Origin of the sequence: Pseudonocardia oceanicola (assembly GCF_047200735.1) — a bacterium.
In the GTDB taxonomy this organism is placed as follows: domain Bacteria; phylum Actinomycetota; class Actinomycetes; order Mycobacteriales; family Pseudonocardiaceae; genus Pseudonocardia.
In genome coordinates this window covers 165,784-222,745 of the sequence record NZ_JBJZON010000004.1, presented here as the reverse complement: position 1 = coordinate 222,745, position 56,962 = coordinate 165,784, and the positions used below count along the sequence as shown (strand labels likewise).

Here is a 56,962-nt window from a genome sequence, read left to right as displayed (position 1 = left end):
GCCACCAGAGTCCCTCCCGGCGCCGGACCCGGCGTTCGAGACGCTCCCCGAAGGAGGATCCGTGCACACGCTTCCCCAGCTCGTCGACCACCTCAACGCCCATCCCGACCCGCGCTGCAGGAACTCCCGAATCGCGGGGTCGGGGCTGCCGGACGGGCCGGGGCTGCCGGACGGGCCGGGTCGGCTGGCTCAGCCCGGCTCGCCCCGCCTCTTGCGGTGCAGGATCCAGAGCAGGTCGCCCAGCGCGACGACCGCGACGACCGCCAGCGCCACGGCGAGCCACAGCAGTCCGGCCTGCTGGGCCAGGATGGTCCCCACGGCGCAGAAGACCAGCCCGAAGGCGGCCAGGACCGCGCGCAGCGTGAGCGCGCTGCGGGCCGGCGCCGCACCGCCGACACGGGCCGTGGGGTCGTGATAGCCGGGCAGACCCCGCTCGTACTCCTCCCGCGTGCGCTTCGCGGACACCCGTCCACCTCCCGTGCCGACTCGGCGGCCTCCCGCCGCCCTCACCCCACGACTACCCCCTGCGCCGCGTCCGACACGACTCACGAGGCCGGTCCCCGCCCCGACCACGTCCAGGCATAGGCGTCGTCCTCCGCGGCGATCCCGCCCTCGCCCAGCTCCATCGGCCGGAACGTGTCGACCATGACCGCGAGCTCGTCGAAGAACTCCACCCCCAACGACCGCTCCACCGCACCGGGCTGCGGGCCGTGCGAGTGCCCGCCCGGGTGCAGGCTGATCGAGCCCTGCCCGATCCCGGACCCCTTGCGCGCCTCGTAGTTCCCGCCGCAGTAGAACATGACCTCGTCCGAGTCCACGTTGGAGTGGTAGTAGGGCACCGGGATCGACAGCGGGTGGTAGTCGACCTTGCGCGGCACGAAGTTGCAGATCACGAAGTTGTCGCCCTCGAACACCTGGTGCACGGGCGGGGGCTGGTGCACCCGCCCGGTGATCGGCTCGAAGTCGGCGATGTTGAACGTGTACGGGTACAGGAACCCGTCCCAGCCCACCACGTCGAACGGGTGCGTCGGGTACACGTACCGCGTCCCGGTGATCCCGCTGCCGGATGATCGAGCAGAGCCACGGTGCTTGACGAGCACCTCCACGTCCGTGCCCGCCACCGTGAGGGGCTCGGTCGGGCCGTGCAGGTCACGCTCGCAGTACGGCGCGTGCTCGAGCAGCTGCCCGTACCGCGACAGGTACCGCTTCGGCGGGGCGATGTGCGAGTCGGCCTCGATCGCGTACAGCCGGACGGGGTCGGAGCCCGTCGGGATCCACCGGTGCGTCGTCGCCCGCGGGATCACGACGTAGTCGCCCTCGGCCGCCTGCAGCACCCCGAACACCGTCTCCACGGTCGCGGTCCCGGACTCGACGTAGACGCACTCGTCGCCGACCGCGTTGCGGTACAGCGGCGAGGCCTCCCCCGCCGCGACGTAGGAGATCCGCACGTCGCCGTTGCCCAGCACCAGCCGACGCCCCGTCACGGCGTCGACCGCCTTCCAGTCCTCGCCGGTCAGCCGGTGCAGCTGCAGGTGCCGCGGGATCAGCGGCCGGTTCTCCCGGGTCGACAGGTCGGGCAGCTCCCACTCGGTGGCGTCGACGATCGCCGACGGCACCCCGGTGTGGTACAGCAGCGACGAGTCCGAGGAGAACCCCTCCTCGCCCATCAGCTCCTCGTGGTAGAGACCGCCCGTCGGGGTGCGGTGCTGGGTGTGCCGCTTGGCGGGGACGTCACCGAGCCGCCTGTAGAACGCCATCGCGGTTCTCCTCCCGGGTGTGGGTGTGGACCGTGCCGAGGGGGTGGGTCGCGCGCGCGAGCGCCGCGACGAGCTCGTCGTGCCGCCGGCCGGCGGGCCCGGACACCACGGCGGCGACGTGGGCGTCCGGGCGGACGACCCACACCTCGTCGGGCCGGGCGCCGAGGGCGGCGGTGAGGGCGCCGTCGGGGTCGATCTCGCCCAGGGCGAGCACCCGGACCGGGCCGGGCGCGACCGCGGCGGCCTCTCGCACGGCGTGGACGTCGACCCGAGCGCCGATCAGGAGCAGGAAGCCGTCGCGGGCGAGCGCCCGCGCCCGCCCGACGTCCGGGTCGGCGGTGACGGCGACGGGCGCGTCGGGCAGCAGCACGCCGGGGCCCGCCGGCGGGACCTGGCCGCGCGGCGGGCGCCCGCCGAAGGGACGCCGCGGGTCCGCCGTGGTCAGCGGCGAGTCGACGTACCAGAACGGCTCGAACAGGCGTCCCGAGTCGACGCGGGCGCGGGCCTCGGGATCCGTGGCCGCCCGCGCGAGGACCTCGGCGCGGTGCCGCGCGCGGACCTCGTCCGGCGGGACCAGGAAGTCCATGGTCGCGGTGGTCACGGCGAGGTTCTCGACGGCCGCGGCGTGCCGCTCGGTGTGGTAGGTCTCCAGCAGCTCCTCGGGCGCCCACCCGTGCGCGACGTAGGCGATCTTCCAGGCCGCGTTCTCGGCGTCGCCGACCCCCGAGTTCAGGCCCCGCGCCCCGAACGGCGAGACGAGGTGGGCGGCGTCGCCCGCCACCAGGATGCGGCCGCAGCGCATCCGGTCGACCACGCGGGAGTGGAAGCGGTACACCGACCTCCACACGATCTCGTAGTCCCGCTCGCCGATGATCCGCCGGATGCGGGCGTCCAGCGCGCCGGAGGCGACCTCCGCCGCCAGATCGTGGTCCGCGGGCACCTGCCAGTCGATCCGGAAGGTCGAGTCCGGGCACGGGTGGATCAGCACCTGGCGGCCCGGGTTCCACTCCGGGTCGAACCAGAACCGGCGCTCGGCCGCCCAGCCGGGCAGGTTCGCACGGATGTCGCAGATCAGGAACCGGTCGTCGAAGGAGTGCCCGTCGAACGAGACCCCGAGCAGGGCGCGCAGCTCCTCGCTGCGGGCCCCGGCGCAGACGACGAGATGGGAGCCGCGCAGCTCCCGGCCGTCGTCCAGGCGGGCCGCGACGCCGGTGTCGTCCTGCTCGAGGTGCACGACCCGGTGTCCCCAGCGCAGGTCGACCAGCGGCTCGGCGGCGATGCACTCGTCGAGGATCTCCTCGGTGCGGGTCTGGGAGATGTTGACGAACGGCGGGAACGCCGACCGGCCGGCGTCGACGAACTCGACCGCGAACAGCTCCCGGTCGCGGTGGAAGGTGCGGGCGGTCGTCCAGGTGACGCCCTCGTCCGCGATCCGCCGGCCGGCGCCGACGGCCTCCCAGACGTCGAGCACGTCACGATGCTGGCAGATCGCCTTCGAGCCGACCCGGTCCCGGGCCGGTCGCCGGTCGAGCACCACGCTCGGCACACCCCAGCGCGCCAGCAGCAGTGCGGTGGTCTGGCCGACCGGTCCGGCGCCCACGACGAGCACCGGGGCCGCGGGCCGGTCGGTCCCCGGAGGTGCGGTGCTCATGCGGTACTCCCGTCGTCGCGAGTCCTCTGCCGAACCGGCCGGTCAGCCCTGCAGCCGGGCCCACACCTCCCGGTCGCGCTCGACGGTCCAGACGACCGGGCGCTCGACCCCGCACAGCTCGTCCCACAGCCGGGAGACGTCGAACGGCAGGCAGTGCTCGAAGATCGGCCAGTGCCCGTAGTCGTCGACCAGCGCGGCGTGCGTGGCCTCGAAGGCCTCCTCGAGGGTGCCGCCGCGGCGCTGCACGCCGCCGACCTCGCGGAGCATGACCTGCAGGAACCCGCGGGTCTGCGCGATGGCCGCGTCGACCTCGGCGCGGCCCCGGCTGACCGCCCCCCGCCCGCCGACCAGTTGCTCCGCCCCGAGCGCCTGCACCCGGTCCAGCGTCGCACCGACCCAGTCGCGGTGGAAGGCGTCGCCGGTGTAGAGCGCCGCCTGCGCCTCGACCAGGTCGCCGGCGAAGAGGATCCGCCGGCGGGGCAGCCACGCGGTGATGTCGCCCTCGGTGTGGCCGCGCCCGTGGTACTGCAGCACCAGGTCCCCCCGGTCGCCGCCCAGGTCGATGGTGAGCCGGTCGGCGAAGGTCAGCGTCGGCCAGGTCAGCCCCGGCACCGAGTCCGCCGCCTCGGCCAGCCGCGGCATCCGGGCGAACTCGCTCTCCCAGTCCTGCTTCCCCCGCTCCGCCACCAGCTCCTTGGTGATCTCGTGGGACACGATCGTCTCGGCGTCGAACGCGCTGGCCCCCAGCACCCGGACCGCGTGGTAGTGCGAGAGCACCAGATAGCGCACCGGCTTGTCGGTGTGCCCGCGCAGCATGCGCAGCCACTTCTCCGCGGCCACGGGCGTGGCCAGGGCCTCGAAGCAGACCAGGAAGTCCTCGCCCTCGATCGCCCCGATGTTCGGGTCACCCTCCGCGGTCAGGGCGTACACGCCCTCGGCGAGGACCTCGAGGGTCTGCTCCTTGGCCGCGGTGTCGGCGGAGGAGGCGAACGACTTGGCCATGGACGGTCCTTCCGGGACGGACGACGGGTGCGCCACCGGCAGTCCCTCCCGTCGTCGGGAGTCGGGCCCGACCGTCGCCGGAGCGGCGATCAAAGCTTTGACTACCTGGACCGTAGAGCCTCGGGGCCGCGAACGCCAGGACCCGGCGCGGAGGTGCCACCGATGGAGCAGCGGTCGGCGCCTGCCGAGCCGGCGCCCGCCGCAGCGAGGTCCTCGGCCGCGCGCCCGGCCGGGCCGGTGGGTCAGCCGTCCTGCCGCCACCGGGCGGCGTAGCGCGCCGCCTGCTCGCGCCGCTCGTCGGCGTGCGCCTCGGCACGGACGGAGGCCGCGCCGCCCTGCGGGTAGCCGGCCTTGACCGCCCGGTGCTCCGCCGACTCGTACAGGTACGCGAAGGAGTAGAAGTAGCCGATCAACAGCCCGCCGAGCACGGCCATCGCACGCACCCAGGGCTCACCGGGGAGGAAGACGTAGAGCAGGACGGCGACCGGGAACAGCTGGACGGTCGCGCGGGCGAGGTGCCGCCACCGCCAGCTCGGCGCCGTCACGTCGTGCAGCACCCACTCCCTGTGCCGCGGGGGCAGCCCGGCCCCGTAGGCGTAGAGGAGCCATCGCAGCGGATTCGGCCTGACGGTCCCGGACATCACCCTCACCCCAACATTTTGTGCACCAACGACCGTACACTGGGCCCGTGGCCGACACCCGACGACGTGACGAGGGCGACCTCGGGACCCTCGAGCGCACCGATCTGCTGAAGCTCGACCGGCAGGTCTGCTTCGCGCTCGCCGTGGCGGCGCGCAACGTCATCGCCCTGTACCGGCCGCTGCTGGAGCCGATGGGCCTCACACACCCGCAGTACCTGGTGATGCTGGCGCTGTGGGAGCGCTCACCGCGTTCGGTCACGGATCTGAGCGCAGCCCTCGCCCTCGACCCGGGCACGCTGTCGCCCCTGCTCAAGCGACTGGAGGGCGCCGGGTACGTGACCCGGAAGCGGGTCGAGGGCAACGAGCGGATGCTCGCCGTCGGCCTCACCGAGGAGGGCCGGGCGCTGCGGGAGCAGGCCGAGCGCATCCCGCCCGCGATCGTCGAGCGACTGGGCATGCCGCTCGCCGACCTCGAGCACCTGCACGGCGTGCTGACCGGGGTCATCGCGGCCAGCCGGACGGCACCGGACCAGGCCTGACCGCCTTCCCGGGCACGACCCCACCCCCGTGCGTCGCGCGGCGGGCGGCCGGCGGGCCGGAGCGACCCCGGACGGCGACCGGCGGCGCACGTGGCGGGCCACACAACTGAAAGGGTGTTCAAGCGTTGACCTGATCCGGCGGCACCCCTTACCGTCCGACGGACCGCAGGAGATCGACGGACGGAGCGGGACGTGCACATCGCCGAGGGCTATCTTCCACCCGTGCACGCGGCGGCCTGGGCCGTCGTGGCGGCGCCCTTCGTGGTGCACGGGGCGCGGGCGGTCGTGCACCAGGTGCGCACGGACCCCGACTCGAAGCTGCTGCTCGGCGCGGCCGGCGCGTTCAGCTTCGTGCTCTCGGCGCTGAAGATCCCCTCGGTGACCGGCTCCTGCTCGCACCCGACCGGCACCGGGCTGGGTGCGGTGCTGTTCCGGCCACCGGTGATGGCGTTGCTGGGGACCGTCGTGCTGTTCTTCCAGGCGGTCCTGCTCGCCCACGGCGGGCTCACGACGCTCGGCGCGAACGTCTTCTCCATGGCGATCGTCGGGCCGTGGGTGGCGTACGGGGTCTACCGGCTGGTCCGGGGCGTGGGCGGCGGCCTCGGGCTCGGTGTGTTCCTCGCCGCCGCCCTCGGCGACCTCGCGACCTACTGCGTGACCAGCGTGCAGCTCGCCCTGGCCTTCCCCGACGCCACGTCCGGCATCGGCGGTGCCATCGTGAAGTTCGGTTCGATCTTCGCGGTCACCCAGATCCCGCTCGCGATCACCGAGGGCCTGCTGACCCTGCTCGTGGTCCGGCTGCTGGTCCGGGTCAGCCCGGACGAGCTGCGCCGCCTCGGGGTCCTGCCCACCCCGGCCGCGCGGCCCGCCGCGAAGGAGGTCGGGGCGTGAAGCGCTCGACGCTGGTCAACTGGCTGCTCGTGCTGGCCGTCGTGGCGCTCGCCGCGATCCCGGTGCTGTTCGTGCCGGGCGAGTTCGGCGGATCCGACGGCCTCGCCGAGGAGGCCGTCACCGAGTCCCACCCGGACTACGAGCCCTGGTTCACCTCGATCTACGAGCCGCCGTCCGGCGAGATCGAGTCCGGGCTCTTCGCCCTGCAGGCGGCGATCGGCGCGGGCGTGCTCGGCTACTACTTCGGTGCGGCGCGCACCAGGCGCCGGCTCACCCGCGGCGGCACGGCCGACCCGGAGCCCGGCGCGCGCACCGACCCATCCGGCGGCGGCACCGCCTGATGCTGCCGCTCGACGCCGCGGCCTACACGAACCGCTGGCGCCCGCGGCACCCCGCGGAGAAGGCGCTGCTCTCACTCGGCCTGCTGGTCCTGACCCTCGTGCTGCCGACCTGGCCGGGAGCGGCGATCACGGGCGCGATCGCCCTCGTGCTGGTCCTGGGCCCCGCCGGACTGCCGGCGCGGGTGCTGTGGCGGGCGGTGCGGGTCCCGCTCGGCTTCATCCTGACCGGATCGCTGCCGCTGCTGGTGGCCCTCGGCGGGCAGCCGTGGCTGCGGTGGGAGCCCGCCGGCCTGCCGCAGGCGACGCAGCTCGCCGGGCGGGCCCTGGCCGCCCTGCTGTGCCTGCTGCTGTTCGCCGCGACGACCCCGCTCGCCGACCTGCTCCCCCGGCTGAACCGGCTCGGGGTGCCGCCGGCGGTCACCGAGGTCGCAGCGCTGACCTACCGGTTCCTGTTCCTGCTGCTGGAGTCCCTGCGCGCGGTCCGGGAGGCACAGGCCGGCCGGCTGGGCTTCCGGACCTGGCACACCTCCTACCGCTCATTGAGCGGGCAGGCCGCGGCCGTGTTCGTGCGCGCCTTCGACCGGGCCCGGCGCCTGGAGCAGGGGCTGGCCTCCCGCGGCTACACCGGCTCGCTGCGGGTGCAGGCCCCCGCGCGGCCCGTCTCCCCCGCCTTCGTCGCGGCGACCTGTGGGTTGCTCGCCGCCGTCGTCGCCGCCACGGTCCTGCTGGGGACCCCGTGATCCCGCCGATCCTGCAGGCCGACGGGCTGGTCTTCGCCTACGACCCGCAGCGGCCCGTGCTCACCGGGGCGAGCCTGTCCCTCCACGAGGGCCGCCGCCTCGCCGTGCTGGGACCCAACGGCGGTGGCAAGACGACGCTGTTCCGGCTCCTGCTGGGCCTGCTCGAGCCGGGGGGCGGCCGCGTGCTGCTCGACGGCGAACCCGTGCGTCGCGGCCGGCGCGGCCTGACCCGGCTGCGCGAGCAGGCCCAGCTGGTGCTGCAGGACCCCGACGACCAGCTCTTCGCCGCCGACGTCGCGCAGGACGTGTCGTTCGGCCCGCTCAACCTCGGCCTGCCCGCGGCGGAGGTCGCCGCCCGCGTCGAGGCGGCGCTGACCGCGCTGCACATCGCCGACCTGGCCGACCGGCCCACCCACCTGCTGTCCTTCGGGCAGAAGAAGCGCACCGCGATCGCCGGTGCCGTCGCGATGCGCCCGCGGCTGCTGGTGCTCGACGAGCCCACGGCCGGCCTCGACCCCACCGGCGTCGAGGAACTCCTCGCCACCCTCGACGACCTGCACCGCGCCGGCACCACCGTCGTCCTCTCCACCCACGACGTCGACCTCGCCCACCGGTGGGCCGACGAGGTCGCCGTCGTCGCCGGGGGCCGGGTGCGGGTCGCCGCGGCCGACGACGTGCTCGGCGACGCGGAGCTGCTGCGCTCCGCGCGGCTGGGACCGGCCTGGGCACCGGGTGTGCACCGGCTGCTGCAGGCCCTGGGCTCTCCCGCCCGCCCGCGCACCCCGGCCGAGCTGTACGCGGCGCTCGCCGAGCTCCCCGGCGCGGTGGCGCCGGGGCACGGGGGGTCGTGACCGGGGGGGCGTGACGGGGCGTCCGTCCCGGTGGGAGCGGGCCGTTGGCCCCTGCTGCCGACCGCCGCGGGCACGGGACCGTCGGCGCGCGGGGCCCGGCCGGGCCGGTGTCCCCGTGACGGTCCACGACGGGGCGCCCTCCGTCGGTTCCGGGCCCGGTCGCCTCGTCGGCGACCGGGCTGAGCCGCCCGCCCGCCGCGGCCGTCCTCAGCCGCGCCCGTCCGCCGCCTCGCCACGCCGGGCGGGCGACCGGCGGGCGGCACTCGCGATCCCGATGGCGGCCAGCACGGCGGCCAGCGTCCCCAGCCCGGCGGCGACGGACGCGGCCGCGGCCACCGCACCGACGAGCAGCGGGCCCCCGGCGTCGCCCAGCTCACGGCCGACCTCGGCCGAACCCATGGTCTGGCCGAGGCGTTCGGGCGGGGACGACGCGGCCAGCGAGGCGAACGCGACCGGCGTGGCGATGCCGACGCCGAGCCCGATGACGATCGCCGCCGGCACCAGCGCGACGATCCCGGTGACGGTCGCCGCGAGCACGAAACCCGCGACGAGCAGTGTGAACCCCACCGCCAGGGCCGCCCGCGCGCTCAGCTTCCCGCGGTCGTGCGCGCGCCCGGCCTGCGGCTGGACCAGCGTCGAGGAGAGGGCCAGACAGGCCACCACGGCACCGACGACGATCGGGCTCAGCCCGGCCGCGATGCCCTGCACCGGCAGGAACCCGACGGCCACCGACAGCGCCGCGGTCGTGCCGGCCAACGCCGCCGTCGGGCGCAGGAACGCGGGCGCACCCAGGCGGCGCGCGAGGTCGACGACCGTCTGCCGCTCCCGTGGGAGCGGCGGGAGCGCGGGAACCCGGAGGGCGACCCACACCGTCGCCGCGGTGGCGACCGCGGCGAGGACGACGAACAGCGCCGTGAGCCCGGCCAGCGCGACGACGACCCCGCCGAGCAGGGGCCCCGCCGTGTAGCCGAGCCCCTTCCACGCGCCGTAGGAGCCGAAGACGCGCCCGCGCCGGCCGCCGGCGCCCAACCGCCCGACCATGGCCCCGGCGGCGGGCGAGAAGGCCGATGCTGCCGCCCCCTGGCCGAGCCGCACCAGGGTGAGCGCCACCGCCGCCCCCGCGCCCGCCCGGGCTGCGCCGGTCAGCACGGCCAGCACGTAGACCAGCGACACCAGGGCGAAGGCCGCGAGGCCGCCAAGCAGCACGGGCCGCGGGCCCCAGCGGTCGGCCAGCGCGCCGAACACCGGCTTGAGCAGCACCTCGGCGCCGTCGTAGACGGCCAGGACCAGGCCGAGCGCGAGCAGCGACAGCTGTCCCGAGCCGGCCTCGGTGCCCACGCCCGTGGCCACGGCGTGCGCTCCGAACGCGGTGACGAACCCAGCCCCGTAGAGCGGGGCCAGCACGGCGATCCGCGGCCCCGCGCCCGCCGGCGCCGAGGTGTCGTCCCCGGTCCGTTCGCGGTCGTCCGGCTGGGCGGGGGTGTCGGCCATGCCCGGCGTCCTTCCCTTCCTGCGACGGCCCGCACCGGCCGTCCGGCCGGGCCGGGTACCCGCACGACGTGCCCGCGGCCCCGGCCCCGCCGCTGTTCCGTCCGCACCCTCAGCCGGCGGGTGTCGTCGGCTGCAGCACCGCCTCGACCAGCGCCTCCGAGCGCAGGTGCGTGCCCTTCTGGTACTCCGGGTCGCGCACCATCTCGGAGAAGGCGCGGCGGCTGGGGTAGCTCACGAGCAGCACCGCGTCCCAGTCCTGGCCCTGCTCGGCGACCACCGGGGCGTGGCCGTACCCGAAGTAGACGAGCTCGGCGCCGAACCGGGTCGCGGTCGCGCGGAAGTGGGCGACGTACTCGTCGTAGCGGGCCCGGCCGCCCTCGCGGAACCGGAGCAGGTTGAGCATCGTGACGGGTTGGTCGGGCGCCTCGGCCAGGAAGGCCTTCATGTCCGCGCCGGTGGGGTCGACTGCCATGCCGCCAGTGTGGCCGACCGGGCACGTGGTACCCGTGGACGGCTCGCCGGACGCGCGTCCGCGCGGAGTGCGTACGCTCGGCCACACCGGCACGCCACCAGGAGGGGACACCATGTCGGAGCAGGACCGGTACGGCGAACTCGGGCCTCCGTCCCCGCTCGTCGCCGAGTTCGTCGCGCTCTCCGAGAGGCTGCTCGACGCCCCGACCGTGCACGACGTGCTCGAGCGCATCGCCGAGGCCACCGTGCGGGTGGTCCGCGGCGCCGACCTCGTCAGCGTCTCGCTGCGGTCGCGCGGCGGCAGGCTCGACACCCCGGCCACCACCGACCCGATCGGGATCCGGCTCGACGAGCTGCAGAACGAGCTGGACGAGGGCCCCTGCCTGGACGCGAGCCGCGTCCCGGGCATCGGGATCGCGGCGTCGGCGAACCTCTCGGCCGGGGAGGAGTTCCCGAAGTGGGGCCCGGCGGCCGCCGAGCTCGGGATCGAGAGCGCCCTGGCGATCGGGCTGTTCCCCGCACAGGACCCGCCGCGGATCGGCTCGCTCAACATCTACTCGCGCCGCACCGGGGGCCTCGACGAGGCCGACCGGGACGCCGCCCTGGTGCTGGCTGCGCATGCGTCCACCGCGGTCGCCGGGTCACTCTCCTCCACCCGCGCCGAGCTGCAGGTCACCCAGCTGACCGAGGCCGTGCGGAGCCGGGACGTGATCGGGCAGGCCAAGGGGATCCTCATGGAGCGTCGCGGCGTCGACGCCGAGGAGGCGTTCCGGATCCTGCGGTCGGCCTCGCAGTCGCTCAACGTGAAGCTCGCCCGCATCGCGGAGACCCTCACCCAGCGCCGCGGCGATCTCTGACGGACGACCGCCATGTCCGGCCGGCCCCTCATCCGGGCAGCAGCACGGCCGCGCCGGTGATGCGGTCCGCCGCCAGGTCGGTCAGGACGCGGTCCGCCGTCGACAGCGGCCGCGGGTCCACGGTCGCCCGGACGCCGAGCGCGGCGGCGAGCCGCAGGAACTCCTCCCCGTCGGCGCGGGTGTTCGCGGTGACGCTGCGCAGCTGCCGCTCCCGGAACAGGTCCTGCGCGTAGTCCAGGACGGGGATGTCGGTGAGGTGGATCCCGGCGATCGCGAGGGTGCCGCCGGCGTCGAGCGCCCGGAGCGCGACGGGCACGAGCTCGCCGACCGGGGCGAAGGTCACCGCGGCGTCGAGCGGTTCCGGCGGCATCCCGTCGGCCGGGCCGGCCGAGGCCGCGCCGAGCGCCAGCGCCAGCTCACGCGCCTGCGGCGAGCGGGTGAGCACGTGCACGGTGGCGCCCTGGGCGACGGCGACCTGCGCGACGACGTGCGCGGACGCGCCGAAGCCGTAGATCCCGAGCCGCCCGCCCGGCGGCAGCTCGGCCCGCTTCAGGGCCCGGTAGCCGACGATGCCCGCGCACAGCAACGGCGCCGCGGCCGCGTCCTCGAGCTGTGGGGGCAGGGCGTAGGCGTAGGACTCGGGGACCACGGCGTACTCGGCGTACCCGCCGTCGGCGTCCCAGCCGGTGAACCGGGCGTCCGGGCAGAGGTTCTCCCGCCCGGTCCGGCAGAACCGGCAGCGACCGCAGGTGCTCCGCAGCCAGGCGATGCCGACCCGGTCGCCGATCGCGAACCGGCGCGTGCCCGTGCCGAGCGCGTCGACCACCCCGACGACCTCGTGCCCCGGCACCGTTCCCGGATGGTGCGGGGGCAGGTCCCCCTCCGCCAGGTGCAGGTCCGTCCGGCAGACCCCGCAGGCGGAGACCCGCACCCGCACCTCCCCGGTACCCGGCTCCGGGTCCGGCCGGTCCACCTGCGCCAGCGGACCGGCCACGATCGGACCCGGCCGCCGCACGATCCACGCCTTCATCCCGGCAGCATCGCGCGCTCGGCGGCCGCGGCGGAACGGTCCGGGGTCCCGCCGACGCGGGCCGCTGGTCCCTGCCCTCACCGGCCGGGCGGGGCGACCCGGTAGACCGCGCCCGCGGCGTCGTCGGTGACGTAGACGGCGCCGTCCGGGCCGGCCACCGCGGCGACCGGGCGGCCCCACCTCGAGCCGTCGGCCGCCTGGAACCCGCCGACGAGCGTCTGCTGCGGCCCCAGCCCGCCGTCGCGCCACGGGAAGAACGAGACCTCGGGCGCCCGCGGGGGCGTCGCGTTCCAGGAGCCGTGCACCCCGACCAGCGCCCCGCGGGCGAAGTCGCCGGGCAGGCCGCCGTCGACGAACGCCAGCCCGAGCGGCGCGGAGTGGGCGCCCAGCGCCTGCTCGACCGGCGGCAACGAGGCGCAGTCCAGCGCGGCACCCGCCGGGTTGGTCTGCACGTCCCGCGTGAACGGGACGTCGGTGAGGTCCTGGGGGCTGCCCGCCACGCCCGGCTGCACGTCCGGGTCCGGGTTGCAGTACGGCCAGCCGAGGTTGCGGCCGGGGGTGAGGCGGGCCAGGGCCTCCGCCGGATGGTCGCGCACGTAGGCCTCGACGACCTCGCCGCGTACGGACCCCGACGCCCCGCCGTAGGGCCGGTCGAACGGGTACGCGATGTTGTCGCGGTTGTTCACCGCGGTCCACACGGAGCCGTCCGGCGCGATCGCCAGCCCCGTCCCGTTCCGGACCCCCACCGCGAACGGCTCGGGCTCCCCGACGCCGGGCGACACGCGCAGGATCGACGCCCGCGGCGGATCGGCCGCGAGGTCGGCGGCGGAGAGGTCGCCGGTCGAGCCGACCGACACGTAGACGGCCCCGTCCGGCCCGACGGCCACGCTCTTGAGCACGTGGGCGTAGCGACCCCCCAGGTCGGGACTCCGCGCGTCCGGCAGGCCGGTCGCGACGGGCCGCGGCGGGCCGGTGCGGCCGTCGACGTAGGGGTAGGCGTCGACCCGGTCGCTCTGCGCCACGTACAGCGTGGACCCGACGACGGTGAGCCCGTGCGGCCGGTTCAGCCCGCCCAGCAGCGGCGTCTCCCCCGCCGTGCCCCGCCCGTCGGGCACCAGCCGCACGACCGTGCCCCGCTCGGGGACCGAGACCAGCAGCGCCCCGTCCGGCGCCCACACGGCCAACCGTGCGGACGGGACCCGCGCGAACACCGACATCGACCAGCCGGGCGGGACGAGCGCCTTCCGCGGGAGGTCCAGCGGGGCGGCGTCGAGGCCGGGCGGCACGCTCACCGTGACCGGTACCAGGCCGGCCGGGACCGCCGCCGTCGGGGCCGCCGAGGAGTGCGCACCGATGCCCGAGCACCCCGCGAGCAGGACCGCGGCCACGAGCAGGAACACCCCTCGGCACACGCCCACCGACCGCCGCATCGCACACCCTTCCACCCGACCGGTCACCGGCTCGATACTCACGAACCGGACGTCGGCTCGGTGTAACGCCACCTCGGTGCCGTTCGAGTCCGGCACACGGGGCGAGGGCGGGGGGTCGCGTGGAGGAGGTGCGCGGCCGCGGCACGGTCGTGGAGCCCGTCCAGGACCACCGTGGCCTGACCGCCGCCGAGGTCACCGAGCGGATCGCGGCCGGCCGGACGAACGCGGTCGACACGCGGACCAGCCGCAGCGTCGGGCAGATCGTCCGGGCGAACGTCGTCACGCCGTTCAACGGGCTGCTGCTCGCGCTCTGGCTCGCGATCGCGGCGACCGGCCGCTGGCAGAACGGCCTGTTCGGGCTCGTCATCGTGGCCAACACGACGATCGGCGTCGTCCAGGAGGTGCGCGCGAAGCGCACGCTGGACCGGCTCGCCGTGCTCAACGCGCCCCGCGCGCGGGTGGTCCGCGACGGCGAGGTGGCCGAGATCGACGTCGCGGACGTCGTCGCCGACGAGCTGCTGGAGCTGCGCCCCGGCGACCAGGTCACCGCGGACGGCACGGTGGCGGCGTCGGCCGGGCTCGAGGTCGACGAGTCGCTGTTGACCGGGGAGTCCGACCCGGTCGCCAAGGTCCCCGGGGACCAGGTCCGCTCGGGGTCGATCGTGGTCGCCGGGCAGGGCCGGTTCCGCGCCACGGCGATCGGCGCCGAGGCCTACGCCACCCGGCTCACCGCCGAGGCGAAGCGGTTCACCCGCACCCCCAGCGAGCTGATCGCCGGGACGAACACCGTGCTGCGCTGGATCTCGCTGATGATGCTGGTGGTCGCGCCGCTGCTGGTGTGGAGCCAGTTCCGCACCGCCGACGCCGACACCTGGCAGGACGCCGTGACCGGCACCGTCGCCGCCCTCGTCGGCATGGTGCCCGAGGGCCTGGTGCTGCTGACCAGCCTCGCGTTCATGCTCGGTGCGGTGACCCTCGCGCGGGAGCGGGCCCTGGTGCAGGAGCTGCCCGCGGTGGAGGTGCTGGCCCGCGTCGACGTCGTCTGCCTCGACAAGACCGGCACCCTCACCCACGGCGACATCGTGTTCGACCGGATCGTCCTCCCGCCCGGGGCCGACGCGCTCGACGAGGCCGAGGTCCGCGAGGCGCTCGCGCTGAGCTGCACGCAGCCCGGCGGCAACGCGACCGCGGCGGCTCTGGCCACGGTCTTCTCCCGTACCTCCTGGACCGCGACCGCGAGCGTCCCCTTCTCCTCGGACCGGAAGTGGTCGGCCGTGGCGGCCGGCGACCACGGCACCTGGGTGCTCGGGGCGCCCGAGATGGTCCTCCCGGGGCCCGGCGACGCCGGGTCGGCCGACCTGCTGGAGACCGCCGGGAAGATCGCCGCGGACGGTCGGCGCGTGCTCGTCCTGGCGCACGGCGACTCCCCCGCCGGCGGGCCCGTCCTCCCACCCGGGCTGGGCGCCCGGGCGCTCGTCGTGCTCGCCGAGCGGATCCGCGACGACGCCACCGACACCCTGCGGTACTTCGCCGAGCAGGGCGTGTCGCTGCGGGTGATCTCCGGCGACAACCCGAGCACGGTCGGCGCGGTGGCCACCGCCGTCGGACTGCCGGGGATCACCGCCGCGGGCGACGCCCTCGACGCCCGGACCCTGCCCGAGGACCCCGACGCGCTCGCGGACGTCCTCGAGACCACCGCCGCGTACGGCCGGGTGACGCCGCAGCAGAAGCGGGCCGTCGTCGCGGCGCTGCAGCGGCGTGGGCACGTGGTCGCGATGACCGGCGACGGTGTCAACGACGCCATGGCGCTCAAGGACGCCGACATCGGGGTGGCGATGGGCGAGGGGGCGGCCGCCACCCGCGCGGTCGCGCAGATCGTGCTGCTCGACGGCCGGTTCGCCCACCTGCCCGACGTCGTCGGCGAGGGTCGGCGGGTGATGGCGAACATCGAGCGCGCGGCAAACCTGTTCCTGGTCAAGAACGTGTACTCGCTGCTCATGGCGCTGGTCGTGATCGCGACCGCGGCCGGCTACCCGCTGGCGCCCGTCCAGCTCACGCTGATCTCGGCCCTCACGATCGGGATCCCCGGCTTCGTCCTGGCCCTCGCGCCCGACCGGCGGCGGTACGTCCCGGGCTTCCTGCGCCGGGTGCTGTGGTCCGCGGTGCCGATCGGCGTGATCATCGGGACCGCCGCCTACTCCGGCGACCGCACCATCCGCTGGCTCGAGCCGGAGGGCGGGTCGGCGGCCGGGCAGACCGTCGCGACCGTGACGGTGCTCGTCGCCTCGCTCTGGGCGCTCACCGTGTTCGCCCGGCCCTTCACCCGCTGGAAGGTCGCCCTCGTCGCGGGGCTGCCGCTGGCCGTCGTGGTGATCCTGGCGGTGCCCGTCCTGTCGCACACCGTGTTCCTGCTGGACGTCACGTGGGTGCGGGTCGGCGTCGGGGTGGGGCTGGGTGTCGTCGCGGGCATGCTCGTCGAGCTCGTCGGGCGGTTCGTGCGGGCCCGCCCCGCGGCGGCCGCACCGCTCGCCGCGACCACCCGGAACGGATGACGAGGCCGCTGCTGCGGCCGCCGACACTTCGCGGCGGAGGGGCCCGGTGCCGTGGGGGCGCGGGCGCACCGTCCGCGATCGGAGAAGGCGATGTCCGACGTCGAGGTCACCTACAGCAAGCCGGTGTCGCGCAAGGAGGCCGCCCGCACGCTGGCCGCGCTCGCCGACGCGCTCGCCGACTCGGGCAAGGTCGAGCTCGAGCTCGGCCGGACGAGCATGACGGTCCACGTGCCGGGCGACATCCGGTGCAAGGTCGAGGTGGAGATCGACGGGGACGAGGTCGAGTTCGAGGTGGAGCTCACCTGGTCGACCGCCGCGCAGCGGCAGTCGGGACCCGCGGGGACGCAGGACCGGGTGACGGCCGCGGGGAAGGGCGAGGCCGAGCAGGAGAGCGGCGCCTCCACCCGCCCCGGCGCGGCGCGAGCGACGGACGGCCCGGACGATCAGGCCGCCGAACCGGCCGCCGACACCGGGAAGGGCGGGCGGCCCGCGAACCGGCGCAAGGCCGACGCACGCTGACAGGCCCCGACTTGCGCTGACCCGCCGCCCCCGGCTCGCTGCGGAGTGATCGCCGGGCTCTCCGAGGAGACGTTCGGCGCTGCGGCTCCGGCACCGGTCCCGACCGCACGGCAGGATGGGCGGGGGAACGTTCGGGGACGGGAGCGGGACAGCACGGTGCAGCACGGTCCGAGGAAGGCCAGGAGCGTCTACGTCGCCGCGCTGGAGCCGGGCAGCGGCAAGTCCGCGGTCGTGCTCGGCCTGTTCGAGGTGCTCGCCCGGCGGGCGGGGCGGGCGGCCTTCTTCCGGCCCGTGGTGGCCGCGGCGGAACCGCCGGACCCGGACGTCGAGCTCGTCCGGCGGCACTACCGCCTCGCCCAGGACCACGCGGCGTCCTACGCCCTGACCGCGGGCGAGCTGCACGCCCCGCGGGCCACCCTGCTGAGCCGGATCCTGGACGGCTGGTCGACGGTCGCGGAGGGCGCCGACGTCGTGGTCGTCGAGGGCAGTGACCTGACCGGGGCGCCCGCGTCCGAGCCGGACCTCAACGCCGCCGCCGCCGTCCACCTCGAGGCGCCGGTCCTGCTCGTCGTCGGCGGGCGCGGGCGCACGGCCGACCAGGTGCTCGACGCCGTCCGGCGGGACCTCGCCGCCCTGGTCGACCGCGGGTGCGACCTGCTCGGCGTGGTCGCCAACCGGGTCGATCCGGCCGAGGCCGAGGCCGTCCGCGCGGGGCTGCCGGCGGCCTCGGGCGGCCTGCCGGGCGGCGTGCTGCCGGAGGTCCCGCTGCTGGCGGCCCCGACCGTGGCCGAGGTGGCGGCCGAGCTCGAGCCGGACGTCGTCGCCGGGAGTCCCGGGTCCGCGCGCGAGATCGAGCGGGTGATCGTCGGGGCGATGGGCCTGCCGCACTTCCTGGACCGCGTGGGCGACGCCGACCTGGTGATCACCCCCGGCGACCGCGCGGACATCGTCGCGGGCACGCTCGCCGCGCACCTGTCGGGGACCTACCCGGCGGTGGCCGGGCTGGTGCTGACCGGCGGTGCCGTCGACCCGGCGGTGCGTCGGCTCGCCGCGGGCCTCGGCGCGGCGGGGGTCCCGGTCCTCGCTGTCCCGGACGACACCTACGACACGGTCTCGGCCGTCGGACAAGTCCGGGCGGCGCTCCGGCCGGGCGGCGAGCGCAAGATCGCCACGGCGATCCGGCTGTTCGAGGACCACGTCGACCACGAGGCCCTGGCCCGCCGCCTCGACGTCGCGCGGCCGACGCGCACCACTCCGTTGATGTTCTCCCAGCAGCTCCTCGACCGCGCCCGGGCCGACCGCCGGCACGTCGTCCTGCCGGAGGGCGACGACGACCGGATCCTGCGGGCCGCCGAGCAGCTCCTCCTCCGCGGGGTCGTCGACCTGACGCTGCTGGGCCGGGAGCCGGAGATCCGCGCCCGGGCCGCCGCGCTCGGGCTCGTCCTGCCCGGTGTGCGGATCGTCGACCCGGCGGCCTCGCCGTGGCGCGCGGACTTCGCCCACGTCTATGCCGACCTGCGCCGGCACCGCGGCGTGGGCCTGCCGATGGCCCTCGACCTGATGGCCGACGGCACCTACTTCGGCACGATGATGGTCCACCTGGGAGTGGCGGACGGGATGGTCTCCGGCGCCACGCACACCACCGCCCACACCATCCGCCCGGCGTTCGAGGTCATCCGGACCGCACCGGGGGTGTCCCTGGTGTCGAGCGCCTTCCTGATGTGCCTGGCCGACCGGGTCGTCGTCTACGCCGACTGCGCGGTGGTGCCGAACCCGGACGCCGGCCAGCTCGCCGAGATCGCGCTCTCGGCGGCGGACACGGCGAGGACCTTCGGCATCGAGCCGAGGGTCGCGATGCTGTCCTACTCCACCGGGGAGTCCGGCTCCGGGGCGGACGTCGACCTGGTCCGCCGGGCCACCGCCCTCGTCCGGGAGCGGCGGCCCGCCCTGCCGGTCGCCGGCCCGATCCAGTACGACGCCGCCGTCGACCCCGAGGTGGCCCGCACGAAGCTGCCCGGAGACGACGTGGCCGGACGGGCCACGGTCTTCGTCTTCCCGGACCTGAACACCGGGAACAACACCTACAAGGCCGTGCAGCGCACCGCCGGGGCGGTCGCGGTCGGGCCCGTCCTGCAGGGGCTCGCCAGGCCGGTCAACGACCTGTCCCGGGGTGCGACCGTGGCGGACATCGTCACCACGGTCGCGATCACCGCGATCCAGGCCCAGGGATGATCGTGCCCGCCCGAGCGGACGAGACTTCTCCTCCGCGCCGGCTTCCGGCTCCGCAGCGGTCTCGGGCCGCACGACGGCGACCGGGCAGCGGGCGTGGTGCAGCACCGCCTGCCCGACCGAGCCGAGCAGCAGCCCGCGGACCGTTCCCCGCCCCCGCGAGCCGACCACGACCAGCGCGGCGTCGGGGGACCGCCGGACCAGGGCACCGGCGGGGCTGCCGCGGACGACGTCGCGCTCGACGGCGACGTCCGGGTACTTGGCGATCCACGGCGCCAGCCGCTCCTCGAGGAGGCGGCGCTCGTCGGCCTCGATCACGGCCCAGTCGAGGTACTGCGCCAGGTAGGGATCGGAGATCGGCTCGCCCCAGGCGTACACCGCGACCAGGGGCACCCGCCGCAGCGCCGCTTCGTGGAACGCGAAGTCCAGCGCGGCCTCGCTCCGGGGGTCGCCGTCGACCCCGACGACGACCGGGGCGGCGGGATCGCGCGGCCCGTCCTCGCCGCGGACGACCACGACCGGGGCCGCCGCCCGGGCCGCGACGGCGACGGCCACCGAGCCGAGCAGGAGGCCCGTGAACCCGCCGCGTCCCCGGGTGCCGAGCACGACCAGCTCCGCGGTCTCCGCCTCGTCCCGCAGGACCGGCACGGCGTCGCCGCCGTGGACCTCGCTCGTGATCCCCCCGCTCGCGGTCCCCAGCTCCGGCGCGCTCCGCCGGGCGGCCGCGGCGGCCGTCTCCAGGTGGCGCTCGGCCGCCTCGGTCAGCATCCGCCGCTCGAAGCCGGCGCCGATGGCCGGTACCCCGACGGGCTCGTACGCCATCCAGGTCACCGCGGCGACGAGGCGCAACCCCGCTCCTCGCCGAACCGCCTCCGCGGCCGCCCACCGGACCGCCGTGAGCGCGGACTCCGAGCCGTCGACTCCGACGACCACGTGACCGCGGGACGTGACGCTCATGCTTCCTCCTCGTCCGTCGTCCTCTGCCCCCTCCACGGTCCGTCCTACCGGGCAGGGAGGGCCCCGGCCGAGCGGCACCATGATCGAGGTCCTTGGTCGGCCCTGCACGGGACCTCCGCCCCGTCGTGCACGACCGACCCGCGACGGGATGGTGATCGCCGGCCGGACGCACCGGCAGCCGGCGCTCGGAGGGCCGCATGACACTCGATCTCGCCCGGTGGCAGTTCGCGATCACCACCGTCTACCACTTCCTGTTCGTCCCGCTGACCATCGGGATGGCCTTCCTGGTCGCGGGCATGCAGACGGCGTGGGTCCGCACGAAGGACGACCGCTACCTGCGGATGACGAAGTTCTGGGGCAAGCTCTTCCTGATCAACTTCGCGATCGGCGTGGTCACCGGCATCGTGCAGGAGTTCCAGTTCGGGATGAACTGGAGCGACTACTCCCGCTACGTGGGCGACATCTTCGGCGCCCCGCTGGCCATCGAGGGCCTGCTCGCCTTCTTCCTGGAGTCGACCTTCCTCGGCCTGTGGATCTTCGGCTGGGACCGGCTGCCCAGGCGCATCCACCTCGCCTGCATCTGGCTCGCCGCCATCGGCACGATGCTCTCGGCCTACTTCATCCTCGCCGCGAACTCGTGGATGCAGCACCCGGTCGGCTCGGTCGTCAACGACACGCGGGGCCGGGCCGAGCTGGTCGACTTCGGTGCGGTGCTCACCAACTCGACCGCGGTCGGGGCCTTCCTGCACACCATCACCGCCTGCTTCGTGACGGCCGGGGTCTTCGTCATCGCCATCAGCGCCTACCACCTGGCGCGCCGGACGCACACGGAGGTCTTCCGGCCCTCCATCCGGATCGGGCTCGTCGCCGTGCTCGTCGCCAGCATCGGCGTGGTGATCAGCGGCGACCTGCAGGCCCGGCTGATGACCGAGCAGCAGCCGATGAAGATGGCCGCGGCCGAGGCGCTCTACGACACGGTGGCGCCCGCGTCGTTCTCGATCTTCACCATCGGCTCGCTCGACGGCTCGGAGGAGATCTTCAGCATCCGCATCCCGCGGCTGCTGTCCTTCCTGGCCACCGGGACGTTCGACGGCGAGGTCGAGGGGATCAACGACGTCCGGGCCGCGAGCGAACAGGCCTTCGGGCCCGGGGACTACACCCCGAGCATCCCGACGACGTACTGGACGTTCCGGTTGATGATCGGTTTCGGCATGCTCGCCGCGCTGCTCTCGGTCGTCGGCCTCTGGCTCACCCGCCGGAAGGCCACGCGTCCGCTGCCGCGCTGGTTCCTGCACGCCTCGGTGCTCGCGCTGATCCTGCCCTTCGCGGCCAACAGCATGGGCTGGATCTTCACCGAGATGGGCCGCCAGCCCTGGGTCGTCTACGGGCTGCTCCGGACCGCCGACGGCGTCTCGCCGGCGGTCCCGGTCACCTCGGTGTGGATCTCGCTGATCGTGTTCACCCTGCTCTACGGCGCACTCGCGGTCGTCGAGGTCGGGCTGATGATCCGCTACGTCAAGGCGGGCCCGCCCCCGCCGGCCGCCCCGGCGCCCGCCGGGGAGACCGCGCCCACCACCCCCTCGATCAGCTACTGAGAGCGCGCGATGGACCTCACGACAGTCTGGTTCCTGCTCATCGCGGTCCTCTGGACCGGCTACTTCGTCCTGGAGGGGTTCGACTTCGGCGTCGGGATGCTGCTGCCCGTCGTCTCCCGCGACGAGACCGACCGCCGTGTCGCGCTGGGCACGATCGGCCCGGTCTGGGACGGCAACGAGGTGTGGCTGCTCGTGGCGGGCGGCGCGACCTTCGCCGCCTTCCCCGAGTGGTACGCGAGCCTGTTCTCCGGCTTCTACCTGGCCCTGCTGCTGATCCTCGTCGCGCTGATCCTGCGCGGGATGGCGCTGGAGTACCGGGGCAAGATCGACGACGACACGTGGCGCCGCCGTTGGGACGCGGCGATCGTCGGCGGCTCGCTCGTGCCCGCCCTGCTCTGGGGCGTCGCGTTCGGCAACATCGTCCGGGGCGTGCCGCTGGACGCCGACCACGAGTACACCGGCACGTTCTTCACCCTGCTCAACCCGTTCGCACTGCTCGGCGGCGTCACGACGGTCCTGCTGTTCGCCCTGCACGGTGCGGTGTTCCTGGCGCTGAAGACCACGGGCGAGGTCCGCACCCGGGCGATCCGCGTGGCCTCGGTGGCCGGCCCGCTGCTCGTCGTCGCGGGCGGTGCGTTCCTCGCCTGGGCGGTGTTCGGGTACGGCCCGCTGTGGACCATGATCCCCGCGGCCGTCGCGGCCGTGGGGCTGGTCGTCGGCACCGTGCTCGCGATCCGGGGGCGCGAGGGGTGGGCCTTCCTCGCGACGGCCGGCGCGATCGTCGCGATCGTGGTGACGCTGTTCGGGACGCTCTTCCCCGACGTGCTGCCCGCCACCGACCCGGCGAACAGCCTGACGACCACCAACGCCGCCTCCACCCCGTACACCCTGACGATCATGACCTGGGTGGCGGTGGTGATCACCCCGATCGTGCTCGCCTACCAGGCCTGGACGTTCTGGGTCTTCCGCAGGCGGCTGACCCGCACGGACGTCGAGGGCGAGGCCGGCCTCGTCCTGCCCCGCCCGCTGCGCAAGGGCGCGCACGCCGGATGAGGCCGCTCGATCCGCGCCTGCTCCGGCACGCCGCCGCGGCCCGCCGGTTCGTCCTGCTCGGCGCCGGGATCGCGCTCGCCACCGCGGTCCTGGTGATGGTGCAGGCCCAGCTGCTGGCCGACGTGATCGCCGGGGGCTTCCTCGGCGGCGCGGGCCCGGCCGCGCTCACCCCGTTGCTGGGGCTGGTCGCGCTCGCCGTGGTCGGGCGGGCCGGGCTGGCCTGGGCGGCCGAGGTCGCCGCCCACCGGGCGGCCGCCGACGTCGTGCGGCAGCTGCGCAGCCGGATCGTGGCCCACGTGCTGCGGCTCGGCCCGCGGCACAAGGACCTGCCACCGACCGGGGAGCTCGCCACCCTCGGTGCGCGCGGCCTCGACGACCTGGAGGGCTACTTCGGCCGGTACCTCCCGGCCCTGCTGATCGCCGCCGTCGTCCCGGCGGTCGTCGGGGTCCGCATCCTCACCGCGGACTGGGTCTCCGGCCTGCTGGTGGGGCTCACCGTGCCCCTGATCCCGCTGTTCGCGATCCTCGTCGGCCTGCACACCGAGCGCTCCACCGCGCGGCAGTGGCGCGCGCTCGCGGTCCTCGGCCACCACTTCCTCGACCTCGTCGCCGGCCTCGACGTCCTCGTCGCGTTCGGCCGGGCCCGGCACCAGACCGGCCGGCTGCGCGAGATGGCGGAGGCGTACCGGCGCACCACCCTGCGCACACTGCGGGTGGCCTTCCTGTCCGCGCTGGTGCTCGAGCTCGTGGCCACGCTGTCGGTCGCCCTGGTCGCCGTGTCGATCGGGCTGCGGCTCGTCGACGGGACCCTCGACCTCGCCACCGGCCTGCTGGTGCTGCTCCTCGCCCCGGAGGTCTATCTGCCGCTCCGCGCGGTCGGTGCCCGGTTCCACGACGCCGCGGCCGGCACCGCCGCCGCCGGCGCCGCCCTGGACCTGATCGAGACCTCGGCCCAGCCGGCCGGGCGGGCGGCCGCTCCCGACCCGTCGCACTCCGCACTGGTCCTGCGCGGCGTGCGGGTCGACGGGCGCGCGGGCCCGGTCCTCGACGGCCTGGACCTCACCGTGCGCCCGGGGGAGACACTCGGTGTCACCGGCCCGTCGGGGTGCGGCAAGACCACGCTGATCGAGCTGCTCGCCGGTCTGCGCACACCCGACGCCGGCGCGGTCACCGTGGACGGGGTGGACCTGACCGACGTCGCGACCCCGGCGTGGATGCGCCGGGTCGCCTGGGTGCCCCAGCGCCCGGTGCTGCTCGCCGGCACCGTCGCGTCGAACGTCGCGCTCGCCGACCCGGGCGCCTCCCCCGCGGCGATCGCCCGGGCCGCCGCGGCGGCCCAGCTCGACGTCGACCTCGACACCCCCGTCGGGGAGGACGGCGAGGGTCTGTCGACCGGGCAGCGGCGGCGGGTCGCGCTCGCGCGGGCCCTCCTCGCGGACCGCCCGCTGCTCCTGCTCGACGAGCCCACCGAGGGCGTCGACGCGCGGACCGAGGCGGAGATCGGTGACGCCCTCCCGGTCGTCACCGCCGGACGCACCACGGTGCTGGTCAGCCACCGGCCCGAGGTGCTGGCCCGCTGCGACCGCATCGTCGCGCTGCCGGGGGCGCCGGCGGACCCGACCGCGGTCCCCGCGGCCACCCTGCCGTCCGGTCCAACAGCCGCCCGGGTCACCGGCCACCCGGCCGCGGGCACCGCCGTGCCTCGCGCACCGCGGCCGGTTCCCCCGGCCCCGGCCGACGCCCTCCGGTGGGTGCTGTCGGTCGCGCGCGGGCAGGGACGGCGGCTGGTCGCGGCGGCCCTGCTCGGCGCGGCCGCGCTCGGCTGCGCCGTCGCCCTGACCGCCACCTCGGCCTGGCTGATCTCCGCGGCGGCGCTGCAGCCCCCGGTCCTGACGCTGATGGTCGCGATCGTGGCCGTGCGCGCGTTCGGCCTGGGCAAGGGGGTGCTGCGCTACGCCGAGCGGCTGATCTCGCACGACGCCGCCCTGCGGGTGACCAGCGGGTTGCGCGTGCGGCTGTGGACCGACCTGGTCCGGGTCGGCCCCGCCGCGACCGCGCGGCAGCGCCGCGGCGATCTGCTCACCCGGCTCGTCGCCGACACCGACGCCCCGCAGGACCTGCTGGTCCGGGTCCTCCTGCCGGCGACCTCCGCGCTGCTCGTCGGGGCCGCGGCCGTCACCGGCCTCGCGCTGCTGCTGCCGGCGGCCGGCCTCGCCCTCGCCCTCGGCCTGCTCGTCGCCGGGGTCGGCGCCCCGGCCCTGTCCGCGTGGGCGGCGCGCCGCACCGAGCGACACACCGCCGAGCTGCGCGCGGAGGTGGCCACCCGCACGGTCGAGCTGCTCGACGCGGCCGCCGACCTGCTCGTCCTGGGGGCGGCGGGCCGCCGGCACGCTGCGCTCGACGCCGCCGACACCCGCCTCGGCCGGCTGCGCCGGCGGGCCGCGACGGCCACCGGTGCGGGTTCCGCGGTGTCCGTGCTCGGCGTCGGCCTGAGCGCCGTCGCGTGTGCCGCCCTCGGTCTGGCCGCGTTCGCGGCCGGCGCCCTGCCCGGGCCCGCGATCGCCGTGCTCGCCCTGACCCCGCTCGCCCTCGCCGAGGTCCTGGCCCCCCTGCCCGACGCCGCCGTGCGACTGCTGTCGATCGTCCCGGCCGTCCGGCGGATGCAGGAGCTGGAGCAGCTCGAGCCGCCGGTCGCCGGCCTGGCGGCGGCTCCCACCCCGCCCCCGCACTCCCTGGCGGCGCACGCCCTCGCGGTGCGGTGGCCGGGCGCCGCCACGGACGCGGTGCGGGGGGTGGACCTCGAGCTGGGCCCGGGCCGGCGCATGGCACTGACCGGCCCCTCGGGCAGCGGCAAGTCGACGGTCGTCGCCGCCCTCCTGCGGACGCTGCCGTTCAGCGGCGGCACCCTCGAGGCGGACGGCCGCGACGTCACCACCCTCGAGGCCGACGCCGTCCGGGCCGGGGTCGCATGGTGCGGCTCGTGGACGCACCTCTTCGACAGCACCCTGCGGGCCAACCTCGGGCTCGCCCGGCCGGGCGCGAGCGACGCGGACCTGGTCGCCGCGCTCCGCCGGGCGCGGCTCGGCGCGTGGTTCGACGCGCTCCCGGACGGTCTCGACACCCCCGTCGGTCGGCACGGCGGGGCCGTGTCGGGCGGGGAGCGGCAGCGGCTGGGCATCGCCCGGGCCCTGCTCGCCGACCGCCCGATCCTGGTGCTCGACGAGCCCACCGCGCACCTCGACGCCGGCACCGGCGCGGCGCTCGCCGCGGAGATCCTGGCCGCCACGGCGGACCGCACCGCGCTGATCGTCACCCACCGGCCCGAGCAGACCCCCGGCCTGCCCCGCGTCGCGCTGCCCGCGGCCGTGCCGGCGCCCGCCACCGTGCCGGTCTGACGGTTCGTCGCGGCGGTTCTGACCGTTCGTCGCGGCGCTGCGGCCCGTCCGGTGAGCGGCGTCGGGTGGTTTCGTGCACACGGGCCGGACGGCCCCTCGCGCGCCGGGACCTTCGCCCCTGGGCACCCGGGACCACGAGACCGCGCACCGGGGCGCGGATCGTGGCTAGGGTCGGACCAGCGCCCGACAAGAGGAGAGTCGCCCGTGACCATCTCGGTGTTCCTGCTCGACGATCACGAGATCGTCCGCCGCGGCATCGCCCAGCTGCTCGAGACCGAGGACGACATCCGGGTCGTCGGGGAGGCCGGCAGCGCCGCCCAGGCCCTGGCCCGCATCCCGGCCGTCCGGCCGGACGTCGCCATCCTGGACGTCCGGTTGCCCGACGGCGACGGTGTGTCGGTGTGCCGGGACGTGCGTTCGGTGATGGAGCCGCCACCGGCGTGCCTGATGCTGACCTCGTTCTCCGACGACGAGGCCCTGTTCGGCGCGATCATGGCCGGGGCCGCGGGCTACCTGCTCAAGCAGGTCGCCGGGACCGACCTCGTCGGCGCGGTGCGCACCGTCGCCGGGGGCGGCTCGCTGCTCGACCCGAAGGCGACGGCCCTGGTGCTCGACCGGCTGCGCCACGGCAAGGAGGCCGACGACCCCCGGTACGAGGCCCTCTCGCCGCAGGAACGCCGCATCCTCGACCTGATCGCCGACGGCCTCACCAACCGGCAGATCGGCGCCGAGCTCTACCTCGCCGAGAAGACCGTGAAGAACTACGTCTCCTCGATGCTGCACAAGCTCGGGTTCTCCCGCCGCACCGAGGCCGCCGTCTACGCCACGGAACGGCGCCGCACGCCGCGCTGAGCCCGGGCACGACCGGATCCGGGTCTCACGCCGGGTCGGCCAGCGGGACCCGCCACGTCAGGCGGGTCCCGCCGCCCGGCCGACGCCGCACGTCGAACTCGCCGCCCAGCTCGCGGGCGCGCTCGCCGAGGTTGTGCAGGCCGCTGCGGGCGATGTCGTCCGGCACCCCGACGCCGTCGTCGACGATCTGCAGGACCAGGTCGGCGCCCGCCTCCACGGTGACGGTGACGGTGCGGCCCCCGGAGTGCCGTACCGCGTTGCTGACCCCCTCCCGGGCCGCGGCGAGCAGGTGCGGGGCGAGACCCGCCGAGACCCGCGTGTCGACCGCTCCGGTCGTCCGCACCGAGACCGTGAGCCCGGAGTCGGCGCTCACCTCCTCGACCAGGTCCAGCAGCTGCCGCCGCACCCCCCCGCCCCCCTGACCGGCGGTGTGCAGGTCGAAGATGGAGGTGCGGATCTCCAGGACCGTCTGGTCCAGCTCGTCGACCGCCTGCTGGATGCGCTCCTGGACGTCCGGCTTGGTCGCCCGCCGCAACGTGCTCTGCAGCTTCAGGCCCGTCGCGAAGAGCCGCTGGATGACGTGGTCGTGCAGGTCGCGCGCGATGCGCTCCCGGTCCTCCAGGATGTCGAGCTGGTGCTGGGCCCGCGTCTTCTCCGCCACCTCGAGCGCCAGCGCGGCCTGATCGGCGAACGAGGTGAGCAGGGGGACCTCGCTGGGCAGGTACGGCTCCCGGTCCGCGGCCCGCAGCGCGACGAGCACGCCGATCACCCGTTCGCCCGAGCGCAGCGGCACCGCGACCGCGGGCCCCAGGGACCTGTCCGACAGGGCGAGCCCCCCGAGGTTCGGGAGGTTCTCCACCAGCACCGGCCCCCGGCTCTCGGCCACCTCGTCCAGCTCCGGACCGGCCCGCAGCGGGCCGTCGGGCAGGCCGAGCGGGCGACCCGCGGCGCCGACCGGCACGTACCGCCCCTCCTCGTCCGGCCCGAGGAGCACCGCGGTCGCCTCCGACCGGGTCAGCTCCAGGGTCCGCGTCGCGACCAGCTGCAGGACGTCGGACTCCGTGGCGGCGCCGAGCACCTCGGCCCGGACCTCGCCGAGCGCCTCCAGCCACAGCTGGCGCTGCTGGCTCTGCGCGAACAGGTCCGCGTTCTGCACCGCGATCCCGGCGGCGGCGGCCAGGGCCTGCAGGACGATCTCGTCGTCGGCGGTGAACTCGCCGCCACCGGCCTTCTCGGTGAGGTAGAGGTTGCCGTAGACGAAGTCCCGGACCCGGACCGGGACCCCCAGGAAGCTGTGCATCGGCGGGTGGTTCGGGGGGAAGCCCACGGATGCCGGGTGGGCGGTGAGATCGGCGAGCCGCAGCGGTTCCGGCTCGACGATCAGCTGCCCCAGCAGGCCCTTCCCGGTCGGCGGCCGGCCCAGTCGCTCACGCTCGCCGGGGTGGAGCCCGACGTCGATGAACCGCGCGATCGACCCGTCGGGCGCCAGGACGCCGAGGGCGCCGTACCGGGCGTCGACCAGGTCCACCGCGGACCGGACGATCTGCGACAGCGTCGTCTCCAGCTCGAGGCCCGAGGCGACCGAGAGGACCGCGTCGAGCAGGCTCTGCATCCGGTCCCGTGCGGCCGCGACCTGGCTCAGCCGCTCCTGCACCTCGCCGAGCAGCTCGTCCAGCCGCAGCCCGGACAGCATCCCGGACACCCTGGGGCTGTGTTCCGGACCGGCCATCGGCACTCCCGTCCTCCTGAGGAGATCCGATGCTAGCGGCCGCCCGCGGCGGGAGGGGACCGCGCTCGTCCCGCCGGGCGGGTCCAACACCCCGTCCGGGCGGGACCTTCGTCGCTGGTGACCCGACCGGGCGACGGCGCAGGCTGGAGGACACGGGCCGGGTACGGCCCGGACACGACGTGAGACGAGCGGTGATGATCGACACTCTCGGCGCACTCGGACTGACCGAGTCGCACCTGCAGGAGGCCCTCCGGGCCGCTGCGCTGGCGCCCTCGTTGCACAACTCGCAGCCCTGGCGGTTCCGCGTCACGACGTCGGCGGTCGAGCTGTACGCCGTGCCGGACCGGCTCCCCGTCGCCGATCGGACCGGGCGGGAGATGCGCCTGGGCTGCGGTGCGGCCCTGTTCAACCTGCGGCTGGCGCTGATCGGCCACGGGGTGCGTCCGCTCGTCACCGTGCTGCCCGACGCCACACGGCCGGACCTGATCGCCACCGTGCAGCGCGGTGGCAGCCGGCGGATGACGCCCGAGCTGCGGCGGCTGCTGGAGGCGGTACCGCGGCGGCACACGAACCGGCGGCCGTTCACCGACGCCGAGGTGCCCACGCACGTGCGGCACGCGCTGCGCCGGGCCGCGCTCGAGGAGGGCGCCTGGCTGGACCTGGTCACGGACCCGGGACAGCGGGCCGAGCTGAGCCTGCTGGCCCGGCGGGCCCACGAACGGCAGATCGCCGACCCCGACTTCGTCGCCGAGCTCCGGCACTGGACCGGGCACGACGACGGTCGCGCCGACGGCGTGCCGCTGCTGGCGGGCGGACCCCTCCCCTGGCCCAACGAGCCCTGGGTGCTGCGCGACTTCACCCGCGGAGCCGGCCCGTCCGGCGGCGGCTACGAGGCCGAGCCGCTGATCGCGGTGCTCAGCGTGCACACCGACGGCCCGCGTGAGGAGATCCGCGCCGGGCAGGCCATGCAGCGGGTCCTGCTGACCGCGACCGTCCACGGCCTGGCCAGCTCCTTCCTGTCGCAGCTCGTCGAGGTGCCCGAGGTCCGCGAGAGCATGCGCCGCCTGATCAGCGGGCACCGGCCGCCCCAGACCGTGCTCCGGATCGGGCACGGCTGGCCCGTGCCCGGTACGCCCCGGCTCCCCCTGACCGAGCTGCTGCTGACCACCGACGAGCCGACACCCGAGGAGGACCGATGACCGCCCCCACGACCGCCGCGCACGCGGCGGGCACCGTCGGAGCCGAGCGCCACGGCGTCACGGTCGCCGTCGACGGCACGGACGCCGGGCTCCGCGCGGTCCGCTGGGCCGCCGACGAGGCCGCGGCCCGGCACGCGCCGCTCACCATCCTGCACGCCGCCCCCTACGCCGCCGGGTCGTCGGGCTCGTTACGCGCGCACGCGTCGCGGATCCTGGCCCGCGCCTACACCGTGGCCCGGCGGCACGCGCCGCAGGTCCCGGCGCGGACCCTGCTGCTCGAGGACGACCCGCTCGCGGCGCTGGTCGAGGCCTCGCGGCAGACCGGCGCGCACGGCGGCCTGCTGGTCGTCGGGATCGCCGGGACGGGCCGGCCCGAGGACGCGCTCGTCGGCTCCCTCGCGCTCGACCTGGCCTCGCGCGCCCGCGGCTCCGTGGCCGTCGTGCGGCGGCCCGGCACACCGGACGGGCCCGTCGTCGCGGCGGTGGGCGACCTCGCCGAGGACATCGCGGTGCTCACCCAGGCGCACCGGGCGGCGGCGCGGCGCGGCGGCGTGCTCGAGGTGGTCCACGCGGCACGGTCGGCGGCGGATGCCGCGGAGACCCGCGACGCGCTCGACCGCGTGCTGCACGTCCTGGACAAGGCCGAGCCCGGGGTGCGGACCGCGTTGCACATCGTGCGCGAGCGCCCGTTCGAGGCGGTCGTCGAGCGCTCGAACGCGGCAGCCCTGCTGGTCGTCGGGTCCGGCGGCCGGCACCACCACCTGCTCGGGTCGACCAGCCGGACGGCGGTCCGGCTCGCGGGCTGCCCCGTGCTCGTCGCCGTGCCCGAGCACGAGCCGGGGCCGCCGGCCACCGGGTCGTCCGGCGCCGGCGCCCCGGTCACCGGGCCGTCGTGACCGGAGGTCCCGGGGCTGCCGTCCGGGAGACGCACGTCGGCGTCGTCGTCCTGCTCGGTGATCGCGCCTACAAGCTGAAGAAGCCCGTCCGCACGGCCTTCTGTGACTTCTCCAGCGCGGAGCTGCGGCGCGCGGCGCTCGACCGGGAGCTGGCGCTCAACCGCCGGCTCGCGCCGGACGTCTACCTCGGCACGGCGGAGGTCACGGGCGCCGGCTGCGCGGAACCCGTCCTGGTCATGCGTCGCATGCCCGACGACCGCCGGCTCGCCACGCTGGTCGCGGACGGCCGGGACGTGACCGCGGACCTGCGCCGCGTCGCCCGGCTGCTCGCCGCCTTCCACGCGGGCGCCCGCCGCTCCGCCGCGATCGCCGCCGAGGGCGGGCGCGACGCCCTGCGCGAGCGGTGGCGGCGCAACCTCGACGAGCTGGAGCCCTTCCGCGACGGGCCGTTGCCCGCCGCCGGGCCGGCCACGGTGCGCAGGCTGGCGATGCGGTTCCTCGACGGGCGGGGGCCGCTGTTCGCCCGCCGCGAGGACCGGGTCGTCGACGGCCACGGCGACCTGATCGCCGGCGACGTCTTCTGCCTCGACGACGGCCCCCGGGTGCTGGACTGCCTCGACTTCGACGACCGCCTGCGGTTCGTCGACGGTCTCGACGACGCCGCCTTCCTCGCCATGGACCTCGAGCGGCTCGGCGCGGCCGCCGCGGCGCAGCGGTTCCTCGACGACTACGCCGAGTTCGCGGGCGACCCCGCACCGGCCGCCCTGGCGCACCACTACGTGGCCTACCGGGCCGGTGTGCGCGCCAAGGTGGCCTGCCTGCGCCACGCCCAGAACGGCGACGAGTCGGCCGCCGCGGACGCGCGCGCCCACCTCGAACTCGCCGCCACCCACCTGCGCCGGGGAGCACCGCGGCTCGCGCTGGTCGGGGGCCTCCCCGGCACCGGCAAGACCACCGTCGCCGGCCTGCTGGCGGACCGCACCGGCGCGGTCCTGCTCTCCAGCGACCGCCTCCGCAAGGAGCGTGCGGGCCTGGACCCGGCCACCCCGGCCGGCTCGGACTACGGCACGGGGCTCTACGACCCGGCCCACACCGCCGACGTCTACACCGAGCTGCTGCACCGGGCGCGCGAGCTGACCGGGCTGGGGGAGTCCGTCGTCCTCGACGCCTCGTGGACGGACGCCGGATGGCGCGCCCGGGCCCGGGCGGTCGCGGACGAGGCCTGCGCCGAGCTCGTCCACGTGCGCTGCGTCGCGCCGCCCGTCGTCGCGGCCGGGCGCATCCGCAGCCGCCGCCGGTCCGCCTCCGACGCCACCGTGGCCGTCGCGGAGCAGATGGCGGCGACCGCCGACCCGTGGCCGGAGGCGGTCGAGGTGGCGACCGACGGGCCCGTCGAGGACTCCGCGGCGCACGCCGAGCGGGCCTGGGCCGACTCCGTGGCACCGCTTCGGGACCCGGGCGGCCCTCCGGGCCGGGGGTGAGACCCGTGCGGCCGGGCCGGGGTGAGACCCGTGCGGCCCTCCGGGCCGGGTCCGAAGTCCCTGCGCGCGACGACCAGCGGCACCTGGCCCGCAGCGCGACGGGGTGGCTGGATGGAGGGCGACGGACCGCGCGCGAAGGAGCGATCATGACCCTCACCCGAGTCGACACGGGAACCGTGCGCGCGGCGCTCGCCCTGGCCGCGCGCGCCCCCTCGGTGCACAACACCCAGCCGTGGCGGTGGCAGGTGGTCGAGGACGGGCCCGGGACGTGGGTCCACCTGTACGCGGACCTCACGCGGTGGCTGCCGCTCACCGACCCCGACGGCCGGGATCTCGTCCTGAGCTGCGGGGCGGCCCTGCACCACCTGCAGGTCGCGCTGGCCGGCCTCGACGTGCCGTGCACGGTGCACCGGATGCCCGACCCGCAGCGCCCCGACCTGCTCGCCCGCGTCCGGATCGGGGTCGCCGACGGCGGCCCGGCCGCCCGCAGGTACGCGGACGGGGAGGGCGACGACGACGGCACCCCGGCGGCGGACGAGGCGTCCGCGATCGGGAAGCGGCACACCGACCGGCGCCGCTACTCCGACTGGCCCGTGCCGCCGGCGCTGCTCGCCGAGCTCGAGGCGTGTGCGGCCGCCCACGGCGCCCTGCTGCGGGTCGTGCCCGACGGGCCGGCGCGACGGGCCCTGGAACTCGCCGTGCGCACCGCGGCCCTCGAGCACGCCGCGATGCCCGGCTACGACACCGAGCTGGCGCTGTGGTCCGGCATGCGCTCGTCCGACGACGGGGTCCCCGTGGGCAACGTGCCGGCGCCGGGCAGCCCCGGACACGGCGTGCCGGTACGCCGGTTCTCCGCGGGTGAGCTGCCCGAGGACAGCACGCCGGAGGACGGGGCCGCGCTCCTGGTGGTCGGCACCTCGTCGGACGACCAGCTCTCCCAGCTCCGCGCCGGGGAGGCGACGAGCGCCGTCCTGCTCGGCGCCACCCTGGCCGGGCTGGCCACGGCGCCGCTGTCCGAGCCGCTGGAGCTCGCCGACACCCGCGCCCTGCTGCGCGACCAGGTCCTCGACGGCACGCTGTGCCCGCAGCTCGTGCTGCGGGTCGGCTGGGCGCCGGTGACCGACCCCGTGCCCGGGTCCCCCCGCCGGTCCCTCGCCGACCAGGTCGAGGGTCTTCCCGACCTGCGGCCCTGACCAGGGCACCGGCGCGATCCGGCGCAGCCACACCCTCCCCGCCAGAGAGGAAGCCCCATGACCGGCCCCGCCCGTCCGGCACCCCCGGAGACCCTCGACGACGACCCTCCCGTCCGGACGGCGATGTCGCGGCGCGTCGTCGCGATCGACGCGGCGGCCCCGCTGCGCACGGCGCTGCGGCTCATGACGGCCGGCGACGTCCGGCACCTGCCGGTGATCCGCGGCGACCGCTGCGTGGGCATGGTCGCCGAGGTGGACCTGCTGCGCGGGCTCGCCGCCGTGCGTGGCCCGCTCGGCACGGCGCGGCTCACCGTGGACGACGTGCTCCGTCCGGTGCCGGTGGTGTCCCCCGAGACGTCGCTGCGCAGCGCCGCGGCCCTGATGGACGCCGAGCGGGTCGACGCGCTCCTGATCGGGACCCCGGACGCGTTGACCGGGATCGTGACGGCCACCGACCTCGTCCACGCGATCGCGGCCCGCCCGCGCTGACACCGCACTGACACCGCAGCGACGGTGCGGCGTCCGGGAGAAGCCGGCGACACGACGAACCGGCCGGGCCCGTCGGGCCCGGCCGGTTCGTCACTGCGTGGCCGGTGTGTCCCTCTGGCGGCCGGTCAGCGACCCAGTCCGGCGAGGATGCCGAGCAGGTCGCGCACCGACACCATGCCGACGACCGTGCCGTCCGAGCGCCGCACCGGCAGGTGCCGGACCCCGGTGTGCTGCATCCGCAGGGCCGCGGTGGCGATCGACTCGCCGGCGCCGATCCAGATCAGCTCCGGGGTCATCAGGTCCGCGGCCTGGGTGTCCTCGAGATCGCCCCCGCTGCCGACGAGGGTCACCACGTCCCGCTCCGACACCACACCCATCGGACCGTGCGGGCCCTCGACCAGGACCGCACCGAGCTCGTCGGCGGTCAGCTCCTCGGCCACCTCCCGGGCGCTCCGCTCGGGCGGGAGCGTCGCCACCGGGGCGCGCATGATGCGCACGACCGGGTCCTCCGGGGTGATCCGTTCCCTGTCGGTCGAGCCCCTGTCGGTCGGGCCCCTGTCGGTCGGGCCCCTGTCGGTCGGGCCCCTGTCGGTCGGGCCCCTGTCGGTCGGGCCCCTGTCGGTCGATGCGGTCATGGTCGGTCCTTCCTCTCGATGTCCGGGTGTCGTGGCACGGCCCGGCGCACCGCCACGGTGCTCCCCACCGGTGCCGTCACGGCCGGACCACGGCGACGTCACGGCCGGACCACGGCGACGTCACGGCCGGACCACGGCGACGGGGCTGTGGGCGTGGTGCAGCACGGTCCGGCCGGTCGAGCCGAGCAGGGTGCGGCCGAGCCGGCCGCGGCCGAACGACCCGACGACCACCAGCCGTGCGTTGACCGACCGGTCCACGAGGGCGCGGTGGGCGGGGCCGTGCACGAGCTCGCGCGAGACGCGCACGCCGGGGTACTTCTCGGTCCAGCCCGCGAGCCGCTCCGCCAGGACCTCGCGTTCCTCGGCCTCCAGGGCCCCCAGCTCGGACCACGCCACGGCCTGCGGGTCCTCGAGGTGCTCGGTCCAGGCGTGCACCGCGACCAGCGGGGCGGTCCAGACGTCGGCCTCCGCGAACGCGAAGGCGAGCGCCGCCTCGCCCGCGGGCGACCCGTCCACCCCGACCACCACCGGTCGCACCCGGTCGCCGCGCCTCAGCGCGTCGTCGGACTCGACCGGACCGCGGACCACCACCAGCGGGCACTCGGCCCGGCGCGCGAGCGCGTCGCCGACGGAGCCGACGAGCAGCCCGGCGAACCCGCCCACCCCCCGGGTGCCGACCACGAGCAGCCGCGCCGCGGCGGACTCCGCGACGAGGACCTCCGCCGGATCGCCCTCGACGACCGCCTGCTCGACCGCGAGCTCCGGCGCCACCGTACGGACGAGACGGGCCGCGGACCACAGCTGCCGCCGGACGTGGGCCTGCATCTGCCGCCGCACCTCGTCGGCCGTGTGCGGGGGTAGCTGGTAGGCGCGCACCAGGCGCAGCACGCGGCGGTGCCGGGCCGCGTGGGCGGCCGCCCAGCGGGCGGCCTCGGTGGAGAGGTCCGAACCGTCGATCCCCGCGACGACCGCACCGTTGGCCGGGGTGCTCACGGCGTCTCCTCACCTCCGTGCGGCCGGGTGACCAGCACCGGGCAGTGGGCGTGGTGCAGCAGCGCGTGGCTCACCGACCCGAGCAGCAGACCGGCGGCCCCGCCGCGCCCACGGGAGCCGACCACGACCAACTGGGCCCCGGTCGACCCGGCGATCAGCGCACGGGCCGGCCGGTCGCGCTCCACCAGGCGCCGGATCTCGACGTCGGGGTACTTCTCCGACCACCCGGCCAGCCGCTCGGCGAGCAGGACGTGCTCCTCGGTCTCCAGGGCCGACCAGTCGATCATCGGGGCGAGCGCGGGCTCGAGCATGTCGTCGAGCCACGTGTGCACGGCCAGCAGCGGCGCGGAGCGCAGTGCGGCCTCCTCGAAGGCCAGGCCCACCGCGGCCTCGCTGAGCGGCGAGCCGTCGACACCGACGACCACGGGCCGGGGGTCCGGCTCGGCGGTCGCGGCCGGCTCGGCCCGGTCACCCCGCACCACGACCACCGGCGATCCGCCCCGGGCCGCCAGGGCCACCGCGACCGACCCGACCAGCAGGCCGCTGAACCCGCCGAGCCCGCGACTGCCCACGACGGTCAGCTGTGCCCGGTCCGACTCGGTGAGCAGCACCGGGACGGGGAAGCCCTCCCGCAGCTCCGCCTCGGTCCGGACCCGCGGCGCGACCTCACCGGCCAGCGCGACGGCCGTGTCGAGCACGGCCCGCGCCGCCTTCGCCACCTGGCGCCGGTAGGCGGTGCCCAGGCCCGGGTTGCCGATGTGACCGGGCGGCACGGGGGTGAACACCGCGACGAGGCGCAGCGGGGCATGCCGCAGCGCGGCCTCCGCCGCCGCCCAGCGCACGGCGTCGAGCGCCGACTCCGACTCGTCGACCCCGACCAGCACCGGCCCGCCGACGACCCCACCACCGGGGTGCCTCTCGTTCATCCTCAGTCCTCTCGGCCGCTCAGGGAGCGACGGTCTCGGGCCGCACCACGGCGACCGGGCAGGCGGCGTGGTGCAGGACGGCCTGGCTCACCGAGCCGAGCAGGGGTCCCCCGACCGGGCCGCGTCCGCGCGACCCGACGACCACCAGGGCGGCGCCCGCCGACCGGGCCACCAGTTCCCGGGCCGCCCCGTCGACCACGACGACGGTGGTCACCTCGACGCCCGGGTACTTGGTCGTCCACCCGGCGAGGCGTTCCCGCAGGGCCTTCTCCTCGTCGGCCCGGACCACGGCCCAGTCCAGCAGCGGCACCAGGAAGGGGTCCAGCACCGCTCCGCTCAGGGCGTGCACGGCGACGAGCGGCGCGCCCCGGCGGGCCGCCTCCTCGAAGGCGAAGCCGAGGGCCGTCTCGTCGTCCCCGTGTCGGTCGAGGCCGACCAGGACGGGGCCCTCGACGGCGGGCGGCGCGCCGCGCACGACCACCACGGGACACCCGGCGTGCGCCGCCACACCGATCGCGACCGAGCCGAGCAGCAGGCCGGCGAACCCGCCGCGGCCACGGGTGCCGAGCACGACGAGCGCCGCGCGCTCGGACTCGCCCCGCAACACGACCGGGGGCTCCCCGCCGGCCACCTTCTGCTCGATCTCCAGGCCGGGCGCGATCTCCCGGGCGACGGCCGCAGCAGCCTCGAGGTGTTCCCCGGCGGCGCGCTCGACGACCTGGCGCTGGTACTCCTGCCCGAGTGCCGGCAGCCCGATCGGCCGGAAGATCGTCCAGGCCACCGCCGCCACGAGCCGTAGCGGGGCGCCGCGGCGGGCCGCCTCGGCCGCCGCCCAGCGGGTGGCGTCGAGCGCGGAGTCGGAGCCGTCGACCCCGACGACCACCGCGCCGGCCAGCTGTTCCGTCATGACTACTCCCCTTCGACGTCGCTCCGGGCGTCGCTCCGGAGATCGGCTTCCACCGTCGCGCGGACGCCGGGCCGTCGACAGCGGCTCTCCGGCCCGGCCGGCAGGGCCGATGGACCCGGGTCCCGAGGACCCCGCGTCCCGAAGGCGGCCGGACGTCCGCGTCCGGCGCCGCGCTCCGGAGACCGACGGCCCGGGGGGACGGGCCGGTCGGCCCTCGCCCGGTCGCCGGGACCCGCGCAGGCTTGATCACGTCCCTGCGAGGTGAACCGAGGAAGAGGTACCGCGGTGCGTGCCCTGCGTCTGACCGCCTGGAAGTCCGAGCCGGAGCTCGTGGAGGTGCCCGAACCGCAACCCGGTCCCGGGCAGGTCGTGATCCGCGTGGGCGGTGCCGGGGCCTGCCACTCCGACCTGCACCTCATGTACGACTTCGACGCCGGCGCGCTCCCCTGGGGCCCGCCGTTCACCCTCGGTCACGAGAACGCCGGGTGGGTGCACACCCTGGGCCCCGGCGTCCGCGGCCTCGAGATCGGCGCCCCGGTCGCGGTGTACGGGCCGTGGGGCTGCGGCCGGTGCGGCCGGTGCCGGACCGGTGCCGAGAACTACTGCGAGGACGTCGCGGAGGCCCCGGTACCCGGCGGCGGGGGCGGCCTGGGCCTCGACGGCGGGATGGCGGAGTACATGCTCGTCGACGACGCCCGGCAGCTGCTGCCCCTGCCCGAGGGCCTGGACCCCGTGCACGCCGCGCCGCTCACCGACGCCGGCCTCACGCCCTACCACGCGATCCGTCGGTCGTGGCCGAAGCTCGATCCGCGCAGCACGGCCGTGGTCGTCGGCGTCGGCGGACTGGGGCACGTCGGGGTGCAGATCCTCAAGGCGACGACGGCGGCCCGGGTCGTCGCCGTCGACGGCCGTGACTCCGCCCTCGACCTGGCGCTCAAGGCCGGCGCCGACGAGGTGCTGCGCAGCGGTGCCGGGACGGCGGAGGAGATCCGGCGGATGACCGCCGGGCAGGGCGCCGACGTCGTGATCGACTGCGTCGGCAGCGACGCGACGCTCGCTCTCGGCGCCGCGGCGACCCGTGTCCTGGGCGACCTGACGATCGTCGGGCTGGGCGGCGGGACGCTCCCCGTGTCCTTCTTCGGCGTGCCGTACGAGGCGAGTGTCCAGACCACCTACTGGGGCACGCGGCCGGAGCTGGCCGAGGTCCTGGCCCTCGGTGCGCGGGGGCTCGTCACACCCGAGTTCCGCACCTTCGCCCTCGACGACGCCCTCGCCGCCTACCGGGCCCTGCGGACCGGCGGGATCGACGGCCGCGCCGTCGTCGTGCCCTGATGGCGGGCAGGGACCTCGACCGCGGTCGTCCCGGTACCGCCGACGTCGCGCCCCGGGGGGCCGAGGACCATCACGCCCTGCCGGCGCACGAGGTGGTGCTCGTGCTCGACAGCGACCCGGACCGGGGCCTGACGGAGGAGGAGGCGGCCCGCCGGCGGGCGGGCTACGGGCCCAACGCGCTGCCCCCGGCGCACCGGGCGGGCCCCCTCGTCCGGCTGCTCCGGCAGGTGAACAACCCGCTGGTGCTGATCCTGATCGCCGCCGGCACGGTCACCCTGCTGCTCGGGGAGGTGGTCGACGCGGCCGTCGTGTTCGGGGTGGTGGTGGTCAACGCGATCATCGGCTATCTGCAGGAGAGCCGCGCCGAGGCGGCCCTGGACGCCCTGCGCGCGATGACCCGCACCGTGGCGCGCGTGGTCCGGGAGGGCCACCGCCGCGAGGTTCCCTCCGAGGACCTCGTGCCCGGCGATCTCGTGGTGCTGGAGGCGGGCGACCGGGTCCCGGCCGACCTGCGTCTGGTCCGGCACTGCGAGCTGACCGCCGACGAGTCCGCGCTCACCGGCGAGTCCGACCCGGCGGTCAAGGACGAGGACGCCCTGCCCGGCGCGACCCCCGTCGCCGATCGTCGCAACATGCTCTACTCGGGGACCCTCGTCACCTCCGGCAGCGGCAGCGGCGTGGTCGTGGCCACGGGCGCGGGCACCGAGCTCGGGCAGATCCACCGGCTCGTCGGCACCGCCGAGATCCTGCAGACCCCGCTGACCCGCAAGATCGCCCGGTTCAGTGCGGTACTGACCGCGGTCATCCTCGGGCTCGCCGCCCTCGGCATCGCCGTCGGGCTGCTCCGCGGCGAGCCGATCGCCGACATGATCACCGCCGCCGTGGCCCTGGCCGTCGGTGCCATTCCCGAGGGCCTGCCCGCCGCGGTGACGATCACCCTCGCCATCGGGGTCGCCCGGATGGCCCGGCGGCGCGCCGTGATCCGGCGGCTGCCCGCGGTGGAGACGCTCGGTGGCACGACGGTGATCTGCACGGACAAGACCGGCACGTTGACCGAGAACGCGATGACCGTCCGCACGCTTGCCACCCCCGACCGCACCTACGAGGTCACCGGCACCGGCTACCGCCCGGACGGCGAGGTCGTCGGGGCGGACCCGCGGGACCGGGCACTGCGCTGGACGCTGCTGGCCGGCGCCGGCTGCAACGACGCCGCACTGGTCGAGCAGGACGGCCGGGTCACGGCGGTCGGCGACCCGACCGAGGCGGCGATGCTCGTCGCCGCGGGCAAGGCCGGTCTCGGCCGCGCCGACCTCCCGCCGCGGCGCGGCACGCTGCCGTTCGACTCCCGCCGCAGCTACATGGCCACCCTGCACGGCGAGGAGGGCGGGCCCGGGACCGTCCTGGTCAAGGGGGCGACGGAGCGCGTGCTGGAGCTCTGCACGGGCGAGCTCGCCGCCGACGGGTCGGTGCGCCCGGTCGACCGGGCCGCCGCACACCGGCGGGCGGAGGACCTGGCCGCGCAGGGCCTGCGGGTGCTGGCGACGGCGATCGGCGAGGCGCCCGAGGGCCAGGACCTCGCCGATCGGGTGCACCGCCGGGACCTGGTGTTCACCGGGGTGCAGGCGATGCACGACCCGCCCCGGGCCGCCGCGGCGGAGGCCGTCGCGGCCTGCCGCTCGGCCGGGGTCGCGGTCAAGATGATCACCGGGGACCACGCGGTGACCGCGGCCGCGATCGGGGCCCGGCTCGGCCTGCTCGACGGCGGTGCCGGGGACGAGCGGCGGCACCGCACCCCCGGGGCGGTGCTGACCGGCACCGAGCTCGCCGGTCTCGACGACCGCGCCTACCCCGACGCCGTGGACCGCGCCGCCGTGTTCGCGCGGGTCTCCCCCGAGCAGAAGCTGCGCCTCGTGCGCACCCTGCAGGCCCGCGGGCACGTCGTCGCGATGACGGGCGACGGGGTCAACGACGCACCCGCGCTGCGGCAGGCCGACATCGGCGTCGCGATGGGCCGCAGCGGCACGGAGGTGGCCAAGGACGCCGCCGACATGGTCCTCACCGACGACGACTTCGGCACCATCGAGGCCGCGGTCGAGGAGGGCCGCGGGGTGTTCGACAACCTCACCAAGTTCATCGTGTGGACCCTGCCGACCAACATGGCCGAGGGGCTGGTCATCCTCGTCGCGATCCTGCTCGGCATCGCGCTGCCGATCCTGCCGACCCAGATCCTGTGGATCAACATGACCACCGCCGTGGCGCTGGGTCTGATGCTGGCGTTCGAGGCCAAGGAGCCCGGGATCATGCGGCGCCCGCCGCGCGACCCCGCCAAGGCGCTGCTGACCGGCCGGCTGGTGGGCCGGATCGTGCTGGTCTCCGGCCTGCTGCTGGCCGGCACCTGGGCGCTGTTCCGGTGGGAGCTCGACGCGGGTGCGTCCCTCGACGGCGCCCGGACGGCCGCGGTGAACCTGTTCGTGGCCGTCGAGGCCGTCTACCTGTTCAGCTGCCGATCGCTCGCCCCGGGCCGCCGGCACCGCGGCGACGGCCGGTTCAACCGCTGGATCGCGGGCGGCGTCACCGTGCAGGTCCTCGCCCAGCTGCTGTTCACCTACACGGCGCCGATGAACGCCGTGTTCCACACCGAGCCCCTCGACGCCGCGACCTGGGGGCGGATCGCTGCGGTCACCGCCGTCGTCGCCGTCGTGATCGCCGTGGACAAGCGCGTGACCGGCACCCGGATCCTCTGATCGGGCGGCCCCGTGTCACACCCCGGGTCCCGGCCGGCCCGGGCCGGACGGCCCGCACCCGCCGGGTCCGCGGGCTCTCGTCGCCGGCCGTCAAGGCGGGGCACGCTCGGGGGGTACACCGAGAGGCCCGAGGAGCCCACCATGTCCACTTCGGAACCGTCCGCCCGGCGCCACGCCGACGTGCTCGTCGTGCACGCGTCGCGCCACGGTGGTACGGCCGGCATCGCCGTCGTCGTCGCCGACGAGCTGCGGGCGCAGGGGCTGACCGTCGACGTCGCCACCGCAGCCGACGCGAGTGCCGACGACGTCTCGCTGGCCGGCTACCGGGCCGTGGTGCTCGGCAGTGCGCTCTACGCGGGTCGCTGGCGCCGCGACGCCGTCCGGTTCCTGCGCCGGCACGCGGTGATGCTGCGGGGCCGGCAGGTCTGGCTGTTCCAGTCGGGACCGTGCGGGCCCGGCGCCGGACGCAGGGCGGAGGCGGGCGAACCCGAGCCGACGGTGGTGCGCAGGCTGCGCGAGGACGTCGACGCCGCCCCGACGGTCACCTTCGGCGGCGTGCTCGACCCGGCCACGGCCCGCGGCTTCCCGGCCCGCCGGATGGCGCGCGGCGAGCTCGGCGGGGACTACCGCGACGACGACCGCGTCCGCGAGTGGGCGCGCACGGTCGCCGCGCACCTGCGGCCCGTCGCCCCGGCGGCCTGAGATGGCCACGACGAGGTCGGACGAGGTCGCGGGCGGCCTGCTCGAGCGGTCCGTCGAGCTCGCCCTGCGGGCCCCGTCCGTGCACAACACCCAGCCGTGGCGCTGGCGGCTGCGTCCGGGCGAGGTCGAGCTGCACGCCGACCTCGGCCGCCACCTGCCGGGCACCGATCCCGACCGGCGCGACCTGCTGATCAGCTGCGGCGCGGCGCTGCACCACCTGCGGGTGGCCGCGGCCGGGCTCGGGGCCGCCGTCACGGTCGACCGGCTGCCCGACCCGGAGAACTCCCAGCACCTCGCCACCGTGCGGCTCGCCGACGGACCGCCGGACCGGGCGGCGGCCGCCCTGTTCGGGCAGCTCACCCGCCGGCACACCGACCGGCGCCGGTACTCCGGTGACCCCGTCCCGCCCGCCCGCCTGGCCACGCTCGTCGGTTCCGCCCGGGACCTCGGCGTCCTCGCGGTGCCGGTGGGCGATCCGGTCGTCCTGGCGCGGATGAACGAGGTGCTGCGCGAGGCCGCGCGCGAGCAGCGGCACGAGGCGGGCTACCTGGCCGAGCTCCTCGTGTGGACGCACCGCTACGCCGATGCGCGCGACGGTGTCCCGCGGGTCGCGGTGCCCACCCGGGGCGGGCAGTGGGACGAGCCCCACCTGCACCGGTTCCCGTCCGGCTCGCTCGCCCCGGGCCGGGACACCGGGGCGGACGGGGGCACCCTCCTCGTCCTGGCCACCCCGCGCGACGACGTCGCGGCCCGGCTCGCCGCCGGCGAGGCGACCAGCGCGGTCCTGCTCACGGCCACCCGGGGCGGCCTCGCCACCGCTCCGCTCAGCCAGGCGGTCGAGCTGCCCCGCACGCGCAGCCGGCTGCGCGCCGCCCTCGGGCTGCCCGACCAGCCGCAGCTGGTGATCCGGCTGGGCTTCCCCCTCCCGGGAGCGCCGCCGCTGGAGCCCACGCCCCGTCGCCCGCTGGGGTCGGTCCTCCTCGGACCGTGACCGCGCCCGCCGGCCGGACCGGCCGGGGGAAGCACGGGGGGTGGGCCCGGCTCGTCCCGCGACCGGCCCCGGGACTCGCGCCCGGGCTCGAGGCCCTGCGGACGCACCGGTGGGCGGCCCTGCGGGGCGACCTGCTCGGCGGGCTGACCGTCGCCGCCTACCTGGTGCCGCAGGTCCTGGCCTACGCCGTGGTGGCGGGGCTCCCCCCGGTCGCCGGGCTGTGGGCGGCCGGCGCCGCCCTGGTCGTGTACCCCCTGTTGGGCACCTCGCGGCTGCTCTCGATCGGCCCCGAGTCGACGACGGCCCTGCTCACCGCGGTCGCGGTCGCCCCGCTGGCCGGCGGCGATCCCGGCCGCTACGCGGCCCTCGCCGCCGGCCTCGCGCTCGTGGTCGGCGCCGTCTGCGTGCTCGGCCGGGTCGCCCGGCTCGGTTTCCTGGCCGACCTGTTCTCCCGGCCGGTCCTCGTCGGGTACCTGGCGGGCATCGCGGTGATCATGGTCATCAGTCAGCTCGGGCCCCTGACGGGCGTGCCGGTGACCGGGGACGGCGCCCTCGACGAGGTCCGCTCCTTCGCCGGCCAGGTGGGCCACACGCACCTGCCCACCCTGGCCGTCGGGCTGTCGGTGCTCGCGGTGCTCGGACTCGGCGCCCTGCTCACACCGCGTGCGCCGGTCCCCCTGCTGGCCGTGCTGCTCGCGGCCGGCCTGGTCGCGGCCCTCGGGCTCGCCGGGCGCGGCGTCGCCACCGCCGGCACGGTGCCGCCCGGGCTGCCGGTGCCGGGCCTGCCGGACGTCGCCCTCGGCGACTACGTCTCGCTCCTGCTGCCCGCCCTCGGCGTCGCCATGGTCGGCTACACCGACGTCGTGCTGACCGGACGGGCCTTCGCCGACCGCACCGCGACCCCGCTCGACCCGGACCGGGAGCTGCTCGCGCTGGGCGGGTCCAACCTCGCGGCGGGCCTGGTCGCCGGCTTCCCGGTGAGCAGCAGCGGCAGCCGGACCGCCCTGGGGAACGCGACCGGGGCGCGCAGCCAGCTGCACGCGTTCGTCGCGCTGGCGGCGGTGCTCGGCGTGCTGCTCGTCGGCGGGCGGGTGCTCGAGACGCTGCCGCGGGCCGCCCTCGGGGCGCTCGTCGTGGCCGCCGCGGTCCGGCTCGTCGACGTCGGCGAGTTCCGCCGGATCGCGCGCTTCCGGCGCAGCGAGCTGCTGCTGGCGCTCGCCACGGTGGCCGCCGTCCTCGTGTTCGGCGTGCTGTACGGGGTGCTCGCCGCGGTCGGGCTGTCCCTGCTGGACCTGGTGCGGCGGATCGCCCGCCCGCACTCGGCCGTCCTGGGCTTCGCCCCCGGGGTGGCCGGCATGCACGACGTCGGGGACTTCCCGGGCAGCGAGCAGGTCCCCGGGCTGGTGGTGCACCGCTACGACGCGCCGTTGTTCTTCGCCAACGCCGACGACTTCCGCCGCAGCGTCCTGCACGCGGCGGACACGACCACGGGGACACGCTGGGTGGTGCTCAACCTCGAGGCGGTCACGGAGCTCGACGTGACCGCCGCGGACATGCTGGCCGCGCTCGGCCGCGACCTCGCCGCCCGAGGGGTGGTCGTCGCGATCGCCCGGGCGAAGCGCGAGCTGGTGGCGGACCTCGCCGCCGGCGGTGTGCTCGACACGATCCCGCCGGAGCGCCTCTACCCGACCCTGCCGACGGCGGTCGCCGCCTACCGGGCGGCGACGGCCGGGGCGACGCCGCCACCGGTCGGCTGACCGGCCGCGACGGCGTCGACCCGGCGCTTGAGCACGGCCGGAGGACGAGCGGACGGGGAACGAGCCTGCGTCGCCCCTCTCACATCGGGGAGCGCGGCGCCCCTCCCCGACCGCCCTCTCCGGCGTGGGGCGGACGAACCCGGTCGGGTGGGCTCGTGCGCGATCCCAGCCACGCGAGCACCTCGCGGGCATGCGCCGCCGGGACCCGGACCGGGTGGAAGACGTGCTCCACCACGCCCTCGAGGAGCACGAGGGTGAGGCGACCGAACAGCGTCGTCCCACCCGCGCGGAAGGTCGGCAGGCCCAGCCGCGCCGCCAGGGTGAGGCGCGGGTCGGACAGCAGCGGGAAGGGCAGCCGGAGCCGGTCGACGACCTCGCGTTGCTCGTCGGTGTGCTGGGCCGACACCCCGTAGACCCGGTCGGCGCCCGCGGCACGCAGGTCGGCGTGGTGGTCCCGGAAGTCGCATGCCTCGGGTGTGCAGCCGCGGGCGCCGGGGATGGTGTCCCACCCCTCGGGCAGGTTGCGGCCCGGTCGCCCGGTGAGCGGGTAGAGGTAGAGCACCGTGCGCCCCGTGAGCCGGTCGAGGGCGACCCGCACACCGTCGGTGCTCGGCAGGCTCAGCGTCGGCAGCGGGCGTCCCGGGAGGCGGTCCTGCGGTGCGCGCGCGTCGGTGGTCACGACGCCACCTCCGCCACCGGACCGTCCGGGGCCCCCGCGGCGACCGTGGCGAGCACCGCGGCGAGCGGAGCGGGTCCGACGCAGACCGCGACCACGTCCACGAGCCGGTCCCATGCGGCGAGCCCTCGGCGGACGGCCTCCTCGCCGCCGTACACCGCCAGCTGCGGGAGCAGCGGGTCCGCGGTGCGGGGCCAGTCGATCCGGGAGGGCGCCGGCCGGGGGTTGGCCGCCCGCAGCGCCGCGACGGCCGCGGCGTGTCCGTGCGCGGCGACCAGGTCGCCGTAGACGGGTCCCATCCCGGTGAGGTACCAGCCGACCAGCCGTTCGGCGCCGATGCGTCCGCTGCGGGACGCCTCGTCCACGGCCACCATCGGGCCGCAGACGAGCTCGGGGTCCCGGACGGCGCCCGCCAGCGCCCCGGCCCGGAGCCGCGCGAGCCCGTTCCGCGGGACCAGCGCCGGGAACCAGCCGTCCCCGAGATCGGTGGCGACCCGCACGGCCCGCGGCCCCAACCCGGCGATCCACAGCGGCAGGCCCGGCCGGGACCTGCCGAGGACGATGCCCCGGCCCTCGTGGGCCGCGGTCGCGCGCTCCCCGTCGAGCAGGCGGCGGACCTCGGTGGCGACTCGGCGCAGCTCGGCCGCGGGCCTGCGGTACGGCACGCCGTGGAACCGTTCGGCGAGGGCGGCCGTGCTGGCGCCGACGCCGAGGGTGAACCGGCCGCCGGAGAGGTCGTCGAGGGTCGCGGCGGCCATGGCGAGCGTCGCCGGCGTCCGCCCCCAGACCGACAGCACGCCCGCCACCAGGCGGATCCGCTCGGTGCGCGCCGCGATCGCCGCCAGCGCGGCGACCGCGTCCAGTCCCCAGCCCTCGGGGACGACGACGGATTCGTAGCCCAGCCGCTCGGCGTGCCGGGCGGCGGCGACCAGGACCTCGATCCGGGTCTCCATCGGGGTGAGGACCAGCGCGCGACGGGAGCGCGGGTCGATGCTGCGCAGACTCATGACGGTACCTCGCTTCCGGTGACGAACCAGGTGACGACGGCGACGGCGGCGTGCAGGCCGCGGTCGTCGAGGAGCGCGGCCTCGGTGACGACCCGGCGCCCCCGGCGTCGCGCCGTGCGGGCGTAGAGCGTGTGGCGGCGACCCGCCGCGACCGGCAGCCGCTGCTCGACGGCCAGCTCCCCGGTCAGCGGGCCGCCCCGCGCGGCGGCGCCGAGGACCGGTCCGGCACTCGCGCAGTCCAGCGCCGCCCACAGGAGCCACGACGGGACCTCCCCCTCCCCCGGCGGTACCCACCGTGTGGCGTGCACGCCGCGCCCGCGGACCGGGCCGGGCCGCAGGCCGAGCCCGTCGACCCGGTCGGGCCCACAGCCGAAGCAGCGGGGATGGGGGTGCACGCCCGCCCGCGCGTCGAGCCAGTGGCGCTCCGCGGCGCGGACCAGCGCGGGCGGGGCAGGCTCGAAGGGCGGGACGTCCCACGGCCCCCCGCGGCGCGCGGTGGCCACCGGGACCGGACCCGCGTGCAGGACGACCGCACCGTCGGCCCGGCTCCGCGGGACGAGCGGCGTGCCGAGCGGGATCGCGGCGTGCAGCCGGACCACCGCCCGGCGCGGGTCGACCAGGGCCGCCGCGTACCCGGCCGTAACCCCGCCGTGGCCGGACCCGGCGGGGCCGGTGTAGCGCGGGTCGACGACGACCGGGACGGCATGTGGCGTCGCGTCCAGGGTCGTGCCCGCCGGTGTCGTTCCCGCCGGGGTGGTCGTGCCGAGCGTCTCCACCGCGCTCACCCGTCCGCCGACCGTTGCGCGACCACGAACCTGTGGTCGTTGCGCAGCCGGAGGATGCCGTTGAGCCTGCGCATCGCCGCCAGGTGGTTCTCGGGCGCGTGCCGGGCGAAAGCGCGGAAGCACTCGCGGACGTCCAGCGGCGGCCCGACCCCCCAGAAGCTGATGCCGATCAGCCCACCCGGACGCCGCACCCCGTGGGCCTCGGCGAGCGCGTCGGTGCAGCCGCCCCAGATCCCGTTGATCGACACCACGGCGTCGCACGCCGAGTCCGGCCAGGGCAGGTCGAACATCGAGCCGACCCGCACGTCGACGCCGGGGCTGCGGGTCCGGGCCACGGCGACGAGGTCGGCGGCGGCGTCGAGGGCCGCGGCCTTCGCCCCGAGGGAACCGGCGAGCCGGACCGCCGGGCCCGATCCGCACGCCACGTCGAGCAGCCGCGTGCCGGGCCCGACGTCCAGCCGCCGGAACAACGTGGTGATCATGTCGAGGCCGTAGTGCTCGTACAGGCAGGCCCAGTCGGCCGCGCGGTGGCCCAGGCCGCTCCCGCTTCGCGCCGGTCGTGGGCGGGGCGGGTCGTGGTCTCCGGAGGTGTGGTCATGCGGTCACGGTGCGGGAGACCTCGCGGCCCGGTCATGGAGACGGCGTGGCGGTCCGGTGGAGACCCGCCCCGCCCCGGTCTCCAGAACCTCTCCGGTGGACCCCCACCCCGCCTCCAGGTGTCGTCGAGGCCGTCCTGGCCGCGCGGGAGGCGCTCACCGAGACCCCCGGGGCCGCGCGGTTCCGGTGGCGGGCGCAGTGCAGGTGGGTGAACGGCACCCACAGCCGCAGCACCGCGCACGACGACGCCGGGCTGGGGGCCGAGCACACGCACCGGCAGGAGTTCGTCGTCGAGGCCGACCACCCCGAGCTCTTCGCGGCCGAGGACAACGGCGCCACCCCCGTCGAGATCGTCCTCACGGCCCTGGGCGGGTGCCTGACGGGGGGCGTCGCCTCGGTCGCGGCCCGCCGCGGGGTACGCCTGCGCTCGGTGCACGCCACGATCGAGGCCGCCCAGGACCTGCAGGGCATCCTCGGGATCCCGACGTGCGCAACGGGTTCAGCGCCGTCCGGGTGCGCCACGTGATCGACGCGGACGCCTCCCGCTCGCAGATCGAGGCCGTCGTCGCGCAGTCGCAGAAGCGCTCCGCCGTGTTCGACATCCTCACCAACCCGACGGCCGTGACCGTCGAGTCACCCCGAACTGGCTCTCCAGGCTGCCGGGGCACCCCTACGACGGCGACGACCCCGACGGCTACCGCACGGCCGCCGAGGTCGTCGCCCTGCTCGACCGGTACCGACACCGGGTCGGGGCCCCTGTGCAGACCCGCACCACGGTCACCGGGGTCCACCCCGCCCCCGGCGGCCACCGCGTCGAGACCGACCGCGGGACCTGGCGCTGCCGGGCTGGTGGCCGGGGCATCCTCCTCGGGCGTCCAGATCGCCGACGAGCTGAACCGGTCGGGCCGGCCGGTGACCCTCGCAGTCGGGCGACCACGTCCGGGCCCCTGGTCTGCTCGACCGTCGGGGCAGGCTCCGACACGACGGCGGCGTCCTCCCCGTCCCGGGGATGTCCCTGCTGGGCCTGCCGTTCCTGCGCAGGCGCAAGTCGAACTTCCTCGACGGGGTCGGCCCGGACGCGCGCGAGCTCACCGCCCACCCGGTCGCCCACCTGAGCGGACGGCGGGCCGCGTGAGGGCACGCATCCACGACAGCGCCTCGTCCCCGGTCTCCGGGAGGCGGGCCGGGTCCGTCGCCGCCGGGGGGTCGGCGTCGGGATCGGCGGTGGCGTCGACGGCCGCGTCGACGGCGTCGCGGAGCCTGCGGTAGACGACGGTGACCTGGAAACTCTGCGTGGGCCGCCCCGCTCGGCGGACCGCCCGCAGCCACCGCGCGGCACGGGCCTGCTCCCCGCGGCGGTGGGCCAGTACTGCCGCCGGGACCAGCAGGTCGGGCAGGCCGTCCCGGCCCGCCCGGTGCAGCCGGGACCGGGCGGTCTCGACGAGGGCGAGGGCCTGCGCGGGCTCGTCCGCTGCGGCGTGCACCGCCGCCGCGACCAGCAGGCTCCCCCACGCCGGGTCGTCCGGTGACGGTCGGGACAGCACGTGCCCCAGGAACCGTCGGGCCCGCTGCGGGTCGGGCACCGCCCAGCAGGCCGTCTGGGCCATCGCCGCGACGTAGGTGTCGTAGCCCGCCGGATCGGGCGAGCGGGCGGTGACCTCCGCGGCCTGCGCGACCGCCTCGTCGTAGCGGTGCAGCACGGCCAGGTGGAACGCGCGGTAGGAGTCGGCGAGGTTGCGGGTCACGGTGTCCCCGGCCCGTTCGGCGAGCCCGGCGGCCTCCTCGACCTGCGCGAGCGCGGTGTCCCGGTCGGTGAAGACGGTCGACCACGAGCGCAGGACGAGCGCCGCCGCGTGCAGCACCGGGTCACCGGCCTCCCGCGCCGCCCGCAGCGCGCGCTCGCCGTGGTCGGCGATCGCCGCGGGCGAGCGGGCCGCCATCCCCGCGTGCACACCCGTCAGGTGCAGCCGCGCGACCAGCGCCGGGTCCTCCTGGCGCCCTGCGTGGTCCTCGACGCGGGGCAGCACGGCCGCGGCCCTGGCGCCGGTGTCGCTGTGCATCGCCAACGCGACGCCCGCGACGAGCCACGCCGCGTCGTCCGTCCGCCCCCGTTCGAGCAGCCTGCGCTCGGCCGCACCGAGGTCGTCGTAGTGGGCCGTGCACCACGCGGCGGCGTCCCAGTCGTAGAGGTGCCGCCGGAGGTCGCGGCCGACCCGGTCCCGGCACCACTCGGCGTGTCGCGCCCGGTGGCGCTCGGCGTCCGCCAGCCCCGCCGCGAACAGCCGCACGCTCTCCAGCAGGCGGAACCGGTCGCCGTCGGTAGGGGCCACCAGGGAGTGGTCGACCAACCGGGCCAGCGCCGCGGCGACCCCGGCACCCGCCGCGTCGCCCGCCACCTCCTCGACGTCGACGAGCGAGAACGTCGCCGGGAACGCCGCGAGCAGCCCGAGCAGCTCACGCTCCCCCTCGTCGAGCAGGGCGAGGGTGCTCTCCAGCACCGAGGACAGGCTGGCGTGCCGGTCCCGCCCGGGACCCCGGCGGTCGCGCAGCAACGCGAAGCGCCGGTCGAGACGGCGGGCGATGTCGGCGGGGGTGAGCACCCGCAGCTGGGCCGCGGCGAGCTCGATCGCCAGCGGCAGGCCGTCGAGGTCGCGGCAGATCCACCGCACCGTCGGCTCGTCCCGCGCCGGGACCACCGCCCCGAGCCGCTCGGCGGCGGCGTGGAACAGCGCGGGCGCGGGGGCGTCCGCGTCGTCGCAGCCGAGCGCGGGCACCGCGCAGGGTGACGACGCGGTGCGTACCGAGCAGGTCCGCGACCTGCGCGACGGTCTCGGCCCGGCCGAACAGCGGCGTGCGTTCGGCGGGCAGGTTGTGCCGGGCCGGGGGCACGGGGCCCCGCTCCCCGTCGGCGGCGGGGCGCCCGCTGTCGGGGGTGTCCCCGGCCTCGGCGACCTCGGCGACGAACCGGTATCCCCGGCCGTGCACCGTCCTGACCCACCGCTGGGTGCGCCCGTCGTCGTGGAGTGCCCGGCGCAGGTTCTTGATCCGGCTGGTGAGCGCGGACTCGCTCACGAACCGGTCGCCCCAGACCTCGTCGAGGAGCTCCTCCTTCGGCACGACCCGGTCGCGGTGGCGAACCAGGTGGACGAGCACGTCGAAGACCTGGGGCTCCATCGGCACCGGCGCGCCGTCCCTGCGGAGCTCGAACGTCGTGGTGTCGAGGTCGAACTCCGCGAACGACACCCGCACCCGGTCAGTATCGCGGCTCCGCGGTGTCCGGGGAGAGGGCCGAACGGACCGACCTGCGGATGGGGACGTCCCGTCGTGCGCCCCGGCCGTCGGACCTCACCCCGGCGTGCTCGTGGACCAGCACGCTGTGGTCGGGGGAATGGCCGGCGGAGCGGTGGCGTTGTACCGTTCAGATACCCCCCGGGGTACTTAGGCCGAGAGCCGCGACCGCGGCCCCGAACCGAGAGGAGACAGTCGATGATCACGGTCCTGCCGATCGACACACCCGGGCTGGGCGACCGCTCGTACCTGGCCCACGACGGCGAGGTCGCCCTCGTCGTCGACCCGCAGCGCGACCACGACCGCATCCTCGAGCTGGCGGAGGCGGCCGGCGTGCGGATCACCCACGTCTTCGAGTCCCACATCCACAACGACTACGTGACCGGCGGCTACCGGCTCGCCCGGGCGGTCGGCGCCCGGTACCTGCTCAACGCGGACGACCCGGTCGCCTTCGAGCACGTCGGACTGCGGGACGGCGAGATCGTCGAGATCGGGCGCCGGATGCGCGTGCGGGTGCTGCACACGCCCGGGCACACCCACACCCACCTGTCCTTCGCGCTGGAGGCCGACGGCCGGCCGCGGGCGGTCTTCACCGGCGGGTCGCTGCTCTACGGCTCCACCGGCCGGCCGGATCTGCTCGGCCCCGACCACACCCACCCGCTGGCCCACGCCCAGTGGCACTCGGCCCGGCGCCTGGCCGCCGAGCTGCCGGACGAGACCGAGGTCTACCCGACCCACGGGTTCGGCAGCTTCTGCTCGGCGACCCAGTCCGACGGGACCGCGAGCACCATCGGCCGGGAGAGGCGGACCAACCCCGCCCTCACCGCCGACGAGGCCCGCTACGTCGACGAGCTGCTCGCCGGCCTCGACGCCCACCCCGCCTACTACGCCCACATGGCTCCGCTCAACTCGGCCGGGCCCGCGGAGGTCGATCTGTCCCCGCCGGCGGAGGCCGATCCCGCCGAGCTGCGCCGGCGGATCGAGGACGGCGAGTGGGTCGTGGACCTGCGCACCGGCACCGCCTTCGCGGCCGGCCACCTCGCCGGGACGGTCAACGTCGGCCTCGACGGCCAGTTCGTCACCTACCTGGGCTGGCTGCTGCCCTGGGGCACCCCGGTCACGCTGCTCGGCGAGACCGCCGAGGACGTGGCCGCGGCGCAGCGCGAGCTGGTCCGCATCGGCGTGGACCGGCCGGCTGCGATGGCCACCGGGAAACCCGAGGACTGGGCCGGCGACGAACCGGTGCGCAGCTTCCCGCGGGCCGGGTTCGCCGACCTCGCCGCCGCGCTCGCGTCGCCCGAACCGCCGGTCGTGCTCGACGTGCGGCGTACTCGGGAACGGGCCGAGGGCTACGTCACCGGATCGGTGCACATCCCGATCCACGAGGTCCTCGACCGGATCCACGAGATCCCGTCCCGGACCGTGTGGGTGCACTGCGCCGGCGGTTACCGCGCCGGCGTGGTCGCCTCCCTGCTCGACGCTCGCGGATTCGACGTCGTGGCGATCGACGACGCCTTCACCTCGGCCCGCGCCGCCGGGCTGCCCCTGTCCCTCCCACCGACCACCCCACCGGGCCGGTGACCGACCCGGTGCCGCCGCACCGCACACGAACGAGGTGAGGACACCATGTCCGTCGCACTCACCATCTCCCTCGCCGTGCTCGTCGGGGTGACCCTCGGGCTCCTCGGCGGGGGCGGGTCGATCCTCATGGTCCCGCTGCTGGTGTACGTGGCCGGGATGGACGCCAAGGAGGCCATCGCCGCCTCCCTCGTGGTCGTCGGCGTGACCGCCGCGGTGAGCGTGGTCGGGCACGCCCGGGCCGGGCGGGTGCGCTGGCGGACCGGCCTGCTGTTCGGCCTGGCCGGCATGGCCGGCGCCTTCGCCGGCGGCTGGGTCGGGGGCCACCTGCCGGGGCAGCTGCTCCTGGTCGCCTTCGCGTTGATGATGATCGCCACCGCCGCGGCGATGCTGCGCGGCCGCGGCTCCCCCGACCCCGCGAAGGCGCACACCGAGCTGCCGATCGGGCGGGTCCTGCTCGACGGTGTCGTCGTCGGCCTGGTCACCGGCCTGGTCGGCGCCGGCGGCGGCTTCCTCGTGGTGCCCGCCCTGGCGCTGCTGGGGGGCCTGCCGATGGGGGTCGCGATCGGGACCTCGCTGCTGGTCATCGCCATGAAGTCGTTCGCAGGCCTCACCGGCTACCTCGCGAGCGTGTCGCTGGACTGGCCGCTCGTCGGGGCCGTCACCCTCGCCGCCGTCGCCGGCAGCCTGGTCGGCGCGCGGCTGGTCGGCCGCATCCCCGGCGACGCCCTGCGTCGGGCCTTCGGCTGGTTCGTCCTCGCAATGGGCGCCTTCGTGCTGGTCCAGCAGGTGCCGGAGAGCTTCCGGCTGCCCGCGCTGATCGCCCTGGCCGTCGTCGCCGCGGGCCTCGCCGGGTGCTCGGCCTTCGTGCCCCGCTGCCCGCTGCGCCACGGCAGCACCCGCGAGCTGGGCGGCGCGGCCCGTCCGTGACCGGCTGGGGCGGCCGGGCCGATCGGCCCTGCCGCCCGCCGGACCGGGGACCCTGCCGGACCCGAACCCGATGCGCCCCGACCCGGCCCGTTCGACCCTGCAGGACGGGCCCGCTCCGGCGCGACGATGGACGTGTCGGGAAGGGAGGTGGAGATCATGAGGTTCACGTGGACGGACACGGCGACGACGGTGCTCGTCGCGGCGATCGTGGTGCCGTACGTGGGTTATCTGGTCCGGGGTGCGATGCCCTTCGTCCAGGATCCCGTCGGCATGGCGGCCACCGGGCTGGTGCTCGGGATCGCTGCGGCGATGCTCGTGGTCCGGCGGTGGCTCGACCCCGGTGTGCTGCAGCGTACGGCGCTGCTGACCGGGACGGTCGCCCTCGGCCTGGGCATCGCGGTGCTGTGGACGGTGAACGAGGCCCTGCTCGCGGCGTTCGTGGGAGCGATCGTGGTGACGTGGGCGCTCGGTGAGCTCATCCACGTCCGGGAGCACCCGGCGGCCCAGCACGGGCCGGCCGGACCCACGGCGACCGGGCACGCCTGACACCCGCGGGGCCGCAGCCCGCCCGGCTGCGGCCCCGCAGTATGCCGCCGAACCGACCGGAGGTCGAGGTGACCGACTTCGTGACCGCAGTCGAGCAGGAGCCCCTCCCGGTCGCCGCCGCGGTGCGCGCGGTGGCCCGGTGCGCCGCCACCACCGGCGCACTGCTGGCCCGCAACCGGGTCCACCTGCCCCGGGCCCACGTCGGCATGCGGCTGCGCTTCGGCGACGGCACGTCCGCCCGCGTCTACCGGGAGACGGTGCTCGACCGCCCCGCTCCGCGGGATCCGAGCGTGCTCGTGGTCCGGTTCCGGTTGCGCGGGGTGCACGGCTCGCTGGGGCACGCCGCGTTCCGGGCGGAGAGCCTGCTCAACACGCCGCTGTTCGTGGGGTTCCCCGGGTACGTGTCGAAGCTCTGGCTGGCCCATGACGAGCGCGGCGCCTATCGCGGTCTCTACGAGTGGGACGACCCGGTGCTCGCCGAGGCCTACGCCCGCGCGCTCTGGCGGGTGCTCGCGCTGGTGTCCGCGCCCGCCACGATCCACTACCGGGTGCTGCCCGGGCAGCGGCGGGACGCGCTGCTGCGCGATCGCTCCGCCGCGCCGCGCGCGGTGCGCGACGAGGGTGCGGCGCACTGGTGGCAGCTGGTCGCGGTCGCGTGACCCCGCACCCCGACCTCCTCGTGGTCGGCGCCGGACCGACCGGGCTCGCGCTGGCCCTGCAGGCGCACGCCCACGGCGCGCGGGTGCGCGTCGTCGAACGCCGGCCGTCGCCCTTCCGGCCGTCCCGGGCGCTGATCGTGCACCCGCGCACGCTGGAGGTGCTCCGGCCGCTCGGCGTGGTCGACGCGCTCCTCGCCCGGGCGGACACCGCCCCCGCCGCACACCTGCACCTCGGCCGGCGGGTCGTCCCCGTGCGGCTCACCGACGTCGACCTGCCGGACACCGCCTACCCCCACCTGACGTTGCTGCGGCAGGCGGACGTCGAAACGGTGCTGGACCGCGCGCTGGCCGAGCGCGGGGTGCGGGTGGAGCGCGGCACCGACCTGACCGAGATCGCCGATGCCTACGGCGCCCGGTCGCGGGTCACCCTGCGCGGGCCCGCCGGGATCGAGCGCGGGTCCTACCGGTGGGTCGTCGGCTGCGACGGCGCCGACAGCACGGTCCGCCGGGCCGCCGGCATCGGGTGGCACGGCGGCGGCTACCGCCCGGAGATCGTGCTCGCCGACCTCGAGCTCGACGGCGACCTCGCCCCGGGCGCCGCCCACGTCGTCGCCGGGCGGCGCGGGCTGCTGTTCGTGTTCGCCCTCGGGGAGTGCGCGACGTGGCGGCTGCTGGCGACGCGTCCCTGCACCGACCCGAACCTGCCCTTCGGGCGGTCCGGGCCACCGGTCGACCCCGGCGACCTGCAGCGGTTGCTCGACGACGCCGGGCTGCCGGCGCGCATCAGGCGCGTGGCGTGGTCGAGCGTCGTGCGGGTCCAGCACCGGCTGGCGGCCACCTACCGGCGCGGGCCGCTGATCGTCGCCGGCGACGCCGCGCACACCCACTCCCCCGCCGCCGCCCAGGGGATGAACACCGGCATCCAGGACGCGGCGAACCTCGGCTGGAAGCTCGCCCTCGCCGCCACCAGCACCGCCCCGGAGCAGCTGGTCGACTCCTACGACCGGGAGCGGCGGCCCGTGGCCCGCCACGTGCTGGCGCTCACGCACGCCGTCTTCTGGGCGGAGGCCGGGACGGACCCGCTGGCCTCGTTCGTCCGCGGCACGCTCGCCCCGCTCGGTGCGCCGGTCGTCCCCGTCGCCCTGCGCCTCCGGCGGCCGGTCGCCGAGGTCGTGCGGCTCCTCGCGCGCTTCGGCGAGCACTACCGGAGCAGCCCGATCTCGGTGGAGGCCAGGCCTCGCCCGCCCGACGGGCCGCACGCCGGGGACCGCCTGCCCGATGCCACCGCCACGACCGCCGACGGCCGCCGGGTCCGGCTGCACGCGCTGCTCGCCCACCCCGGGGTGCACGTCCTGCAGCCCGACGACCCGGCGATCCCGGCGGTGCGCCCGACGGGCCCGCTCGTGCACGTGCACCGGCTGGCGGCCACGCCGTGGACCGGCGGCGTCCTCGCCGTCCGGCCCGACGGTCACATCGGTTTCCGCGGCGCGCCGGACGGCGCCCTGCGCGACTGGCTGGCCCGCGTCGGCGCAACCCCGGCAGCAGGTGGCCGACCGCCCGAACCCGACGAGGAGAAGGCCGCACGATGACGCGATCCCGCCCGGACGAACCGGAGCAGCGACCGGGCCTCGCCGAGCGCGCCTTCGCGGCCGCCTACGACCCGCTCACGGCACTGGCCGAACGCCGCGTCCTCGGCCGGGTCCGCCGCCGGCTGATCACGCCGCTGTCGGGGCGGGTCGTGGAGATCGGCGCCGGGACCGGCGCGAACCTCGCCTACTACGGGTCGCACGTCGACCTCACCGTCTGCGAACCGGCCCTGCCCATGCGGCGCAGGCTGGAGCGCGCGGTGTCCGACCGGCCCGCCACCACGGTGAGCAGCGCGCCCGCCGAGGACCTGCCGGTCGCGGACGCCACCGTGGACGCGCTCGTCTGCACCCTCGTGCTCTGCACCGTGTCGGAGCCCCACCGCGCACTCGCCGAGGCCCGTCGCGCGCTGCGCCCCGGCGGCGTGCTCGTGCTGCTGGAGCACGTGCGGGGCCGTCCGGGACTGCACGCGCGGGTGCAGGACCTCGTCGCGC

49 protein-coding genes and 3 pseudogenes (1 of these 52 cut by a window edge) are annotated in these 56,962 nt (G+C 76.3%); 31 read left to right on the top strand and 21 right to left on the bottom strand.

Going from position 1 to position 56,962, the window contains the following annotated elements:
* Positions 1-189 precede the first annotated feature (189 nt).
* The 5 genes and pseudogenes from ACL02T_RS09165 to ACL02T_RS09145 all read right to left on the bottom strand — a co-directional run bounded on the left by ACL02T_RS09165 (position 190) and on the right by ACL02T_RS09145 (position 5,051).
* Complete coding sequence (locus tag ACL02T_RS09165; protein ID WP_412830186.1) at positions 190-465, bottom strand: DUF6343 family protein; 276 nt, start codon at positions 463-465, stop codon at positions 190-192.
* Positions 466-545: 80 nt separating this feature from the next.
* Positions 546-1,757: a homogentisate 1,2-dioxygenase gene (locus ACL02T_RS09160; RefSeq protein ID WP_412830185.1), complete on the bottom strand. Its 1,212-nt coding sequence runs from the start codon at positions 1,755-1,757 to the stop codon at positions 546-548.
* Positions 1,732-3,414: pseudogene (locus ACL02T_RS09155) on the bottom strand (FAD-dependent monooxygenase); the annotation flags it as partial. The pseudogene ACL02T_RS09155 and the gene ACL02T_RS09160, both read right to left, overlap by 26 nt.
* 36 nt (positions 3,415-3,450) lie before the next feature.
* The gene (locus tag ACL02T_RS09150; RefSeq protein WP_412830184.1) at positions 3,451-4,410 is read right to left on the bottom strand and encodes an MBL fold metallo-hydrolase; all 960 of its coding nucleotides are present in this window, start codon (positions 4,408-4,410) and stop codon (positions 3,451-3,453) included.
* Positions 4,411-4,652: 242 nt separating this feature from the next.
* Positions 4,653-5,051, bottom strand: coding sequence for a DUF5313 family protein (locus tag ACL02T_RS09145; RefSeq protein ID WP_412830183.1), 399 nt, complete (start codon positions 5,049-5,051; stop codon positions 4,653-4,655).
* A gap of 47 nt (positions 5,052-5,098) precedes the next feature.
* Between ACL02T_RS09145 and ACL02T_RS09140 the strand changes: the two genes are divergently transcribed.
* The 5 genes from ACL02T_RS09140 (at position 5,099) to ACL02T_RS09120 (ending at position 8,413) form a co-directional block, all read left to right on the top strand.
* Positions 5,099-5,590 carry a MarR family winged helix-turn-helix transcriptional regulator gene (locus ACL02T_RS09140; protein ID WP_412830182.1) on the top strand — a complete coding sequence of 164 codons (492 nt, stop codon included), beginning with the start codon at positions 5,099-5,101 and terminating at the stop codon, positions 5,588-5,590.
* A 192-nt stretch (positions 5,591-5,782) separates the two neighbouring features.
* Entirely contained in the window at positions 5,783-6,481 is a 699-nt protein-coding gene (locus ACL02T_RS09135; protein WP_412830181.1) for an energy-coupling factor ABC transporter permease, read from the top strand.
* A complete protein-coding gene (locus ACL02T_RS09130; protein ID WP_412830180.1) occupies positions 6,478-6,822 on the top strand; it encodes an energy-coupling factor ABC transporter substrate-binding protein in 345 nt (114 codons plus the stop codon). The genes ACL02T_RS09135 and ACL02T_RS09130 overlap by 4 nt, the downstream gene beginning before the upstream one ends.
* Entirely contained in the window at positions 6,822-7,562 is a 741-nt protein-coding gene (gene cbiQ, locus ACL02T_RS09125; RefSeq protein WP_412830179.1) for a cobalt ECF transporter T component CbiQ, read from the top strand. The genes ACL02T_RS09130 and cbiQ overlap by 1 nt, the downstream gene beginning before the upstream one ends.
* On the top strand, positions 7,559-8,413 hold the full coding sequence (locus tag ACL02T_RS09120) for an energy-coupling factor ABC transporter ATP-binding protein (protein WP_412830178.1): 855 nt from the start codon (positions 7,559-7,561) through the stop codon (positions 8,411-8,413). Before cbiQ ends, ACL02T_RS09120 begins: the two co-directional genes overlap by 4 nt.
* Positions 8,414-8,620: 207 nt before the next feature.
* Here ACL02T_RS09120 and ACL02T_RS09115 read toward each other — a convergent pair whose 3' ends face one another.
* A complete protein-coding gene (locus tag ACL02T_RS09115) occupies positions 8,621-9,904 on the bottom strand; it encodes an MFS transporter (protein ID WP_412830177.1) in 1,284 nt (427 codons plus the stop codon).
* A 109-nt stretch (positions 9,905-10,013) separates the two neighbouring features.
* Entirely contained in the window at positions 10,014-10,376 is a 363-nt protein-coding gene (locus tag ACL02T_RS09110; protein ID WP_412830176.1) for a DUF1330 domain-containing protein, read from the bottom strand.
* 112 nt (positions 10,377-10,488) lie between these two features.
* Here ACL02T_RS09110 and ACL02T_RS09105 point away from each other — a divergent pair, with 112 nt between their 5' ends.
* On the top strand, positions 10,489-11,232 hold the full coding sequence (locus tag ACL02T_RS09105) for a GAF and ANTAR domain-containing protein (protein WP_412830175.1): 744 nt from the start codon (positions 10,489-10,491) through the stop codon (positions 11,230-11,232).
* 28 nt (positions 11,233-11,260) lie between these two features.
* Here the strand turns inward: ACL02T_RS09105 and ACL02T_RS09100 are convergent, their stop codons facing one another.
* Both ACL02T_RS09100 and ACL02T_RS09095 read right to left on the bottom strand, forming a co-directional pair.
* The gene (locus ACL02T_RS09100) at positions 11,261-12,262 is read right to left on the bottom strand and encodes a zinc-dependent alcohol dehydrogenase family protein (RefSeq protein ID WP_412830174.1); all 1,002 of its coding nucleotides are present in this window, start codon (positions 12,260-12,262) and stop codon (positions 11,261-11,263) included.
* A gap of 77 nt (positions 12,263-12,339) precedes the next feature.
* A complete protein-coding gene (locus ACL02T_RS09095) occupies positions 12,340-13,692 on the bottom strand; it encodes a PQQ-dependent sugar dehydrogenase (protein WP_412830173.1) in 1,353 nt (450 codons plus the stop codon).
* Positions 13,693-13,811: 119 nt separating this feature from the next.
* Here ACL02T_RS09095 and ACL02T_RS09090 point away from each other — a divergent pair, with 119 nt between their 5' ends.
* From ACL02T_RS09090 to pta, 3 genes are all read left to right on the top strand, one after another.
* Positions 13,812-16,244 (top strand): HAD-IC family P-type ATPase, encoded by a 2,433-nt coding sequence (locus ACL02T_RS09090; protein ID WP_412830172.1) that lies wholly within the window; start codon positions 13,812-13,814, stop codon positions 16,242-16,244.
* A 90-nt stretch (positions 16,245-16,334) separates the two neighbouring features.
* Positions 16,335-16,763 (top strand): amphi-Trp domain-containing protein, encoded by a 429-nt coding sequence (locus ACL02T_RS09085; protein WP_412830171.1) that lies wholly within the window; start codon positions 16,335-16,337, stop codon positions 16,761-16,763.
* Positions 16,764-16,919: 156 nt separating this feature from the next.
* Complete coding sequence (gene pta, locus ACL02T_RS09080) at positions 16,920-18,995, top strand: phosphate acetyltransferase (protein ID WP_412830170.1); 2,076 nt, start codon at positions 16,920-16,922, stop codon at positions 18,993-18,995.
* A gap of 78 nt (positions 18,996-19,073) precedes the next feature.
* Here the strand turns inward: pta and ACL02T_RS09075 are convergent.
* A pseudogene (locus ACL02T_RS09075) lies at positions 19,074-19,949 on the bottom strand (universal stress protein); the annotation flags it as partial.
* A gap of 197 nt (positions 19,950-20,146) precedes the next feature.
* Between ACL02T_RS09075 and ACL02T_RS09070 the strand changes: the two are divergent.
* The 4 genes from ACL02T_RS09070 (at position 20,147) to ACL02T_RS09055 (ending at position 26,844) form a co-directional block, all read left to right on the top strand.
* Positions 20,147-21,544 (top strand): cytochrome ubiquinol oxidase subunit I, encoded by a 1,398-nt coding sequence (locus tag ACL02T_RS09070; protein ID WP_412830169.1) that lies wholly within the window; start codon positions 20,147-20,149, stop codon positions 21,542-21,544.
* A 9-nt stretch (positions 21,545-21,553) separates the two neighbouring features.
* Positions 21,554-22,597, top strand: a complete 1,044-nt coding sequence (gene cydB, locus ACL02T_RS09065; protein WP_412830168.1) for a cytochrome d ubiquinol oxidase subunit II — start codon at positions 21,554-21,556, stop codon at positions 22,595-22,597.
* On the top strand, positions 22,594-25,992 hold the full coding sequence (gene cydD / locus ACL02T_RS09060) for a thiol reductant ABC exporter subunit CydD (protein WP_412830167.1): 3,399 nt from the start codon (positions 22,594-22,596) through the stop codon (positions 25,990-25,992). Before cydB ends, cydD begins: the two co-directional genes overlap by 4 nt.
* Positions 25,993-26,196: 204 nt before the next feature.
* On the top strand, positions 26,197-26,844 hold the full coding sequence (locus ACL02T_RS09055) for a response regulator (RefSeq protein ID WP_412830166.1): 648 nt from the start codon (positions 26,197-26,199) through the stop codon (positions 26,842-26,844).
* Between the two features lie 25 nt (positions 26,845-26,869).
* Here the strand turns inward: ACL02T_RS09055 and ACL02T_RS09050 are convergent, their stop codons facing one another.
* Entirely contained in the window at positions 26,870-28,573 is a 1,704-nt protein-coding gene (locus tag ACL02T_RS09050; protein WP_412830165.1) for a sensor histidine kinase, read from the bottom strand.
* Between the two features lie 194 nt (positions 28,574-28,767).
* Between ACL02T_RS09050 and ACL02T_RS09045 the strand changes: the two genes are divergently transcribed.
* From ACL02T_RS09045 to ACL02T_RS09025, 5 genes are all read left to right on the top strand, one after another.
* Positions 28,768-29,772 (top strand): Acg family FMN-binding oxidoreductase, encoded by a 1,005-nt coding sequence (locus ACL02T_RS09045; RefSeq protein ID WP_412830164.1) that lies wholly within the window; start codon positions 28,768-28,770, stop codon positions 29,770-29,772.
* A complete protein-coding gene (locus ACL02T_RS09040) occupies positions 29,769-30,668 on the top strand; it encodes a universal stress protein (RefSeq protein ID WP_412830163.1) in 900 nt (299 codons plus the stop codon). The genes ACL02T_RS09045 and ACL02T_RS09040 overlap by 4 nt, the downstream gene beginning before the upstream one ends.
* Positions 30,665-32,149, top strand: coding sequence for a bifunctional aminoglycoside phosphotransferase/ATP-binding protein (locus tag ACL02T_RS09035; RefSeq protein WP_412830162.1), 1,485 nt, complete (start codon positions 30,665-30,667; stop codon positions 32,147-32,149). The genes ACL02T_RS09040 and ACL02T_RS09035 overlap by 4 nt, the downstream gene beginning before the upstream one ends.
* Positions 32,150-32,295: 146 nt before the next feature.
* A complete protein-coding gene (locus ACL02T_RS09030) occupies positions 32,296-33,342 on the top strand; it encodes an Acg family FMN-binding oxidoreductase (RefSeq protein WP_412830161.1) in 1,047 nt (348 codons plus the stop codon).
* Between the two features lie 57 nt (positions 33,343-33,399).
* Positions 33,400-33,831 (top strand): CBS domain-containing protein, encoded by a 432-nt coding sequence (locus ACL02T_RS09025; protein WP_412830160.1) that lies wholly within the window; start codon positions 33,400-33,402, stop codon positions 33,829-33,831.
* Positions 33,832-33,956: 125 nt separating this feature from the next.
* Here the strand turns inward: ACL02T_RS09025 and ACL02T_RS09020 are convergent, their stop codons facing one another.
* The 4 genes from ACL02T_RS09020 to ACL02T_RS09005 all read right to left on the bottom strand — a co-directional run bounded on the left by ACL02T_RS09020 (position 33,957) and on the right by ACL02T_RS09005 (position 37,292).
* Positions 33,957-34,319 (bottom strand): CBS domain-containing protein, encoded by a 363-nt coding sequence (locus tag ACL02T_RS09020; RefSeq protein WP_412830273.1) that lies wholly within the window; start codon positions 34,317-34,319, stop codon positions 33,957-33,959.
* A gap of 267 nt (positions 34,320-34,586) precedes the next feature.
* The gene (locus ACL02T_RS09015) at positions 34,587-35,459 is read right to left on the bottom strand and encodes a universal stress protein (protein ID WP_412830159.1); all 873 of its coding nucleotides are present in this window, start codon (positions 35,457-35,459) and stop codon (positions 34,587-34,589) included.
* A complete protein-coding gene (locus ACL02T_RS09010) occupies positions 35,456-36,385 on the bottom strand; it encodes a universal stress protein (protein ID WP_412830158.1) in 930 nt (309 codons plus the stop codon). Before ACL02T_RS09010 ends, ACL02T_RS09015 begins: the two co-directional genes overlap by 4 nt.
* 19 nt (positions 36,386-36,404) lie before the next feature.
* Positions 36,405-37,292, bottom strand: coding sequence for a universal stress protein (locus ACL02T_RS09005; protein ID WP_412830157.1), 888 nt, complete (start codon positions 37,290-37,292; stop codon positions 36,405-36,407).
* Between the two features lie 285 nt (positions 37,293-37,577).
* Here ACL02T_RS09005 and ACL02T_RS09000 point away from each other — a divergent pair, with 285 nt between their 5' ends.
* The 5 genes from ACL02T_RS09000 to ACL02T_RS08980 all read left to right on the top strand — a co-directional run bounded on the left by ACL02T_RS09000 (position 37,578) and on the right by ACL02T_RS08980 (position 44,818).
* Complete coding sequence (locus ACL02T_RS09000) at positions 37,578-38,624, top strand: NAD(P)-dependent alcohol dehydrogenase (RefSeq protein ID WP_412830156.1); 1,047 nt, start codon at positions 37,578-37,580, stop codon at positions 38,622-38,624.
* A complete protein-coding gene (locus ACL02T_RS08995; protein WP_412830155.1) occupies positions 38,624-41,368 on the top strand; it encodes an HAD-IC family P-type ATPase in 2,745 nt (914 codons plus the stop codon). The genes ACL02T_RS09000 and ACL02T_RS08995 overlap by 1 nt, the downstream gene beginning before the upstream one ends.
* A gap of 141 nt (positions 41,369-41,509) precedes the next feature.
* Complete coding sequence (locus ACL02T_RS08990; protein ID WP_412830154.1) at positions 41,510-42,070, top strand: flavodoxin domain-containing protein; 561 nt, start codon at positions 41,510-41,512, stop codon at positions 42,068-42,070.
* A gap of 1 nt (position 42,071) precedes the next feature.
* Complete coding sequence (locus ACL02T_RS08985) at positions 42,072-43,061, top strand: Acg family FMN-binding oxidoreductase (RefSeq protein ID WP_412830153.1); 990 nt, start codon at positions 42,072-42,074, stop codon at positions 43,059-43,061.
* A complete protein-coding gene (locus ACL02T_RS08980; RefSeq protein WP_412830152.1) occupies positions 43,058-44,818 on the top strand; it encodes a SulP family inorganic anion transporter in 1,761 nt (586 codons plus the stop codon). Before ACL02T_RS08985 ends, ACL02T_RS08980 begins: the two co-directional genes overlap by 4 nt.
* Positions 44,819-44,897: 79 nt before the next feature.
* On the opposite strand, the gene ACL02T_RS08975 is transcribed toward ACL02T_RS08980, so the two are convergent.
* The 4 genes from ACL02T_RS08975 to ACL02T_RS08960 are packed head-to-tail and all read right to left on the bottom strand — an operon-like array spanning position 44,898 to position 47,768.
* A complete protein-coding gene (locus tag ACL02T_RS08975) occupies positions 44,898-45,497 on the bottom strand; it encodes a peroxiredoxin (protein WP_412830151.1) in 600 nt (199 codons plus the stop codon).
* Complete coding sequence (locus tag ACL02T_RS08970; RefSeq protein WP_412830150.1) at positions 45,494-46,501, bottom strand: LLM class flavin-dependent oxidoreductase; 1,008 nt, start codon at positions 46,499-46,501, stop codon at positions 45,494-45,496. Before ACL02T_RS08970 ends, ACL02T_RS08975 begins: the two co-directional genes overlap by 4 nt.
* Entirely contained in the window at positions 46,498-47,286 is a 789-nt protein-coding gene (locus ACL02T_RS08965) for a hypothetical protein (RefSeq protein WP_412830149.1), read from the bottom strand. Before ACL02T_RS08965 ends, ACL02T_RS08970 begins: the two co-directional genes overlap by 4 nt.
* A complete protein-coding gene (locus ACL02T_RS08960; protein ID WP_412830148.1) occupies positions 47,283-47,768 on the bottom strand; it encodes a class I SAM-dependent methyltransferase in 486 nt (161 codons plus the stop codon). Before ACL02T_RS08960 ends, ACL02T_RS08965 begins: the two co-directional genes overlap by 4 nt.
* A gap of 323 nt (positions 47,769-48,091) precedes the next feature.
* On the opposite strand from ACL02T_RS08960, the gene ACL02T_RS08955 reads away from it, so the two are divergent.
* Both ACL02T_RS08955 and ACL02T_RS08950 read left to right on the top strand, forming a co-directional pair.
* The gene (locus tag ACL02T_RS08955; protein ID WP_412830147.1) at positions 48,092-48,409 is read left to right on the top strand and encodes an OsmC family protein; all 318 of its coding nucleotides are present in this window, start codon (positions 48,092-48,094) and stop codon (positions 48,407-48,409) included.
* A 483-nt stretch (positions 48,410-48,892) separates the two neighbouring features.
* Entirely contained in the window at positions 48,893-49,018 is a 126-nt protein-coding gene (locus ACL02T_RS08950) for a hypothetical protein (RefSeq protein WP_412830146.1), read from the top strand.
* Here the strand turns inward: ACL02T_RS08950 and ACL02T_RS08945 are convergent.
* Positions 48,972-50,657, bottom strand: a complete 1,686-nt coding sequence (locus ACL02T_RS08945; protein WP_412830276.1) for an ATP-binding protein — start codon at positions 50,655-50,657, stop codon at positions 48,972-48,974. The two genes, ACL02T_RS08950 and ACL02T_RS08945, sit on opposite strands and share 47 nt — an antisense overlap.
* A gap of 199 nt (positions 50,658-50,856) precedes the next feature.
* A pseudogene (locus ACL02T_RS08940) lies at positions 50,857-51,057 on the bottom strand (winged helix-turn-helix domain-containing protein); the annotation flags it as partial.
* Positions 51,058-51,369: 312 nt separating this feature from the next.
* Between ACL02T_RS08940 and ACL02T_RS08935 the strand changes: the two are divergent.
* From ACL02T_RS08935 to ACL02T_RS08910, 6 genes are all read left to right on the top strand, one after another.
* Positions 51,370-52,752, top strand: a complete 1,383-nt coding sequence (locus ACL02T_RS08935; RefSeq protein WP_412830145.1) for an MBL fold metallo-hydrolase — start codon at positions 51,370-51,372, stop codon at positions 52,750-52,752.
* Between the two features lie 45 nt (positions 52,753-52,797).
* On the top strand, positions 52,798-53,679 hold the full coding sequence (locus tag ACL02T_RS08930; protein ID WP_412830144.1) for a sulfite exporter TauE/SafE family protein: 882 nt from the start codon (positions 52,798-52,800) through the stop codon (positions 53,677-53,679).
* Positions 53,680-53,835: 156 nt separating this feature from the next.
* Positions 53,836-54,225: a hypothetical protein gene (locus ACL02T_RS08925; RefSeq protein WP_412830143.1), complete on the top strand. Its 390-nt coding sequence runs from the start codon at positions 53,836-53,838 to the stop codon at positions 54,223-54,225.
* A gap of 68 nt (positions 54,226-54,293) precedes the next feature.
* Complete coding sequence (locus ACL02T_RS08920; RefSeq protein ID WP_412830142.1) at positions 54,294-54,884, top strand: hypothetical protein; 591 nt, start codon at positions 54,294-54,296, stop codon at positions 54,882-54,884.
* Positions 54,881-56,473 (top strand): FAD-dependent monooxygenase, encoded by a 1,593-nt coding sequence (locus ACL02T_RS08915; RefSeq protein WP_412830141.1) that lies wholly within the window; start codon positions 54,881-54,883, stop codon positions 56,471-56,473. Before ACL02T_RS08920 ends, ACL02T_RS08915 begins: the two co-directional genes overlap by 4 nt.
* Positions 56,470-56,962, top strand: partial view of a class I SAM-dependent methyltransferase gene (locus ACL02T_RS08910; RefSeq protein WP_412830140.1) — the 5' portion only. It continues 155 nt past the right edge of the window; only the first 493 of its 648 coding nucleotides appear in the window; the start codon lies at positions 56,470-56,472; the stop codon falls past the right edge of the window. The genes ACL02T_RS08915 and ACL02T_RS08910 overlap by 4 nt, the downstream gene beginning before the upstream one ends.

Coding starts and splice junctions, on each gene's coding strand:
- ACL02T_RS08930 (WP_412830144.1), top strand. CDS start 52,798: ATGTCCGTCGCACTCACCATCTCCCTCGCCGTGCTCGTCGGGGTGACC.
- cydB (WP_412830168.1), top strand. CDS start 21,554: ATGGACCTCACGACAGTCTGGTTCCTGCTCATCGCGGTCCTCTGGACC.
- ACL02T_RS09150 (WP_412830184.1), bottom strand. CDS start 4,410: ATGGCCAAGTCGTTCGCCTCCTCCGCCGACACCGCGGCCAAGGAGCAG.
- ACL02T_RS09050 (WP_412830165.1), bottom strand. CDS start 28,573: ATGGCCGGTCCGGAACACAGCCCCAGGGTGTCCGGGATGCTGTCCGGG.
- ACL02T_RS09110 (WP_412830176.1), bottom strand. CDS start 10,376: ATGGCAGTCGACCCCACCGGCGCGGACATGAAGGCCTTCCTGGCCGAG.
- ACL02T_RS09105 (WP_412830175.1), top strand. CDS start 10,489: ATGTCGGAGCAGGACCGGTACGGCGAACTCGGGCCTCCGTCCCCGCTC.
- ACL02T_RS09005 (WP_412830157.1), bottom strand. CDS start 37,292: ATGACGGAACAGCTGGCCGGCGCGGTGGTCGTCGGGGTCGACGGCTCC.
- cydD (WP_412830167.1), top strand. CDS start 22,594: ATGAGGCCGCTCGATCCGCGCCTGCTCCGGCACGCCGCCGCGGCCCGC.
- ACL02T_RS09010 (WP_412830158.1), bottom strand. CDS start 36,385: ATGAACGAGAGGCACCCCGGTGGTGGGGTCGTCGGCGGGCCGGTGCTG.
- ACL02T_RS09085 (WP_412830171.1), top strand. CDS start 16,335: ATGTCCGACGTCGAGGTCACCTACAGCAAGCCGGTGTCGCGCAAGGAG.
- ACL02T_RS09070 (WP_412830169.1), top strand. CDS start 20,147: ATGACACTCGATCTCGCCCGGTGGCAGTTCGCGATCACCACCGTCTAC.
- ACL02T_RS08985 (WP_412830153.1), top strand. CDS start 42,072: ATGGCCACGACGAGGTCGGACGAGGTCGCGGGCGGCCTGCTCGAGCGG.
- ACL02T_RS08970 (WP_412830150.1), bottom strand. CDS start 46,501: ATGAGTCTGCGCAGCATCGACCCGCGCTCCCGTCGCGCGCTGGTCCTC.
- ACL02T_RS08950 (WP_412830146.1), top strand. CDS start 48,893: ATGTCCCTGCTGGGCCTGCCGTTCCTGCGCAGGCGCAAGTCGAACTTC.
- ACL02T_RS08925 (WP_412830143.1), top strand. CDS start 53,836: ATGAGGTTCACGTGGACGGACACGGCGACGACGGTGCTCGTCGCGGCG.
- ACL02T_RS09115 (WP_412830177.1), bottom strand. CDS start 9,904: ATGGCCGACACCCCCGCCCAGCCGGACGACCGCGAACGGACCGGGGAC.
- ACL02T_RS09145 (WP_412830183.1), bottom strand. CDS start 5,051: ATGTCCGGGACCGTCAGGCCGAATCCGCTGCGATGGCTCCTCTACGCC.
- ACL02T_RS09030 (WP_412830161.1), top strand. CDS start 32,296: ATGACCCTCACCCGAGTCGACACGGGAACCGTGCGCGCGGCGCTCGCC.
- ACL02T_RS08995 (WP_412830155.1), top strand. CDS start 38,624: ATGGCGGGCAGGGACCTCGACCGCGGTCGTCCCGGTACCGCCGACGTC.
- ACL02T_RS08935 (WP_412830145.1), top strand. CDS start 51,370: ATGATCACGGTCCTGCCGATCGACACACCCGGGCTGGGCGACCGCTCG.
- ACL02T_RS09095 (WP_412830173.1), bottom strand. CDS start 13,692: ATGCGGCGGTCGGTGGGCGTGTGCCGAGGGGTGTTCCTGCTCGTGGCC.
- ACL02T_RS08990 (WP_412830154.1), top strand. CDS start 41,510: ATGTCCACTTCGGAACCGTCCGCCCGGCGCCACGCCGACGTGCTCGTC.
- ACL02T_RS09020 (WP_412830273.1), bottom strand. CDS start 34,319: ATGCGCGCCCCGGTGGCGACGCTCCCGCCCGAGCGGAGCGCCCGGGAG.
- ACL02T_RS09025 (WP_412830160.1), top strand. CDS start 33,400: ATGACCGGCCCCGCCCGTCCGGCACCCCCGGAGACCCTCGACGACGAC.
- ACL02T_RS09045 (WP_412830164.1), top strand. CDS start 28,768: ATGATCGACACTCTCGGCGCACTCGGACTGACCGAGTCGCACCTGCAG.
- ACL02T_RS09100 (WP_412830174.1), bottom strand. CDS start 12,262: ATGAAGGCGTGGATCGTGCGGCGGCCGGGTCCGATCGTGGCCGGTCCG.
- ACL02T_RS09040 (WP_412830163.1), top strand. CDS start 29,769: ATGACCGCCCCCACGACCGCCGCGCACGCGGCGGGCACCGTCGGAGCC.
- ACL02T_RS09160 (WP_412830185.1), bottom strand. CDS start 1,757: ATGGCGTTCTACAGGCGGCTCGGTGACGTCCCCGCCAAGCGGCACACC.
- cbiQ (WP_412830179.1), top strand. CDS start 6,822: ATGCTGCCGCTCGACGCCGCGGCCTACACGAACCGCTGGCGCCCGCGG.
- ACL02T_RS08960 (WP_412830148.1), bottom strand. CDS start 47,768: ATGATCACCACGTTGTTCCGGCGGCTGGACGTCGGGCCCGGCACGCGG.